54 protein-coding genes and 8 pseudogenes (2 of these 62 cut by a window edge) are annotated in these 55592 nt (G+C 63.5%); 48 read left to right on the forward strand and 14 right to left on the reverse strand.

Annotation, left to right across the window (positions count from 1 at the left end; translation table 11 throughout):
* The 4 genes from AC6IW9_RS11295 to AC6IW9_RS11310 all read left to right on the forward strand — a co-directional run.
* On the forward strand, positions 1-863 hold the end of the coding sequence (locus AC6IW9_RS11295; RefSeq protein ID WP_497763856.1) for a ParB/RepB/Spo0J family partition protein. 1249 nt of this gene lie to the left of the window's left edge; only the last 863 of its 2112 coding nucleotides appear in the window; its start codon lies off the left edge, out of view; its stop codon occupies positions 861-863.
* Positions 864-1107: 244 nt separating this feature from the next.
* Positions 1108-5424 carry a strawberry notch-like NTP hydrolase domain-containing protein gene (locus AC6IW9_RS11300; protein WP_497763857.1) on the forward strand — a complete coding sequence of 1439 codons (4317 nt, stop codon included), beginning with the start codon at positions 1108-1110 and terminating at the stop codon, positions 5422-5424.
* A gap of 1 nt (position 5425) precedes the next feature.
* Positions 5426-6487: a DUF7146 domain-containing protein gene (locus AC6IW9_RS11305; protein ID WP_497763858.1), complete on the forward strand. Its 1062-nt coding sequence runs from the start codon at positions 5426-5428 to the stop codon at positions 6485-6487.
* Between the two features lie 327 nt (positions 6488-6814).
* Positions 6815-7753 (forward strand): DUF2493 domain-containing protein, encoded by a 939-nt coding sequence (locus AC6IW9_RS11310; RefSeq protein WP_497763859.1) that lies wholly within the window; start codon positions 6815-6817, stop codon positions 7751-7753.
* Between the two features lie 74 nt (positions 7754-7827).
* Here AC6IW9_RS11310 and AC6IW9_RS11315 read toward each other — a convergent pair whose 3' ends face one another.
* Positions 7828-8037: a hypothetical protein gene (locus AC6IW9_RS11315; protein ID WP_003611784.1), complete on the reverse strand. Its 210-nt coding sequence runs from the start codon at positions 8035-8037 to the stop codon at positions 7828-7830.
* A gap of 333 nt (positions 8038-8370) precedes the next feature.
* On the opposite strand from AC6IW9_RS11315, the gene AC6IW9_RS11320 reads away from it, so the two are divergent.
* The gene (locus tag AC6IW9_RS11320; RefSeq protein WP_497763860.1) at positions 8371-8811 is read left to right on the forward strand and encodes a hypothetical protein; all 441 of its coding nucleotides are present in this window, start codon (positions 8371-8373) and stop codon (positions 8809-8811) included.
* Between the two features lie 173 nt (positions 8812-8984).
* On the opposite strand, the gene AC6IW9_RS11325 is transcribed toward AC6IW9_RS11320, so the two are convergent.
* Entirely contained in the window at positions 8985-9236 is a 252-nt protein-coding gene (locus AC6IW9_RS11325; protein WP_497763861.1) for a GDCCVxC domain-containing (seleno)protein, read from the reverse strand.
* Positions 9229-9606: a mercuric transporter MerT family protein gene (locus AC6IW9_RS11330; protein ID WP_497763862.1), complete on the reverse strand. Its 378-nt coding sequence runs from the start codon at positions 9604-9606 to the stop codon at positions 9229-9231. Before AC6IW9_RS11330 ends, AC6IW9_RS11325 begins: the two co-directional genes overlap by 8 nt.
* 83 nt (positions 9607-9689) lie before the next feature.
* Between AC6IW9_RS11330 and AC6IW9_RS11335 the strand changes: the two genes are divergently transcribed.
* Together AC6IW9_RS11335 and AC6IW9_RS11340 are read left to right on the forward strand one after the other, a co-directional pair.
* Complete coding sequence (locus tag AC6IW9_RS11335; protein WP_497763863.1) at positions 9690-10091, forward strand: MerR family transcriptional regulator; 402 nt, start codon at positions 9690-9692, stop codon at positions 10089-10091.
* A 367-nt stretch (positions 10092-10458) separates the two neighbouring features.
* On the forward strand, positions 10459-10623 hold the full coding sequence (locus AC6IW9_RS11340; RefSeq protein WP_497763864.1) for a DUF736 family protein: 165 nt from the start codon (positions 10459-10461) through the stop codon (positions 10621-10623).
* A 129-nt stretch (positions 10624-10752) separates the two neighbouring features.
* Here the strand turns inward: AC6IW9_RS11340 and AC6IW9_RS11345 are convergent, their stop codons facing one another.
* The gene (locus AC6IW9_RS11345) at positions 10753-11055 is read right to left on the reverse strand and encodes a DUF736 domain-containing protein (protein ID WP_476160615.1); all 303 of its coding nucleotides are present in this window, start codon (positions 11053-11055) and stop codon (positions 10753-10755) included.
* 398 nt (positions 11056-11453) lie between these two features.
* On the opposite strand from AC6IW9_RS11345, the gene AC6IW9_RS11350 reads away from it, so the two are divergent.
* The 7 genes and pseudogenes from AC6IW9_RS11350 (at position 11454) to AC6IW9_RS11380 (ending at position 17624) form a co-directional block, all read left to right on the forward strand.
* Positions 11454-12683, forward strand: coding sequence for a tyrosine-type recombinase/integrase (locus AC6IW9_RS11350; protein WP_497763865.1), 1230 nt, complete (start codon positions 11454-11456; stop codon positions 12681-12683).
* The gene (locus tag AC6IW9_RS11355) at positions 12677-13597 is read left to right on the forward strand and encodes a tyrosine-type recombinase/integrase (protein ID WP_497763866.1); all 921 of its coding nucleotides are present in this window, start codon (positions 12677-12679) and stop codon (positions 13595-13597) included. Before AC6IW9_RS11350 ends, AC6IW9_RS11355 begins: the two co-directional genes overlap by 7 nt.
* Positions 13594-14601, forward strand: a complete 1008-nt coding sequence (locus AC6IW9_RS11360) for a tyrosine-type recombinase/integrase (protein ID WP_497763867.1) — start codon at positions 13594-13596, stop codon at positions 14599-14601. The genes AC6IW9_RS11355 and AC6IW9_RS11360 overlap by 4 nt, the downstream gene beginning before the upstream one ends.
* Before the next feature lie 331 nt (positions 14602-14932).
* Entirely contained in the window at positions 14933-15235 is a 303-nt protein-coding gene (locus tag AC6IW9_RS11365; RefSeq protein ID WP_476160615.1) for a DUF736 domain-containing protein, read from the forward strand.
* A 166-nt stretch (positions 15236-15401) separates the two neighbouring features.
* The gene (locus AC6IW9_RS11370; protein WP_497772501.1) at positions 15402-15554 is read left to right on the forward strand and encodes a DUF736 family protein; all 153 of its coding nucleotides are present in this window, start codon (positions 15402-15404) and stop codon (positions 15552-15554) included.
* A 171-nt stretch (positions 15555-15725) separates the two neighbouring features.
* Positions 15726-16858 (forward strand): annotated as a pseudogene (locus tag AC6IW9_RS11375) (IS3 family transposase).
* 367 nt (positions 16859-17225) lie between these two features.
* On the forward strand, positions 17226-17624 hold the full coding sequence (locus AC6IW9_RS11380) for a hypothetical protein (protein ID WP_497763868.1): 399 nt from the start codon (positions 17226-17228) through the stop codon (positions 17622-17624).
* A gap of 43 nt (positions 17625-17667) precedes the next feature.
* Here AC6IW9_RS11380 and AC6IW9_RS11385 read toward each other — a convergent pair whose 3' ends face one another.
* A complete protein-coding gene (locus AC6IW9_RS11385) occupies positions 17668-22005 on the reverse strand; it encodes a chemotaxis protein CheB (protein WP_497763869.1) in 4338 nt (1445 codons plus the stop codon).
* A gap of 213 nt (positions 22006-22218) precedes the next feature.
* Here AC6IW9_RS11385 and AC6IW9_RS11390 point away from each other — a divergent pair, with 213 nt between their 5' ends.
* Both AC6IW9_RS11390 and AC6IW9_RS11395 read left to right on the forward strand, forming a co-directional pair.
* Positions 22219-22692 carry a translational machinery protein gene (locus tag AC6IW9_RS11390; RefSeq protein WP_497763870.1) on the forward strand — a complete coding sequence of 158 codons (474 nt, stop codon included), beginning with the start codon at positions 22219-22221 and terminating at the stop codon, positions 22690-22692.
* 40 nt (positions 22693-22732) lie between these two features.
* Complete coding sequence (locus AC6IW9_RS11395; RefSeq protein ID WP_497763871.1) at positions 22733-22891, forward strand: DUF3309 family protein; 159 nt, start codon at positions 22733-22735, stop codon at positions 22889-22891.
* 476 nt (positions 22892-23367) lie between these two features.
* Here the strand turns inward: AC6IW9_RS11395 and AC6IW9_RS11400 are convergent, their stop codons facing one another.
* Positions 23368-23898, reverse strand: a complete 531-nt coding sequence (locus AC6IW9_RS11400; RefSeq protein WP_497763872.1) for a GNAT family acetyltransferase — start codon at positions 23896-23898, stop codon at positions 23368-23370.
* Between the two features lie 142 nt (positions 23899-24040).
* Positions 24041-24598 (reverse strand): hypothetical protein, encoded by a 558-nt coding sequence (locus AC6IW9_RS11405; RefSeq protein ID WP_497763873.1) that lies wholly within the window; start codon positions 24596-24598, stop codon positions 24041-24043.
* 214 nt (positions 24599-24812) lie between these two features.
* Between AC6IW9_RS11405 and AC6IW9_RS11410 the strand changes: the two are divergent.
* A pseudogene (locus AC6IW9_RS11410) lies at positions 24813-25415 on the forward strand (transposase); the annotation flags it as partial.
* Positions 25416-25422: 7 nt separating this feature from the next.
* Here AC6IW9_RS11410 and AC6IW9_RS11415 read toward each other — a convergent pair.
* Positions 25423-25536 (reverse strand): annotated as a pseudogene (locus tag AC6IW9_RS11415) (IS3 family transposase); the annotation flags it as partial.
* Positions 25537-25712: 176 nt separating this feature from the next.
* Between AC6IW9_RS11415 and AC6IW9_RS11420 the strand changes: the two are divergent.
* From AC6IW9_RS11420 to AC6IW9_RS11435, 4 genes are all read left to right on the forward strand, one after another.
* Entirely contained in the window at positions 25713-26096 is a 384-nt protein-coding gene (locus tag AC6IW9_RS11420; RefSeq protein ID WP_497772502.1) for a transposase, read from the forward strand.
* 57 nt (positions 26097-26153) lie between these two features.
* The gene (locus AC6IW9_RS11425; protein ID WP_497763874.1) at positions 26154-26543 is read left to right on the forward strand and encodes a hypothetical protein; all 390 of its coding nucleotides are present in this window, start codon (positions 26154-26156) and stop codon (positions 26541-26543) included.
* Between the two features lie 74 nt (positions 26544-26617).
* Positions 26618-27130, forward strand: coding sequence for a Spy/CpxP family protein refolding chaperone (locus tag AC6IW9_RS11430; RefSeq protein WP_497763875.1), 513 nt, complete (start codon positions 26618-26620; stop codon positions 27128-27130).
* Positions 27131-27352: 222 nt separating this feature from the next.
* On the forward strand, positions 27353-27553 hold the full coding sequence (locus AC6IW9_RS11435; RefSeq protein WP_497763876.1) for a hypothetical protein: 201 nt from the start codon (positions 27353-27355) through the stop codon (positions 27551-27553).
* 113 nt (positions 27554-27666) lie between these two features.
* Here AC6IW9_RS11435 and AC6IW9_RS11440 read toward each other — a convergent pair whose 3' ends face one another.
* Positions 27667-28482, reverse strand: coding sequence for a transglutaminase-like domain-containing protein (locus tag AC6IW9_RS11440; RefSeq protein WP_497763877.1), 816 nt, complete (start codon positions 28480-28482; stop codon positions 27667-27669).
* Between the two features lie 118 nt (positions 28483-28600).
* Positions 28601-29509 (reverse strand): transglutaminase family protein, encoded by a 909-nt coding sequence (locus tag AC6IW9_RS11445; protein WP_497763878.1) that lies wholly within the window; start codon positions 29507-29509, stop codon positions 28601-28603.
* 98 nt (positions 29510-29607) lie between these two features.
* Here AC6IW9_RS11445 and AC6IW9_RS11450 point away from each other — a divergent pair, with 98 nt between their 5' ends.
* From AC6IW9_RS11450 to AC6IW9_RS11465, 4 genes and pseudogenes are all read left to right on the forward strand, one after another.
* A complete protein-coding gene (locus AC6IW9_RS11450) occupies positions 29608-30408 on the forward strand; it encodes an N-formylglutamate amidohydrolase (RefSeq protein WP_497763879.1) in 801 nt (266 codons plus the stop codon).
* Between the two features lie 177 nt (positions 30409-30585).
* Positions 30586-31397 (forward strand): annotated as a pseudogene (locus tag AC6IW9_RS11455) (IS5 family transposase).
* A 148-nt stretch (positions 31398-31545) separates the two neighbouring features.
* On the forward strand, positions 31546-32004 hold the full coding sequence (locus tag AC6IW9_RS11460; RefSeq protein ID WP_497763880.1) for a PRC-barrel domain-containing protein: 459 nt from the start codon (positions 31546-31548) through the stop codon (positions 32002-32004).
* Positions 32005-32157: 153 nt separating this feature from the next.
* The gene (locus AC6IW9_RS11465; RefSeq protein WP_497763881.1) at positions 32158-32442 is read left to right on the forward strand and encodes a hypothetical protein; all 285 of its coding nucleotides are present in this window, start codon (positions 32158-32160) and stop codon (positions 32440-32442) included.
* A 136-nt stretch (positions 32443-32578) separates the two neighbouring features.
* On the opposite strand, the gene AC6IW9_RS11470 is transcribed toward AC6IW9_RS11465, so the two are convergent.
* Entirely contained in the window at positions 32579-32854 is a 276-nt protein-coding gene (locus tag AC6IW9_RS11470; protein ID WP_497763882.1) for a hypothetical protein, read from the reverse strand.
* Positions 32855-33414: 560 nt separating this feature from the next.
* Here AC6IW9_RS11470 and AC6IW9_RS11475 point away from each other — a divergent pair.
* From AC6IW9_RS11475 to tnpC, 5 genes and pseudogenes are all read left to right on the forward strand, one after another.
* Complete coding sequence (locus AC6IW9_RS11475) at positions 33415-35268, forward strand: ABC transporter ATP-binding protein/permease (RefSeq protein ID WP_497763883.1); 1854 nt, start codon at positions 33415-33417, stop codon at positions 35266-35268.
* Positions 35269-35794: 526 nt separating this feature from the next.
* Positions 35795-36313, forward strand: a pseudogene (locus AC6IW9_RS11480) (ISKra4-like element ISMet1 family transposase); the annotation flags it as partial.
* Between the two features lie 87 nt (positions 36314-36400).
* A complete protein-coding gene (gene tnpA / locus AC6IW9_RS11485; RefSeq protein WP_497763884.1) occupies positions 36401-36811 on the forward strand; it encodes an IS66-like element accessory protein TnpA in 411 nt (136 codons plus the stop codon).
* Complete coding sequence (gene tnpB, locus AC6IW9_RS11490; RefSeq protein ID WP_497763885.1) at positions 36808-37215, forward strand: IS66 family insertion sequence element accessory protein TnpB; 408 nt, start codon at positions 36808-36810, stop codon at positions 37213-37215. Before tnpA ends, tnpB begins: the two co-directional genes overlap by 4 nt.
* Positions 37212-38507 (forward strand): IS66 family transposase, encoded by a 1296-nt coding sequence (gene tnpC, locus AC6IW9_RS11495; protein WP_497763886.1) that lies wholly within the window; start codon positions 37212-37214, stop codon positions 38505-38507. Before tnpB ends, tnpC begins: the two co-directional genes overlap by 4 nt.
* Here the strand turns inward: tnpC and AC6IW9_RS11500 are convergent.
* Complete coding sequence (locus tag AC6IW9_RS11500) at positions 38471-39025, reverse strand: ferritin-like domain-containing protein (protein ID WP_497763887.1); 555 nt, start codon at positions 39023-39025, stop codon at positions 38471-38473. The genes tnpC and AC6IW9_RS11500 overlap by 37 nt on opposite strands.
* 606 nt (positions 39026-39631) lie before the next feature.
* On the opposite strand from AC6IW9_RS11500, the gene AC6IW9_RS11505 reads away from it, so the two are divergent.
* Positions 39632-40180, forward strand: coding sequence for a hemerythrin domain-containing protein (locus tag AC6IW9_RS11505; RefSeq protein WP_497763888.1), 549 nt, complete (start codon positions 39632-39634; stop codon positions 40178-40180).
* 661 nt (positions 40181-40841) lie between these two features.
* On the opposite strand, the gene AC6IW9_RS11510 is transcribed toward AC6IW9_RS11505, so the two are convergent.
* Entirely contained in the window at positions 40842-41774 is a 933-nt protein-coding gene (locus tag AC6IW9_RS11510; protein WP_497763889.1) for a PhnA-like protein, read from the reverse strand.
* A gap of 197 nt (positions 41775-41971) precedes the next feature.
* On the opposite strand from AC6IW9_RS11510, the pseudogene AC6IW9_RS11515 reads away from it, so the two are divergent.
* A pseudogene (locus tag AC6IW9_RS11515) lies at positions 41972-42684 on the forward strand (IS5 family transposase).
* Positions 42685-42803: 119 nt separating this feature from the next.
* A pseudogene (locus AC6IW9_RS11520) lies at positions 42804-43675 on the forward strand (IS630 family transposase).
* 185 nt (positions 43676-43860) lie between these two features.
* Here the strand turns inward: AC6IW9_RS11520 and AC6IW9_RS11525 are convergent.
* Positions 43861-44088, reverse strand: coding sequence for a helix-turn-helix domain-containing protein (locus AC6IW9_RS11525; protein ID WP_497763890.1), 228 nt, complete (start codon positions 44086-44088; stop codon positions 43861-43863).
* Between the two features lie 227 nt (positions 44089-44315).
* On the opposite strand from AC6IW9_RS11525, the gene AC6IW9_RS11530 reads away from it, so the two are divergent.
* The 15 genes and pseudogenes from AC6IW9_RS11530 to trbB form a co-directional block, all read left to right on the forward strand.
* On the forward strand, positions 44316-44579 hold the full coding sequence (locus AC6IW9_RS11530; RefSeq protein ID WP_497763891.1) for a DNA -binding domain-containing protein: 264 nt from the start codon (positions 44316-44318) through the stop codon (positions 44577-44579).
* Between the two features lie 138 nt (positions 44580-44717).
* A complete protein-coding gene (locus AC6IW9_RS11535) occupies positions 44718-44927 on the forward strand; it encodes a transcriptional regulator domain-containing protein (RefSeq protein ID WP_497763892.1) in 210 nt (69 codons plus the stop codon).
* Positions 44928-44994: 67 nt separating this feature from the next.
* Positions 44995-45501 (forward strand): DUF2285 domain-containing protein, encoded by a 507-nt coding sequence (locus AC6IW9_RS11540; protein WP_497772503.1) that lies wholly within the window; start codon positions 44995-44997, stop codon positions 45499-45501.
* 179 nt (positions 45502-45680) lie between these two features.
* Positions 45681-45965 (forward strand): helix-turn-helix transcriptional regulator, encoded by a 285-nt coding sequence (locus AC6IW9_RS11545; RefSeq protein WP_497763893.1) that lies wholly within the window; start codon positions 45681-45683, stop codon positions 45963-45965.
* 12 nt (positions 45966-45977) lie between these two features.
* Positions 45978-47018: pseudogene (locus AC6IW9_RS11550) on the forward strand (replication initiator protein A); the annotation flags it as partial.
* Positions 47019-47437: 419 nt separating this feature from the next.
* Positions 47438-48076 (forward strand): ParA family partition ATPase, encoded by a 639-nt coding sequence (parA, locus tag AC6IW9_RS11555; protein ID WP_497763894.1) that lies wholly within the window; start codon positions 47438-47440, stop codon positions 48074-48076.
* A 55-nt stretch (positions 48077-48131) separates the two neighbouring features.
* Complete coding sequence (locus AC6IW9_RS11560) at positions 48132-48386, forward strand: hypothetical protein (protein ID WP_497763895.1); 255 nt, start codon at positions 48132-48134, stop codon at positions 48384-48386.
* A complete protein-coding gene (locus AC6IW9_RS11565; protein ID WP_497763896.1) occupies positions 48383-48901 on the forward strand; it encodes a DUF2840 domain-containing protein in 519 nt (172 codons plus the stop codon). Before AC6IW9_RS11560 ends, AC6IW9_RS11565 begins: the two co-directional genes overlap by 4 nt.
* Entirely contained in the window at positions 48898-49443 is a 546-nt protein-coding gene (locus tag AC6IW9_RS11570) for a S26 family signal peptidase (RefSeq protein WP_497763897.1), read from the forward strand. Before AC6IW9_RS11565 ends, AC6IW9_RS11570 begins: the two co-directional genes overlap by 4 nt.
* A 35-nt stretch (positions 49444-49478) precedes the next feature.
* A complete protein-coding gene (locus tag AC6IW9_RS11575; protein WP_497763898.1) occupies positions 49479-49814 on the forward strand; it encodes a DUF736 domain-containing protein in 336 nt (111 codons plus the stop codon).
* A gap of 57 nt (positions 49815-49871) precedes the next feature.
* Positions 49872-50594 (forward strand): lytic transglycosylase domain-containing protein, encoded by a 723-nt coding sequence (locus AC6IW9_RS11580; RefSeq protein WP_497763899.1) that lies wholly within the window; start codon positions 49872-49874, stop codon positions 50592-50594.
* Between the two features lie 370 nt (positions 50595-50964).
* Entirely contained in the window at positions 50965-52728 is a 1764-nt protein-coding gene (locus AC6IW9_RS11585) for a relaxase/mobilization nuclease domain-containing protein (protein ID WP_497763900.1), read from the forward strand.
* Between the two features lie 147 nt (positions 52729-52875).
* Positions 52876-54855 (forward strand): conjugal transfer protein TraG, encoded by a 1980-nt coding sequence (locus tag AC6IW9_RS11590; RefSeq protein ID WP_497763901.1) that lies wholly within the window; start codon positions 52876-52878, stop codon positions 54853-54855.
* Positions 54856-54864: 9 nt separating this feature from the next.
* A complete protein-coding gene (locus AC6IW9_RS11595; RefSeq protein WP_497772504.1) occupies positions 54865-55308 on the forward strand; it encodes a ribbon-helix-helix domain-containing protein in 444 nt (147 codons plus the stop codon).
* A gap of 137 nt (positions 55309-55445) precedes the next feature.
* Positions 55446-55592: the beginning of a P-type conjugative transfer ATPase TrbB gene (gene trbB / locus AC6IW9_RS11600; protein WP_497763902.1), read on the forward strand. The gene runs 840 nt beyond the window's last position; 147 of the gene's 987 nt are visible here — the first part of the coding sequence; it begins with the start codon at positions 55446-55448; its stop codon lies off the right edge, out of view.

Genomic DNA, 55592 nt, shown 5'->3' on the forward strand with positions numbered 1-55592 from the left:
CGCCCTCCGCACATCACACCGTCATCACCGTCGGAGGTCGCGCCGTCGAATCGGAAGACGACGAAAACGATGCGCCAGGATCGCTGCCCGAGCGGCTGACGATCGAGCTGACGGCGCACAGGACATTGGCGCTGCAGGACCGTATCGCCAACAATCCGCATGTCGCCATGACGGCTTTGCTGCACAAGTTCGTCACCGACACGTTCCACTTCGGCTCGACCTCGGGTGGATGCCTGGAGGTCTCGCTCCGACAGGTCTCCTTTCCCGTCCAGGCCGCGGATCTGAAGAACAGCTCCTGTTCGCGAGCGATCGCCGAACGGCATGAGGCGTGGAAGGCGGATATTCCGAGGGGCGATCAAGCGCTCTGGGACTGGCTCGGCGGCCTCGACGACACGCATCGCCTCGCGCTACTCGCGCATTGTGTCGCCCACGGGGTCAACGCCCTCCACGAAAAAGCTGACCGCTATGCCGGCGGCGCGGTTACGGCGCATTCGGTGCAGCAGCGCCTGAAGAATGCCGACCGGCTCGCTCGAGCGGTCGGCTTGAACATGGTCGACGCTGGTTGGAAGCCGACCGTCGACAATTATCTCGGTCGCGTGCCGAAGCGACGCATTCTCGAGGCTGTCCGTGAGGCAAAAGGCGAGCAGGCCGTCCAGCTCATCGACCATTTGAAAAAGGGTGAAATGTCGGTCGAAGCCGAACGCCTGCTCGCTGGCGCCGGCTGGCTGCCGGAGCCTTTGCGGCTCGACGACATAGAGCAGGCCGATGTTGCAGCAGGCGAAGCAGCCGACGAATCCGAGGAGCTGCCGGAATTCCTCTCGGACGACGACGCGAACGAGAGCGTCGATTCCGATTGTGGCTGAATGATCTCTCGGCGGAGCGACGGCAAGCGCTCCGCCATTTTTCATGCCGGCGGTCGAGAGCTCCACAATGGCGCTCTCGCGGCAAGCCGTCGGGATCATTTGGTCCGGCGTGACGGCGACGGCCCATGCGCGATCATCCCGGAACGCGGTGAGAGGAAGAGTTCGGCCGGGAGGAGCGAGCCCGGCCGGTTCGAGAGAGAGCGCCAGCCGGCTCGTCCGCTCCCGCTCTCCCGAGACCTCTTCCATGTCCAAAATGTCTCCTCCAGCGCCCGTCGAGGCGTCCACGACTCTCATCCGCCACGTCGCGACAGGCGCCGCGATCGCCGATGCGGCTCGCCGCCTGCTCCCCCATCTCGAACTGGGCCGACGCGTCGACGCGGCCATTCTTCGCTCGGCGATGGAATCCGCCTTCGGCGCATCGGATGCCTCCGGCGCCTGGGACTGGAAAATGGGCTATGACGCCTGCGAGGCAGCGACCGTAATTTTCCTGCGCAAATACGGAAAGGCGCTTTTCCGCAGAGCCGGTTCTCCGGCCGCCGCCCTTCCGATGCTGTCGAAGATCGCAGGCCTCTTGCCGACGCATACGCGCCGCTCGGAGGACAGCGAGTCCTTCCAACAATTCTCGACGCCGATTCCGCTGGGCCTCGCGGTTCTCACCGCGGCGGCGATTTCGCCCGCCGACCACGTCCTCGAACCTTCGGCCGGCACGGGACTGCTCGCCGTTCTCGCCGAGACGGTCGGTGCATCGGTCATTCTCAACGAGCTCGCCGAAACCCGTGCGGAGCTTCTCTCTCTTCTTTTTCCCTTCGCTCCGGTCACTCGCTTCGATGCGGCGCAGATCGACGATCATCTCGATCCGGCGATCGTTCCGTCCGTCGTGCTGATGAACCCGCCGTTTTCGGCGATGGCGAATGTGTCCGGCCGCGTGGCGGACGCCGCCTATCGTCACATCGCCTCCGCCCTGGCGCGGCTCGCCGACGGCGGTCGCCTCGTCACGATCACGGGCGCGAACTTCACGGCCGACGCGCCTGCTTGGCGAGACGCCTTCGTTCGCCTTCAGCAACATGGTCGCGTCGTCTTTTCCGCTGCGATCGACGGCGCCGTCTACGCCAAGCACGGCACGACGGTCGAAACACGGCTCACGATCATCGACAAACTGCCAGCGGACGATCCGACAGGCTTTCCGGCGTCGCCCGGCACGGCGCCCAATGTCGCGACGCTCCTCGCCTGGATCGGCGAGCTGGCGCCGCCGCGCCTGTCGGTCGCCTTGCCGGCGCCAGCCAGAGATCCGCGGCCGCGCACGTCGCCGACCGCTTCCGTTCGAAACGCGCCGACTCGTCGAGCCACGTTTTTCAGCGGCCCAGATGGCGTCGAGCTCGCCTATGAGACCGTCGACTGGGCGCCGTCGGAAGGCGCTCGCCTGACAGATGCGATCTATGAAGAATACGGATTGCAGTCGATCCGTATTCCCGGCTCTCAGGCGCATCCCACCAAGCTGGTGCAATCCGCCGCCATGGCCTCGGTCGCGCCGCCGAAGCCGAGCTATCGGCTGCGGCTGCCGGCGAACATCGTCTCGGACGGACTTTTGTCCGACGCCCAGCTCGAAACAGTGATCTACGCCGGCGAAGCCCATTCCGCGTTTCTCGCCGGCTCGTGGATGGTAGACGAGACCTTCGACGTCGTCGCAGCCGCGCGAGACGATGCCGAGAACGCCTTTCGCTTCCGCCGCGGCTTCATGCTCGGCGATGGGACCGGCGCCGGCAAAGGCCGTCAGTCGGCCGGGATCATCCTCGATAATTGGATGCAGGGCCGCCGCAGGGCGCTGTGGATTTCCAAATCCGACAAGCTGCTCGAGGACGCGCAGCGCGACTGGTCGGCGCTCGGCATGGAGCGCCTGCTCGTCACGCCGCTCTCGCGCTTCCCCCAGGGCAAGCCGATCTCGCTGCAGGAAGGCATCCTATTTTTGACCTACGCTACGCTGCGCTCCGACGAGCGCGGCGAGAAGCTTTCCCGCGTCCGGCAGATCGTCGAATGGTTGGGCTCCGACTTCGACGGAGCGATCATTTTCGACGAGAGCCACGCCATGCAGAACGCCGGCGGCGGCAAGGGCGAACGCGGCGACCAGGTCGCCTCGCAGCAGGGCCGCGCAGGACTTCGTCTCCAGCACGCTTTGGCGAACGCCCGCATCATCTATGTTTCGGCGACCGGCGCCACCACGGTCCATAATCTCGCCTATGCCCAGCGCCTCGGCCTCTGGGGCGGCGAGGATTTTCCCTTCGCGACGCGCGCCGAATTCGTGGAGGCGATCGAAGCCGGCGGCGTCGCGGCGATGGAGGTGCTCGCCCGCGATCTTCGCGCGCTCGGCCTATATACGGCGCGCTCGCTCAGCTATGAGGGCGTCGAATATGAGCTGGTCGAGCATCGGCTGACGCCGGAGCAGACCCGCATCTACGATTCCTACGCCGAAGCCTTCGCCGTCATTCACAATAATCTCGACGCCGCCATGCAGGCGGCGAACATTACCGGTGCGACCGGCACGCTCAACCGGCAGGCCAAAGCCGCCGCACGATCGGCGTTCGAATCCGCCAAGCAGCGCTTCTTCGGCCATCTGCTGACGAGCATGAAGACGCCGACGCTGATCCGCTCGATCGAGCGCGATCTGGCGGAAGGTCACGCCGCCGTCGTCCAGATCGTCTCGACCGGCGAAGCGTTGATGGAGCGCCGCCTCTCGGAAATTCCGACCGAGGAATGGAACGACGTCCAGGTCGACATCACGCCGCGAGAATATGTGCTGGACTATCTCGCTCATTCCTTCCCGGTGCAGCTCTACGAACCCTTTACTGACAGCGAGGGCAATCTGTCGTCGCGACCTGTCTTTCGCGACGGCCAGCCGGTCGAGAGCCGCGAGGCGGTCGCCCGTCGCACTGCGCTCATCGAAAAGCTCGCCTCCCTCGCTCCGGTCCCCGGCGCGCTCGATCAGATCGTCCAGCGCTTCGGGACCGACATGGTCGCCGAGGTGACCGGGCGCTCACGGCGCATTGTGCGCAAGGGCGAGCGCCTCGCCGTCGAAAGCCGCGCCGGCTCGGCCAATCTCGCCGAGACCGCCGCCTTCATGGAGGATCTGAAGCGCATCCTCGTCTTTTCCGACGCCGGCGGCACCGGGCGCAGCTACCATGCCGAGCTCTCCGCCCGGAACCAGCGGCTCCGCGTCCATTATCTGCTCGAGCCGGGATGGAAGGCCGACACGGCCATCCAGGGCCTCGGTCGTACCAACCGCACCAATCAGGCGCAGCCGCCGCTGTTTCGGCCGATCGCGACCGATGTCAAGGCGGAGAAGCGCTTTCTCTCGACCATCGCGCGCCGGCTCGACACGCTCGGAGCGATCACGCGCGGCCAGCGTCAGACGGGCGGCCAGGGCCTGTTCCGTCCCGAGGACAATCTCGAAAGCCATTATGCGCGTGACGCGCTGCGCCAGCTCTATCTGCTGCTCGTCCGCGGAAAGGTCGAGGGCTGCTCCTTGCAGACCTTCGAAGAAGCGAGCGGATTGTCGCTGACGGATTCGAACGGCATCAAGGACGACCTGCCGCCGATCACCACCTTCCTCAATCGATTGTTGGCGCTGACCATCGAGCTCCAGGGCGTCCTCTTCACGGCCTTTGAGCAATTGCTGAACGCCAAGGTCGAAGGCGCCATCGCCGCCGGCGTCTATGACGTCGGACTCGAAACGCTGCGCGCCGAGAGTTTCCTCGTTACCGATCGCCGGACCATTTACGTCCATCCCGGCACAGGCGCGGAGACGCGCCTGCTGACGATCACGCAGCGCGAGCGCAATCACCCCCTGACGCTTGATCGGGCGTTCGATCTTCTCGCAGATCGGCGCACTGTAGCGCTCGTCAATGAGCGCTCGGGGCGAGCTGCGGTTCAACTGCCTGCGCCGTCGCTGATGCTCGACGATGGCGAGATCGAGCGGCGCGTGCGCCTCGTCCGGCCGATGGAGCAGCATTATGCGTCGCTGAAGATGATGGAGGAAAGCCATTGGACCGAGGCCGACGGGCGCGCTTTCGCCGCCGCGTGGAGCGCCGAGGTCGCCGCCGTGCCGGAATTCTCCGACAGCACTATCCATATCGTCGCGGGCCTGCTGCTGCCGATCTGGAAGCGATTGCCTAAGGATTCGACGCGGGTCTATCGCCTTCAGACCGATGACGGCGAGCGCATCATCGGCCGCCGCGTCACGCCTGCCTGGGTCGCGGGAGCGCTCATAGCTGGCGCCGCCGATCTCTCCACGGAGGACGCATTCGCTGCCCTGATGGATGGCCGCACCGTTCTCCACCTCGCCGAGGACCTCCAGCTTCGCCGTGTCCGCGTCATGGGCGCGCACCGCATCGAGCTGTCGGGATTCACCGACGCGATGCGCGAACGTCTCTCCGCCTATGGGTTGTTCCACGAGATCATCTCCTGGAAGCTGCGCATGTTCGTGCCCGTCGACGCGAGCGGCCCGGCCGTGCTGGCGAAACTGATGGAGCGCTATCCGCTCCAGCGCGTCAGCGACAAGGAGGCGTGACATGGCTTGTCATGACGCTTCCGATCTCGCACAGCGTCTCGGCCGTCAGGCCGAGGCGGTTTGCCGTCATTACCTTTCCAACGGACACCGCGAAGGCCGATATTGGCTGGTGGGCGATGTCCGCAACACGCCCGGCCGCTCCATGTTCGTCCGCTTGACCGGGCCCACAGAAGGAAAGGGCGCCGCCGGGCGTTGGCTGGACGCCGCGACGGCCGAATACGGCGATCTGCTCGACGTGATCCGCGAGAGTTGCGGCTTCGCCGATTTCAAAGACACTGTTGATGAGGCGCGCTCGTTCCTGAGACTGCCGCGTCAGGAGCCCGCGTTGATGAAGAACAGGACGAGATCACTTTCGAAACCTGTCGACTCGCGGGAGTCGGCAAGACGGCTTTTCGCTATGTCGCAGCCGATTTCCGGGACTCTCGCAGAAGCGTATCTGCGCAATCGCGGCATTACGGTTTTGCACGAAACCGCATCGCTCCGCTTTCATCCACAATGCTATCACCGGCCGGACGAGCATTCCCCGACCGAAATCTGGCCGGCGATGATCGCCTCCGTGACCGACCTCGACGGGCGCCTGACCGGCGTGCATCGCACATGGCTCGATCCTCGCGGCTTTTCGGAGACGACGCTCGGAAAGGCGCCGATCGAAACGCCGAGACGGGCGATGGGCGATCTCAACGGCCATGCAGTCCGTTTCGGTGTGGCAGGCGAGGTCATGGCGGCGGGCGAAGGCGTCGAAACTGTTCTGTCGCTGCGATCGGCGCTTCCGACAATGCCGATGGCGGCGGCGCTCTCGGCGGCGCATCTCTCCGCCATCCTCCTCTCCGACACGTTGCGCCGACTCTACATCGCGCGCGACGACGATCCAGCCGGCGACGGCGCGGTGACGACGTTGATCGACCGGGCGCAGCAGCTGGGGATCGAGGCGATCGTGCTGTCTCCGGCGTTCGGCGACTTCAATGAAGATCTGCGGCTGCTCGGACTCGATGCGTTTCGAGCCGCCGTACGTGTGCAGATCGCCCCGCAGGACGTCGCGCGCTTCATGGAGCTGACGGCATAGGCTCGGGCTGAAGGTCTGACGCTCGCTGCCGGCGGATTTACGTCACGTTGATGATGACGTTTCTGAATTGTCGGAGAGGTCCGCCCCCACGGCCTTCTTCAGAGGGCGATCGATCGGCAGGCGGCTCGGATCGGCAACGGCTGCGGCCGGCTATTTTCCGGCGCGGCCTGCGGCCGCTTTCCAGCGCGAGACAAAATAGCCGTCCTCCGCCGTCCTCCGCTGCGCTCCGGCCCTTCGCTTCGCTGCGGGTGCAGGTCCGCTCCGCCTGCCGCTTTCGTCGCCATGAAGGCCGCGATGGGCGCGGCCGATCCGACGAAAGGAAGCGCCATGATCACCGATCGCGACGATGACCGCCTCGAGCCGCCGCACGCGACATCCCCGACCGACCATATCCTCCAGGAATTGCAGCTCTACGGCTATCGCCCCTTTCAGGACGAACCCGATCCGAGGCCATTGCCGGAAGGACGCATCGTTTCGGGCGCCGTCGCCGACATCTTCGACGCGCTGATCGCGGCGCTGCAGGACACCCGCCTCGAGCCGGATCTCGGCGATTTGCTCTGGTCGACCGTCAATCTCTTTCACCGCGCCGTGGAGCGGATCGAGCGCGAGCTCGACGATAATGAGCAGGCGCAACGCCGCTCGCAGCGCGAGCAGGATGGCGGCGAGGTGAAATCCGTCGAGCTGGAGCGTCTCACCGCGGAAGGGCAAACTCTCCTCGAGCGCCGGGACGCTTTCGAGCTGATGCGCGATCAGGCCGCCGAGCATTACGAGCGCCACACCGGATCGTCCTGGCGACCGCGCAGCGGATCGATGGTCAATCACCGCCATCTCACCTCGGCGATGATCGACAGCCGGGACTTCCTCGCAGCGAAGAAGCGCTCCGAAAACGAGGTGCTGCTGCCCCCCGGTCCGAAGATCGCCGTCACCGGAGGCCTCGACTTCAACGACCATCGCCTGATCTGGTCGAAGCTCGACCAGGTCCGCGCCAAACATCCGGACATGGTGCTGCTGCACGGCGGCAGTCCGAAAGGCGCCGAACGGATCGCCGCCCGCTGGGCCGATCACCGCAAGGTTCCGCAGATCGCCTTCAAGCCCGACTGGGCCAAGCACGCGAAGGCCGCGCCCTTCAAGCGCAACGATGCGATGCTGGAAATCCTGCCGATCGGCGTCATCGTCTTTCCGGGAACCGGCATCCAGGAGAACCTCGCCGACAAGGCGCGCAAGCTCGGCATTCCGGTTTGGCGCTTCGGCGCAGGCGGCGCGTGAGCGCCGCCGACCATCAGAGCCGGAAAGACGGCGAAACGCAAAGGCGTGTCTCCGCCTTTCCGTAAAGCCTTGTTTCAGTCGGGCGCGCCGAGCACGGCGATCCTCGCCGCGCGCGCGTAATACGCCAATTCTGTATCGTTCTCGATGATCTCATCGAGCAACGCCTTCATGTCTCTCAGATCGGAGCCGGACTGAAACGGTCCCGGCTGTTCCTCGATCGCCAGCGCCGCGATGGCGAGCGCCTTTTTCACAAGATGGAGATCTCGTCCCGTGAACTCCGCCATGCTGGCCTCCCGCGCAGTCTCGCTTCTCCAAATACGTTATGGTCGGCCAACTATAAACGAGGTTCGAGCTGTCCGCGACCGGACTTCATCGGCTTCGGAGCCGCCGGCTCCTGTCGGCCCGCCGTCGACCGAAGATGGCGGCGATCCTGCCGCTGCCGTTCATATGTTCGATCCCTTCCAGCCGCGACTGGGCGTGATCTTCTCCATGAACGAGTGAAAGTCCGATCGGATTTCCACTCGCCTCGATTCTCGTTTCCGCTTAGACTCGACACCGCGCCGTGGCGGTGGTGGGAGGCGCGCTTTCATCGAACTCGTCCCTTGGAGACCACCGCCATGATCGTCTTCGGCCCTCTGCTCGTCATCGCCGGCATCGGCTTCTTCTGCTGGCTGTTGTTCACGCTCGCCGTCTTCGCGCTGCCTTTCTACGCCGGCTTCATTGTCGCCGGCTGGGCTTTTCATACCGGCGCCGGCGTGCTCGGCGGCGCGATCATCGGCGTCGTGACTGCCGGCGCGACATTCGGCGTCGGCCAATTGGCGCTCGCTTTCGCTCCGTGGACGTGGCTCAGGTTCGCGATCGTGCTCCTCTACACGACGCCGGCGGCGATCGCCGGCTATTACGCCACGCAGGGAATCGCGCAACTGGCGATGCCGTCCCCGACATGGCAGACGATCTTCTCGATCGTCGGCTGCATTGCTGTCGGCTCGACCGCTTGCATTCGAATCTTCGGCGCCAACGCGCCCGCGCTCGGCGCGAAGAGCATTGCACGGGCCTGAAGCCATCGCCGCCGCTTCGGTCGAGAGAAGCGGATCGGCTTCTCTCGACCGAACTTGCCACTCAGTATTGGCAAAATCTACGTCGGCGCGCGCTTTTCCAATTGGCGGGTTGAAGCCGTCGTCCCGCGGAGCTACGTCGCGGTCCGCTCGAGGCGCCGGATGCATTGATCGCGTCACTGCTCGTCGAAGCCGCCTCGAGTCGATGAGCAGCCGCTTTGCCCGCCATGCAATTGGATCGGTGGGCACGGTACCGTGCCGAAGGAGCAGAACACACAACAATGACCCGCGGTCGGCCGCAGAAGAGCACTGCAACCCTTGCACTCATAGAAATGCTGGCACGCATCTGTCGGCATGGTCTCGGTCGCCTCGAACCCGCAGTTCGGGCAGGTGATCGTCGACACGAGGATCACAGATGTCTCACGCATAGAGGTAGCCGATCGTCAGTAGGGCGAGGCCCGTAACAAGACCGATCAGCGTCATGCCGCGGACCGCCGGCTTGGAGCACACCGCGCCGGTTGCGCAGGCGATCGCCGGCTGGCGTCGCCATAGCAGCACTGCTCCAGCCACGAGGCAGGCGGCGGCTACGGCGAGCAGCAATGGCCTATGCGGCGCGACAAGCGTCGCGATGCCGACCAGCCAAACAGAGCTGACGCCGATCGTTGCGAACAAGAACGGAAGGCCGCAGCAGGAGGCCGCGCCGAACGCCGCCGCCAAGCCGCTCAGGGTCAGCAAAGTCGCGCCGGTATCGCGAACCGCACAAGCGGTCGGGCTCGGCTTCGTCGGGCTTATCTGCACGCGGTGATCTCCTTGTCGGGGTCTCTCTCGTCCTCTAACGTCTGTAGTAACTACAGACTCAAGCCTTGATTGGAGGTCCCCCCATGGTTCGAGACGACATGACGATCGGAGAGTTCTCACGGCGCACGGGCTGCGCGATCGAGACGATCCGCTTCTACGAGAAGATCGCCATCTTGCCGAAGCCTCACCGCCGGGGCCGCTATCGCCTCTACGAGGCCGCCGACGTTGCGCGTCTCGTGTTCGTGCGTCGTGCGCGCGAGCTCGGGTTCACGCTCGATGAGCTGCGCGTGCTGCTGCGCTCGGCAAACTTCGGAGCGGACGCTTGTGGTGAGGTTCGCGAGCTCGCCGCATCTCGCCTGAAGGACGTGCGCGCGCGTATCGTTGATCTGCGTGCGATGGAGCGAGTGTTGGCCGACGCTGTTCGGCGCTGCGATGTCGGAGCCGAAGTTGTCTGCCCGCTGATCGAGACACTCTCGGCGGCTTGACCGCTGGCCCCGCTCGTAGTGCTCATGCCCGCCCGCCTTAAACGTTGGAGGCGACGGATCTTTCGAACCTGTGCCTGCCGCGAGCGCGGCCGATCCGCGTCGTTCTCTCCGGACGACTGCGCCGAGCCGCCCAAACGGCCTCTCTGCATGGCTGGTCTGGCGCCGGGCCGGACCTTAGGCCCGCAACGGCTTCGCCGACCTTCTTCCCCTGCGGCTGCGCCGCATTCCTCGCGAGCCAAGAAGCTCGGCTGCCGCCGTCCTCCGCTGACGCTTCGGCCCGTACGGGTGCAGGCCGGCCGGCCCGTCGCCTGAAGACCGCCATCGAGACCGCATCGGGCGGCTCGAACAACAGTCGGGAGATACGACAATGGCTCAGATCGGCAGCTTCACCCGCGGCGACGACGGCGTCTTCACCGGCGTGATCCGCACCCTCAACATCAACGTCAAGGCGAGCATCAGGCCCGTCGCCAAGGACAACGAGCGAGCGCCCGACTATCGAGTGACCGCCGCCAACGGCGTCGATTATGCGTAGCGCGCGATTATGCGGAGTCTGGCGCCGGGAGTGGCGGCTTTCCGGGGCTTTGGCGGCGATGTCGCTCCGCATAATAACGGGGCGAAGTCCGCGACGCCCTGCAGTGTGGCAGGGCGTCGCGGGCGCCGATCAGCGCGACCAGATCAGCGCGTATTCGCCGTTCTCGCCCTCGAACAGGTTGGCGTAGATGGGGGCGGTGAACGACGGATCGTCGAGCTTGACCGAGTGATAGGTGCGGCCCTCCTTCGAGGTCCGGCGCCATGCGGCGCCGATCTCGACTCCTGAGACGACCACCCGGAGGTCGGGGGCCTTGTCGCTGGTGGAGGCGGGATCGCTGGGGACGAGGCGCGCCTTGGCGTCGATGGCGAGGGTCTTGATCGCGCCGGTGTAGACGCCATCGTTGCTGCGGGTGAACGAGCCGATCTGGGACATGATGTAGCTCCTCTTGCTGTGTTCCAAGCCCGCGACCATCGCGGCCTTGTGGCGATCAGGAGCCCCGGGACGGCCGCCCCGCACCTGCAAGGCCGCAGCGCCAGCGGAGGACGGCGGGAGCCGAGCTTGTTGTCCCGCGAGGAGCCTCCCGCAGGGAGGCGGGGAAGAAGGTCGTCGACGCTGTTGCGGGGACGAGGCCGGGTCGAAGACCGCATCCTGGGGCCGATCCGCCCACACAAAGGCCCGTTGGTCGCGGCGGCGACACCGCGCCCGAGGAGAACGCCCCCAGCATCGATCAGGCACCGCGCTCGATGGCGATCACCGATCAGCGCGATCGCCGCTTTGGACGTGGAAGCCCACGCTCCAAAGTCCGCCTCCAACCAACGAGGAGGCAAACCGTGCCAACAGGTGTCTATGTAAGGAAGAATGACGTCAAAGACCGATTGCGGGCGGGACTTGCCGCCGATCACGCCGACGATTTTACCGCGTGGCTACGACAACGACGTTATACCGACAAGACGATCGTCGAGCGGATCAGGCTGCTCGCCTGTTGGACACATTGGGCGCGCGAGAAGGGCTATGCGTTCGACACGGTCCGCGCCGCGCACGCCGCATCGTTCGCGCTGATCAATGCGGGATATCGCCCGCGCTTCCGAGGCGACGTCAACAGAGACGCCGTCGAGACGGGCAAGCTGTTCATCGCCTATCTCGAAGATCGCGGCGCCCTGCCGCCGATGCCAGCGCTCTCGAGGCCGCCAATCGTCGACGAGTATATGACATGGGCGCGTGAACAGCAGGGGCTGGCCGAAACGACACTCGCCACATACGCCGGCGCGATCATCCCGTTCGTCGCCGCGCTCGGCGACAACCCGTCCGCCTATGACGCCGCGGCGATCCGGGGCTACATGTTGGGCCGCGCCGGCTCCGTTTCGGTCTCACGCCTCAATTGTATTGGTGGTTCGATCCGCGCATTCGTGCGCTTCCTGATCGCGACCGGTCGCTGTCCGCTGGGGCTCGACCACGCCATGCCACCCGCGGCGGAGTGGCGGCTCGCTTCGATCCCGCGCTTTCTTCCCGAGGATGACATCGCGCGCGTTATCGCCGCGTGCGACGGGGAGCGGCGACTGCGCGACCGCACGATCATCCTGCTGCTCGTGCGGCTTGGGATGCGCGCCAGCGAGGTCGCGCGTCTCTGCTTCGACGATATCGACTGGCGACAGGGCAATATCAGAGTGCATGGCAAGGGGCGTCGCGAAGAGCTGCTACCGCTTAGTCAGGAGGTCGGCGATGCGCTGATCGCCTATCTCAAACGCGCGCGTCCCGCGTTCCCAGGCTCACGTGCGCTGTTCCTAACCGACTATGCGCCGCTCAGGCCCATCGACCGCGGCACGATCAAATGCGTTGTGCGGCGCGCACTCGGACGCGCGGGAGTCGAGAGCCGACACAAAGGCGCGCATGTGCTGCGACACTCGGCGGCGACATCGATGCTGCGGCACGGTGTTAGCCTTGCTGGCGTGGGTGCGGTGCTACGCCACCGCTCACCCGCGATGACCGCGCACTACGCCAAGGTCGACATGACGCTGTTGGCGACGATCACACAGCCCTGGCCGGGAGACGCGTCATGCTGATCGACGATGCTCTCCGCTATGTCGCGCTGCGCCGGTCGCTCGGCTTCAAACTCGAAAAGACCGCACGGCATCTCGACGCGTTCACCCGCCATGCCGTGGCCAATGGCGACAGCCATATCCGCACCGCGACAGCGCTCGCTTGGACGGCGACGGTCTCTTCAACGCCGGACATGCGCTATCGCCGGCTTCAGGAAATAGCCGACTTCGCGCGGTTCCTGCACGCCGAGGACTCGAGGCACGAGATACCACGGCATCGTCCGTATTATCGTCCGCGCTCGCGACCCGCGCCGTATATCTACACGCCTGACGAACTGGCGCGGATGCTCGACGCCGCCGCAAATCTGCGGCGTCAAAAGCCCAGCCCTCTCAGGCGACACGTCCACGCGACGCTGATCGGCCTGCTCGCCGCGACCGGGCTGCGCGTCTCGGAAGCCCTGAATTTGCGACTCGGCGATCTGCTGCCGGACGGCGTGCTGCACATCCGCCAGACGAAGTTCAACAAAAGCAGGCTTGTGCCGATGCACGCAAGCGTTGTTGCAGCGCTCGACGCCTATCTGCGCATCCGGGCGACAGTCGCGAGTGTGGATGATCATGTGTTCCTGACGGTCGGCGGCAAACCGATGGGGCTCGGAGCGGTACATGCAGCCTTCCATGTGATCCTGGACAAGGCCGGGATCGCGCCGGATCGACCACGTCGCCCGCGTATCCATGACTTGCGCCACACCTTTGCGACGCGCGCGTTGGCGCGATGCGCCATGCGCCGCGAGGATGTCGCCCGCGACTTTGTGGCGCTCTCGACCTATCTCGGGCACGGCCATATCCGACACACCTACTGGTATCTGGAGGCGACGCCCGACTTGATGGGCGACATCGCCGCGGCCGCCGAAATGCTGGCTGCGGAGGTGATCGTATGACGCCGATCGCACCGCTCATCACCGTGTTCCTCCGCGAGCACATGCCTCGGCAACGCGGGTACAGCGCGCACAGCTGCGAGGCCTATGCGACTTGCTTCCGACTCTTGCTGACCTTCGCCGCCGATCGCCTGAAGACGCGGCCATCGCGGCTTACGCTGGAAGCGATCGACGCCGCGATGGTGCTCGCGTTCCTCGCTCATATCGAGCAAGATCGCGGCAACAGCGCGGCGACGCGCAACCTGCGGCTCGCCGCGATCAAGGCGTTCATGCGCTACGTCGAACTTCAGCGCCCGAGCGCGTTGGCGCAGGTCGCGCAGATCGATGCGATCCCGGGCAAGCGCCATGATCACAAGCTCATCCGGCATCTGACGATGCAGGAGGTGCGCGCCATCCTCGATGCGCCGGACACTTCGACCCGGTCGGGGATCCGCGACCGGGCGATGCTGCACCTGTGCTTCGCCGGCGGCCTGCGTGTCTCCGAACTGGTCGGGATGACGATGAGTCGCATCATTCTGCAACCCAGCCCCAGCATCCTCGTGTTCGGCAAGGGGCGCCGCGAGCGCAGCCTGCCGCTCTGGAAGGACGCCGCGCGTGACGTTCGCGCCTGGCTCGCAGTGCGTGGGAAGCCGCAAGCGCCCGAGCTGTTCGTCAACGCGCAAGGCATGGCGATGACGCGGGCCGGGTTCGAATATATCCTCGAAAAACATGGTCGGGCCGCTGCACGACAATGCCCCACGCTGGTTGATCGCGCGCTGTCGCCACACCTGTTGCGGCATAGTTGCGCGGTGCTGATGCTCCAGGCCACGCGTGATATCCGCAAGGTCGCACTGTGGCTCGGTCATGCCGATATCCGAACCACTGAGATCTACCTCGGGATGGATCCCTCCGAAAAGCTCGAGGCCGTCGAAGCGGTGCTCCCGCCCGCGTTGCGACGTGGTCGGTTCAAAGCGCCTGACGCGTTGATCGCATCGCTGATGGCCGATGCGCACACGGCGCCGACATGAGTGCGGACGGCGGGCGTCCGCGATTGTTGCGGCGACGGCATGATCGGGGATGTCTCCTCGGGCGCGGTGTCGCCGCCGCGACCAACGGGCCTTTGTGTGGGCGGATCGGCCCCAGGATGCGGTCTTCGACCCGGCCTCGTCCCCGCAACAGCGTCGCCAACCTTCTTCCCCGCCTCCCTGCGGGAGGCTCCTCGCGGGACAACAAGCTCGGCTCCCGCCGTCCTCCGCTGGCGCTGCGGCCTTGCAGGTGCGGGGCGGCCGTCCCGGGGCTCCTGATCGCCACAAGGCCGCGATGGTCGCGGGCTTGGAACACAGCAAGAGGAGCTACATCATGTCCCAGATCGGCTCGTTCACCCGCAGCAACGATGGCGTCTACACCGGCGCGATCAAGACCCTCGCCATCGACGCCAAGGCGCGCCTCGTCCCCAGCGATCCCGCCTCCACCAGCGACAAGGCCCCCGACCTCCGGGTGGTCGTCTCAGGAGTCGAGATCGGCGCCGCATGGCGCCGGACCTCGAAGGAGGGCCGCACCTATCACTCGGTCAAGCTCGACGATCCGTCGTTCACCGCCCCCATCTACGCCAACCTGTTCGAGGGCGAGAACGGCGAATACGCGCTGATCTGGTCGCGCTGATCGGCGCCCGCGACGCCCTGCCACACTGCAGGGCGTCGCGGACTTCGCCCCGTTATTATGCGGAGCGACATCGCCGCCAAAGCCCCGGAAAGCCGCCACTCCCGGCGCCAGACTCCACATAATCGCGCGCTACGCATAATCTACTTTATGCGGTGCACCGCATAAAATCGAGTTCGGCGCGGGCTGGAGCAAGGCGGCCAAGGACACCGGCGCCGAATATCTCTCGCTCAAACTCGACGACCCTTCCTTCACCGGCCCGGTCTACGCGACCCTGGTCCAGGGCGACAAGGGCGAGCACAAGCTCATCTGGTCGCGCTGATCGACCCGCGGCGCCTCGCAATGCGCGAAGCGCCGCGGCCTTTCACCCTTCGGGATTATGCGGAGCGCGACATCGGAGAATCAAGAGCAGGCCTCGGAAATTGGGACAGTAGCTTAGGTGGCTTTTCTGCCTGACAGCGGCGAGGATTCTCGCTCGAATCAGGAGCATTCGATGACGAAGAAGAGCCGCCGGACGCATTCTCCGGCCTTCGAGGCGAAAGTGGCGTTGGCCGCGATCAAGGGCGAGAAGACGCTGGGGGAGTTGGCGCAGCAGTTCGACGTCCATCCGAACCAGATCACGACATGGAAGGGCCTGCTTCTCGAAGGCGCGGCCGGCGTTTTCGGTCAGGAAAAAACCGGAAGGGAAGGAGGCGGCCGTCGATTTGAAGGCGCTGCACGCCAAGATCGGCGAGCTCTCCTGACCAACGATTTTTTGTCCGGCGCGCTCGGCAAGGCCGGCCTGCCGAGCGCAAAGCGATGATCGATGGCAATCACGAGCTTCCGATCGCCCGCCAAGCGAAAGCGCTCGGGATCGCCCGAAGCTCGGTCTACTACGAGCGGCGACCGGTTTCCGGCGAGGATTTGAAGCTGATGCGGCGCATGGACGAGCTGCATCTCGAATATCCTTTCGCCGGAGCCCGGATGCTGCGCGACTTGCTGAGGCTGGAGGGCGTCGTCGTGGGCCGTCGGCATGTGGCGACGCTGATGAAGCGCATGAGAATCGAGGCGATTTATCGACGGCCGAACACGAGCAAGCCGGCGCCGGGGCACGAGATTTATCCATACCTCCTGCGCGGCGTGAAGATCGAGCGACCCAATCAGGTCCGGGCGACGGACATAAGCTACATTCCGATGCGGCGCGGCTTCGTCTATCTGGCGGCGGTCGTCGATGTGTTCAGCCGGCGCGTGCTGGCGCATCGGGGGTCGATCAGCATGGAAGCCGATTTTTGCGTCGAGGCGCTCGAGGAGGCGCTGGTCAAACATGGCAAGCCCGAGATTTTCAACACGGATCAGGGCAGCCAGTTCACCAGCATCGACTTCACGAGCGTGCTGCTCGACGCGAAAATCGCCATCGGCATGGACGGCAAGGGCGCGTGGCGCGACAATGTGTTTGTCGAGCGGCTGTGGCGCAGCGTCAAATATGAGGAGGTCTATCTGAAAGGCTACGACAGCGTGTCCGAGGCGCGTGCTTCGATCGGCCGATATCTGGCCTTCTACAACGAGGGACGCCCACATTCGAGCCTCGACGCGCGCACGCCTGACGAGGCCGACTTCGGCAAACAGGAAACGGCGAAGGCCGCATGACCGTCGCCTTCGATTTTGTCGCAGCTCTGGTCGGGCTAAAGCCCTCCCGCCGCTGCGACAAAATCGAAATGCCCCGCGTCCAGCAAACCCCGGCAGAAATCCACCTTATTTTCGCGGGGCGCTGTCCAAATAAGCGAGGCCAGCTCTGTTGGCGCAGGGCGCAATTTCTACACGACTGATTGGCTCGAGTAGTTTCCGTGTCTGGCGCCCCCTCCAGCGATATCTAGGGTCGGTCACGCATCAACGGATGTGATGAACTCTCCACCGCGACAGCCCAGGCCGGAGAGCGCCATATCGCCTCTTTCTATGCGATGCCGGCCGCGTCGGACGACTTTATCCAGACCATCGTCAAAAGAAGGACTCCGCCATGACGTCCGAGCAAATTACCCCCGCGCAATGCGCTGCTTTGTCCGGCCTCCACTCCAACGAAATGTTGTTGGGCGTGAGCCCCACCGCCATGCATGACTCCCTTCATGCCAGCTATCGCCTTCATGACAAGAGAGGCTGGCAGGCCGTGCGCGATATGATCGTCGCCGATATTCGCGCTTCACTCGACCTGGGAGCCTCGAAGCAAGCGGCCGATTTGCTGATCGTGTTGCGACGGTTTCTCTCTGAGCGTGTCGCTGTCGTAGTCGTTCGAAATTTGCGCGGGCCGTCGCAAGTCGTTTCCTTTCCGTCCTCCGCCGGGCTCCTCCGCGCCAGCCAGAGAGGAGTTCGATCCGAAGCTGGCGGCGCCGCGCGGGCGTCGAGGCCGAGCCACCGCTGAAGATATTCGCGTCGGCTTTCCCGATCGTGTCGCCGGGCCGCTTTCAGGCCGCCGCGACCGCCAAGCGTATCAGCGCGGGAATAGAACGTGATCCGGTCTTGCGCATGATCGCCGCCCGGTGGTTCTCCACCGTGCGCTGGCTGATGCCGAGATCCGCGGCGATGTTCTTGCTGGGATGCCCGGCGAGCACGAGAGCGAGAATTTGCCGTTGACGCGCGGTCAGGCCGGTGAGTCGCGCAGCGGCCGCGCGCCGCTCGGATGATGGCCCGGACTCGCGGCTTTGCGCCAGCGCATGTGTGATGCTGGCGATGAGTTCCTCGTGGCCGAATGGCTTCTCGAGAAAGTCCGAGGCGCCGGCCTGCATGGCTCTCACGGCCATCGATATGTCGCCATGTCCCGTGATCATGATCGACGGCAGCGTGATCTTGTCGGCCTCGAGCCGGGAAAGAAGCTCGAACCCATCCATTTCCGGCAGAAACGCGTCGATCACCAAGCATCCCCTGCGCCCGGGCCGCAAGGCGTGGAGAAATGCGTCGCAACTCGCGAAGGTCTCGACCGACCAGCCATGCGCCTCGAGCATGTCACGGATGGTGTCGCGCACGCCTGCGTCGTCGTCGACCACGAAGACGTCGATGAGCGGCAGGCTGCCGGACGCTTCCGTCGCCCCGTCAGGGGTCGCCATTTGCGTCGGCTCGCCGAGGAGATGCGCAATAACGCACAACAACTTCGTCGCCTCGACCGGCTTGTCGAGATGCGTGCAGGCTCGGCTGGCGATGGCGTGCAGAGTTTCGGTTGAAATATCGCCGGTCAAGACAATGGCGGGAATCTGCCGTTCGAATCTCTGTCTCAGCTCGGCGATGACCTCGACGCCGTTCGGTCCGTTCGGAAGATTGAAGTCGGCGACGACGATGTCGGGACACTCGGCGGGCGCGAGCGCTGCGACGCCGTCGACGACGCTTATTGGGCGATAGCCGGCGTCGTGCAACAGCAACTCGAGAAGTTCGCGAATGGTCGGATCATCCTCGATGATGAGAATAGTGACGCTGGTCTCGGCGCGTTCGAGGCTGGGCTTTTGCCCTGAAGGCTCGGCGGCCGCTGGCGCCCCCGATGCGAGCGGCACGGCGATGCTGAACATCGAACCGCGCCCCGGACGCGATCGCAGATCGATGGGATGGCCGAGAAGACTGGACAATCGCTGCACGATGGCGAGTCCGAGGCCCAGCCCCTTGCTGCGCTCGCGTGCCGGGTTGTCGATCTGACGAAATTCATCGAAGATCGCCAGGCGATGCTCCGGTGAAATTCCCGGGCCCGTGTCCCAGACCTCGATATTCGTCGTCGCGCCATGACGACGGCATCCCAGCAGCACCTTGCCGCTCGTGGTGAATTTCACGGCGTTCGACAGCAGGTTGCGAAGAATTTGCTCGAGCAGCCTCGGATCGCTGCGCACAATGCATTTGCTCGGCACGACGCGCCAATCGAGGCCCTGCGCCCGCATGTGATAACCGAAGTCCGAGTCCAGATGCTCGAACAGCTCATCCAGCGGAAAGCTCTCGATCTCTGCGTGGATGACGCCCGCCTCGAGCTGATTGATGTCGAGCAGAGTGTTCAGCATTCCCGACATGGCGCCGACCGCGGCGTCGAGACGTTTCAGGAGTGTCTGCTCGTTGGTCCCGTGTGATTTCGTGGCCAGCAATCCTTGCAGCAGGCGGATGGTTTGCAACGGTTGCCGCAAATCATGGCTCGCGGCCGCCAGGAAGCGCGACTTGGCGGCATTGGCGTGGTCGGCGGCCTGCTTGGCGGCGGCGAGAGCTTCCGCGGCGCGCTTGCTGTCGGTGATGTCCGTGAAAGTGATCACGACGCCTTCGACCGAGCCGTCATGGGTGCGATACGGAAGTATGAGCCGATTGTACCAAGTGGCGCTCAGGGTCGAGACTTCTCTTTCGATGGGCGCCAAAGTCGTGAGGACCTTCGAGGCGTCGGGGATCAGATCGCTGTCGGCGGTGCGCGACGTGAAATCGGCCAGAGGGCGACCGATATCCGTGGCGATCACCCGGAACAGCGACTTCGCGGCAGGCGTGAAGAACCGGATTCTGAGATCCGTATCCAGGAAGATCGTCGCGATTCCCGAGCTTTCCAAAATATTCTGGAGATCGTTGGAGGTGTTACGCTGGCGCTCCAATGTCTCGTGGAGCTGGCTGTTCAAAGCCGTCAGCTCTTCGTTCAGCGATTGCAGCTCCTCCTTGGATGTCACCAGCTCTTCGTTAGTCGATTGCGCTTCCTCGTTCAGGGACATCGCCTGCTCGTTGATGCGCTTTTGTTCTTCCTTCGCGCTGTCGAGGTCCTGGAGCGCGGCTTCGAGCTCTCTGCCGACATCATCGAGCTCGCGCTCCAGCTCGGTCACGCGCGACTGATCCGCAGCCCCGGCCGGCGATCGATCTGCTTTCGGGCCCGACAAGGAGTCGTCGAGAAAACTGACGAGAAGCAGCTTCTCGTCGTTCGACGTGACCGGTTGAACCACGATGCAGACTGCTGTCCCGTCACCATCCTTTTCAAGATGAGCGCCCCTGACGGCAGTCCGCGCATGGTCACGCCGGGCTCGCTCAATCGCCGCCCGCAGCTTGGGACGTAGACCTTCACGGGCCATCGCCATCAGATCATTGCTGGTGGCGCCGGAGGCGATCTTCAGATATTTGTCGGCCGATCCCGAAAAATGCAAGCATTCGTTGCGAGCGTCGATCATCACAGTGGCGAGAGCGAAGGCCTCGAAAAGAGCGCGTCGTAACAGATCGTCGAAATCCGACGCTTGTCTGAAGGGGAGCTTTGCCGACGCCGCCGGCAAGGCGCGGCCTCCTGCTGCGGCGCCGGCCGGAAAAGCGATTTCGCCTGGCCGGCTGCGGCCGATATGGCGGTAGACGCGATGCTTCTCAGAGACGGCTTTGAATCGCCCTGCCGAGCCGACCGCTTCGGACTCTCCGAGAAGCAGCACGCCGCCGTCACGCAAGGCGAAATGGAAGAACGACAGAACCTTGTGCTGCGCCTCCGGCTGCAAATAGATGAGAAGGTTGCGACAGCAGACGAGATCCATGCAGGAGAACGGGGCGTCCGTCAGTATGTCGTGGATCGTGAACACCACGGTGTCGCGCAATTCACGAACAACTCGAAAATGGCCGTCTTCCTTTGTGAAGAATCGGGCCAGCCGACCGGGCTCCACATCCGCCTCGATCGTATCCGGATAGAGGCCGTCGCGCGCGAACGCAACCGCGTCCGCATTGGTGTCGGATGCGAAGACCTGAAGCGCCTCCGACCGCTTCGCCGCGGCGAACGCCTCCAAGAACAGCATGGCGACGGAATAAGGCTCTTCACCAGTGCTGCAGCCTGGACACCAGACACGAATCGGTCGCGCATCCGAATGCCGCTTGACGAGATCGGGAATGATGTCTTCGGACAAGAAATCGAAGGTCATCCTGTCGCGGAAGAATTGCGTGACGCCGATCAGCAGTTCCTGGCGAAGCAGCTCGGCTTCGTCAGGATCTGCGCGCAGGAGCTTCAAATACGATGATTGATCGTCGACATGCGCCGCGCCCATGCGATGGGCGAGACGCCGCTCCAGCGTGCCCCGCTTGTAGACGCTGAAATCGTGAGAGGTCCGCTCTCTCAGAAGCTCGATGATTTTCGAGAATGCATCAGAGGCCGGCTCGTCGACCGACTTTGCCGGTGGGGCGGCTTCGGGATGCGCGGGATGAAAATGTCTGAAGACGGCGTGCGGAATGTCGGCGACCGGCGCGATGAGATCGACCGCGCCGGTCGCGATCGCGCTGCGGGGCATTCCGTCGAAGTCGGCTTCCTGCGGGTCCTGAGCGATCACCAGACCGCCCATTTGCTTGATCGCGAGAAGCCCTCTAACGCCATCGGAGCCGGTCCCCGACAAGACGACGCAGACTGCGCGCCGGCCGCAGGCTTCGGCGAGCGAGCTGAGGAAGAAGTCGAAAGGGAGACGAGCGCCGTGTGGTTCCTTCGGCTTCGAAATCCGGAGCAGCCCCTCACTCATTGCGAGAGAAGTTCCCGGTGGGATGAGGTACACATGGTCTGGCCGAGGCGGCATGCCATCCGATGCTTGCGCGACGGTCATGCTCGTATGGTTCGAGAGCAGGTCCGCCATCAGACTGGGATGCGTCGGATCCAAATGCTGGATCATCACGAAAGCCATTCCGCTGGTCGGCGTCTGGGCGTCGAGGAAACGCCGAAACGCTTCCAGCCCGCCCGCCGAAGCGCCGACCCCGACGATCGGGAAGGTGATTTTCGTCGTCGATTTGCGTCCTTTGCGTGGACTCGTGATCTTCGCTTTCGTTCGATTGAACAAAGGGACGGTGGAACTCGTCATGATATCACCTGACCTTCTTCACCCTGTTGCTCGGGCAAGTGTCGTCAGGGGCGCGACCATTCATATTAGCACATCGGACGCCTGCTCGGATTCCCTAATGCGGCAAGGCGAGCTTGGTCGAGGCATCTCGGTCGGAGGTCGGAATAGCTCGCCGTCTGCCGCCTCGAGTAGTTTCCGAAGCTGCCTGCGCCTTGGCATAGGGATCATAGTCCGATGATCGGATTCGACGTGAGGCGTGTGCGGAAGGGGTCTCGATGCTTTGCCGATGCTTTTAGACGAGAGCCGAGAACGCCTATTATGAACGCCCATTTTGCGATCGTTTGGATCGACCGCCAGGAAGCGAAAATCTTCCATCTTAATGCAACCGAGATCGATCGGCTGGTCATCCGTCCGCATGATCCGGCCCGTCGTATCCGTCACGAGGCGAGCTCGTTCGACGGCGATAGGCCCGAGGATCAGGACTTCTTCGAACGGATCGCCGGGGCGATCAAAGATGCGAGGGCGATTTTGATCACAGGTCCGGAAAGCGCCAAATCGGAGCTGGCCGTCCATGTCATGCATCGCCATCTCGACCTTGCGCGGCGCATCGCCGGCGTCGAGACGGTCGATCACCCCGGCAGCGGCGCCTTGGTCGCCCTCGCTCGATACTATTTCGGCGCTGGTGATCGGCGGGGCCATCGGACTTGAATGCGCAACTTCGTGACATGTTCGTAAGAAAGGAAATCTCGTGTCTCTCGGAACCATCCTCCTCATCGTTCTCATCCTGCTGCTCGTCGGCGCCTTCCCGAATTGGCAGCACAGCGCCGCCTGGGGCTATGGTCCGTCCGGCGCCTTGGGAACGATCCTCGTCATCGTGCTCATTCTCGTTCTACTCGGCCGGCTCTAGATCGACTGCGGGACGAAGCCGGTTCGACGACGAGGAAGAGCTCACTTGTCCATACGGAATGACGCTCGCATCGCTTGAGCCTCACGTTGCCTGGGCAAGCAGGCCGAGCCGGCGCGAAGGCAACGCGAGCACAATCGATCTTGGCGGGCTTGAAGCCGCCACGTTTGGAAGTTCCAGAAGGCGTGGTCGCGCCGGTGGAGAGACCGGCTGTCGTTCACATTGCCGCGTGGAGGCTTCGTCAGCTCATTTTGCCATTCACATCAGGAGACACGACCATGCAGTAGACACATAATACGTTGTCCGAGACATTCGCGTTCAGTCGGTCGAGCTCTTGAACAAGCATCTTGCGGCGCGATCGATTTGCACGCCCAATTGAAACAAGCGCATTGGAATGTTCGCGGGCCGAGCTTCATCGCGATTCACGAACTCTTCGGCCGAGTCGCGGGCGCACATGTTTCGAATTCGACGTAAGCGCGTCACGTCGAGCGTGGCCGCGATTGCGCGTCAGCCCGCTCGTCTCTTTCGTCGCCGCTCTTCCTTTGCTCGGCCTCGTCCTTTCGGTCGCTTTGTCGCTCGACCTCGACGTTCAGCCGCTGGTAGAGGCCAAGTCCGAGCACGATGAGAACGGCGGTCACGAGCAGAGCGATTGGATAGAGCATTTGCGCTACATCCTGCTTGCTCACCTGAAATACGATGACCAGACCTTCGATGAACACGGCGATGACGATCGTCGAGATGAACTTTGCGAGGCTGCGACGCGCCTCGGACGTGGTGAGCGTCCCAGGGCGACGTATGACTTCTTCTTCCACGAAATATTTGGCGACGTCGAAGACCGCTATCGCGATGACGACATAGCCGATCGCAGTAAGAAGCGCATTGCCGCCCTCATGCCAGGACTTCTTCAGCTCGGCGATCAGCTCGAGCGCGCCAAATACGACGAGCGCCAGCGCCAGCAGCATCAACATTCCGCTCACGATCCCGAATGTCACCCGTGACAGGAGCGCCATCACTCGGCCGGTCCTCCTTGCGTTTTCACCTCGAGGCGGCGTCACTCGTCTGGAAAAGGCGCGCCGCGGAAAGCGTGTCCAACTGACCACCAGACACTCGTTTCGCGGCGGCCCGTTGCGGTCTCGATGCGAGACCGCGAAATTATTGGATGACCGATCCATATGCCCGACCACCCGGCACTCGGCATGAGCAGTTCACCCCGGTTGCTGCCGGTCCATAGAGCAGGCAGGTCTTGACGTCGGTCGCACAGTAGTTCCCATAGGCATATTCGGCGGCGGCAGGAACGAGCGTGTAACCGCCTGTCTGGTTGTAACCGGGATTTTGAGCAGCGCCGTACCCATCACTGCTATAATATGGATAGCTGAGCCCTGCGGCGATGGCGGCCAGCGGAAAAAAGATGCCGCCGGGCCAGGACCCGTGATCGTAGCCGGCGCGATTCGAGTGGTCCGAATAGCCCGGGAAGAGACCGCCGCGCGGCACGGAAACCGAACGCCCCACGAACGTGCGACCCGACCCAAATTGTCCGTGTCGAGCCGCATAGGCGCTTCGCGATCCGCTGAAGTTTCCCCGCATGCCGGTTTGGCCCGCGCCTATGCCGTGGCCGCCGCGGCCGTCTCGCTCACCGGCGTCGGCCGGCAGCGTCAACGAAAGCGCCACGCCAAACGCCGCCGCAGCGCTCGTGATTGCATGATATTTCATGATTGCTTTCCTTTTTATTCCAAAGAGAGAGGGCGCTGTCACCCTCGTGGAAGCCCGGCGGCCGCGCGAGCCTCGGAATCTACCCAAATACTGGGCATCGTCGTTACAATTCTGGTTGTCTCTCGAATTCATCATACGTGACCTAGCATTACAGTTGCGTATTTCGATGGTTTCGGACTCACTGGGCCACCATGATTCGGCTCGGGATCATGAAATGGCGGGAGCTTCGATCGAGACGACGCTGGAGTTGTGGGCGTTGTCGCTGCGTGACGTGAAACGTCGGATGCATCCGCTGTTCACGCAAGAGCGCGTGGCGCGATCGGCGGAGGATTTCCTCGGTGGCCTGCTCGGCGAAGAGCGGCGCAAGACCGGCTGGATGCGGGCGGAAGCGCCGGCGATCCGGGGCCCTGGCGTCAACAGGCTATTCTTGGTCGCGGACGCTGGGAGGCGTCCTGCGGCGTCGCGCGGCAATACACGGGCTCGGCGGGAAAGATCACGAACTGCCGGATCGGCGTCTTCGCTTGCTATGTGTCGCATCGCGGCCATGCCTTTCATCGACCGCGAGCTCTATCTGCCGAAGAGCTGGACAGACGACAAAGAACGCATGGCGAAAGCGTATGTCCCGCAGGAGTCGATCGATTGCGCCGATGGCGGCTTTGCCGCCAAGCCGGCGTTGGCGCTCGCCATGATCGCGCGCGCGATCGCCGCGAATGTTCCCTTCTCCTTCGTCGCCGCCGACACGGTCTACGGCGTCGGCGCCATAGAGATGGCGCTGCGGCGCGCCGGCAAAGGCTATGTGCCGGGCGTGAAGTCCAACGACACATCTCACAATAGTCATTTTCCCGAGGGCTTTCCCGTTCGACATAGGCGGTCCTGGCGCCGACGGCTGTGATCCAATCCCGCGCGGCCTTGGCGATGAACTCCGGGCCATTGTCGGACGGGGAACGCCACGCAGGATAGCGTTCGAAGCGCTTGACGTTCGCTACCCAGGATCACGCGAAATGCCTGTGGCTGTGTCGCAAAGGCCGTTCCGTGAAAGCGACCGACTCTCATGAGGCGCTCAGCCCGATGCCGACGCCGAGCGCGATGATCGCCCTGCCCCCTTCAGGAACAGATTGATCGCGACAAAGAGGCATCCGACGCCCGCCATTTTGAAACGTTGCTCGACATCGGCCCCGACATAAAACCGCACTCCGTCGTTTGCGACAAAGGCTACGCCAGCAAGGCGCACTGCGACGCGGCGCGCGGCGGCGCGCCAGTGATCGCACACAAGGCTATTGAGAAGAGCAAGCGCGTCTTCTTCGCCAAGCCTGTCTGCAAAAGCAGATCACGCATCGAGCAGGGCTTCGGTCGCCCCAAACGCTTCAAAAAAGTCGCGCTTCGCTGCGAAAAGACAGAGCGAAACTTTCGATCTATCGTCAGTTTTCGAATTCGAATCGGCTTCTGCTTGATCGAATTCGTCCACACGGATTGGCAGAGCGTCGCCTCGAATGAGTAGTTTCCGATCCTGCCGAACGATGCAGAATACATCTATTTATTTTAGACAATATCAAGAATGGATTGGATCGTGGACAAAAAAAACATCAAAGGCGCCGCGCAAAAGATCAAGGGCGGGATCGAAGAAGACGCCGGCGAGGTCCTCATCAACAAAGAACTCGCGTCAACTTGGCCGAGTGGTCCGCCCTTCAAAGGGCGCTTCATTAATGGAGAAAACAACAATGAAATCCGTTCCATTTTTTTGCGGCCCTTTTCATGGGGAATTCTGCGCAACTCGCATTTGCAGAGTAGCCTGTTCCCACCCGACAATGGCTCGACAACGGCCGTCGCCGCGCCGGTGAAGCCATCGATGTTGGCGCGGGTCCAAACCTGGACAAAAGACCAATGGACCGTCGCAGAGAAAAAATGGGGCAAGGACAAGTCGAAATGGACGGGTTGTCGCAAGTAACCTGAGATCAACAAGCTCTCGGGCCGCGACAGCTGGCCGTTCTGTACGACTGCATGAAGAGCTGAAGCGCTCCGATGACGCTCGCCGAGATCCTATCTCGCCTACACCCAATGGAGGTTGAAATGTCGAATTTGAAGTCGGGCGGCGCCCGCACCCTCACTGCGACCGTTGTCGCAGTCTTTCTCGCAATCGCTCCCTCGCAAGTCCAAGCCGAGCCGACCGAACCGAAACATACTATGACGTCGCGCGAGCTGCGCGCGGCGGAGCGTCGCGAGTCGCGCCTCGAGCGAATGCACGACAGGCTTGGGATTACGTCGACGCAGGAAGCTCTGTGGAGCAAGGTCGCGGACACGATGCGCGGCAATGCGGCGAAATTTCGGGCCAGCATGCCCGATCATGGGCAGGAGCGTGAAACGACGACCGCGATCGACGATCTCAAATCGTTCCTGATCATTTCCGACGAACACTCGAATGGATTGAAAAGGCTGATCCCCGCCTTTTCCGCTCTTTACGACAGCCTGACGCCGGAGCAAAAGACGCGCGCCGATCGCATCTTCGAAAGAGCAGACGGCCGCAATCACATGTGAGGCCGTCCGCTACGCTTTTCCGACAATTCCTGTGACACATCCATTCTTCCGCCGTGGCGGACAAAGCAGAAAGATCAACTCATGACATATTTTCAAGCGGGCCTTGCGGGAGCACTCGCGAGCCTTCTACTCGCAATCGCGCCGTCGTATGCCGCGCCGGTAAACCTCGTGGGGCAGGCAGTCCTTGCGCCGCTCGCCCCCGTCATCGAAGCCCGCGCCCGGGTGCGTCGACATGTTCAGCGGCAGAACGGCCCCGCCCCTGCGGCCATCCTCGGCCTATTCGGCGCCGTCGTCGGCGCGGCGGTCGCCAACAACCGCTATGAAAACTACTCATATCAATCCTACGGCTATGCGAATGACTACTACGCGCCCGGGTACGGCTACGGATACGCGCCACATTACCGCGGCGGTTGGCGTCACTGAGCCGAGTTCTCGGTTATTCGATCGGTTCATCGAAGCTCCTGATTGGGCGGTTGCGTCGGGAGAGCACGCAAGGCTCGCCTTCCCGAAGAAGCGATCTCGACCCTCTGAAATTTTCAGCTGGCTGTCATGACCTCCTCGGTGATCACCTTGAAGCTCGCGAGCGTGCAGGGACCGAACGAGGTCACGATCGCGACGTCGGTGGCGTCGCGCCCACGCGCCATCAGGATGCGACCGATGCGCGGCTCGTTGTGCCGGGCGTCGAACGTGTACCAGCGCCCGCCGAGATAGACTTCGAACCAGCCGCTGAAATCCATCGGCGTGACGTCGGGTGGCACGCCGATATCGCCGAGATAGCCCGTGCAATAGCGCGCGGGAATGTTCATGCAGCGGCACAGCGTGATGGCGAGGTGAGCAAAATCGCGGCATACGCCACGGCGCTCGACATGGACCTCCCACGCTGTCTTGGTCGGACTCGCATACTTATAACCGAATGTGATGCGATCGTGGACGTAGTCGCAGATCGCCGTCACCAGCGGCCAGCCCTTTGCAACCTGCGAGAAAAGGGACCACGCCGTATTCGAAAGACGATCGGTCTCGCAGTAGCGGCTGCCGAGCAGATAGATCAGCGCCTCCACCGGCAGCTCTTCCAACGGATGCTGCTCCGCCTCAGGCGCGACTGCGTCTGGCTCGCCGTCGTCCTGCGCCAGGAAGTCCGCGGACATGGTCAACCGGCCCGCTGGGGCGCGGATCACATGACAGAAATTCCCAAAACTATCGTGATAAGTATTGACCGGGATGGGCGGGTCGAGCCGCATGCGATCCGGCGTCAGCAGATCGGCGAAGCGCGACGGATGGACGCTCAGCGTCAAGATCATGGGCGTCGGCTGCGGGCAGTCATAGGAGATTTCGTAGCCAGCGCGAATCTTCATCGGCGACCTCACTTGCCTGCACAAGTCCTATATTGGCCGGTAGGCTTCGAGCGCAAGAAGACCAAATTGCTCGGCCGCCGCCGATATGGCGCTGCCGTAATCGTCGCGGACCGGGGCGTCATCGCCCCACGCCGGAGCGGGCGATATGCCGGGCACCGGCGTCCGCGGCCGCGCTGACCTTGACTGCGACCTTCATGGCGAGATGGTCCGAGGCGGTCCCGATCCACGTGCCTTGCAGCGGGATCGCTTCGCGCGGGTCGTGCACGACCGCGACGCGCACCAGGTTCTGATTCCCGACCCCGCCGCTCGACGGATCGAGGTCGACCCAGCCCGGACCGGCGACATAGACCTGGACCCAGGCATGGGTGTTGCCGCCGGCGACACAATCGTCGTCATCGTCGCCGAGATGCAGATATCCGGACACGAACCGCGCGGCGAATCCGAGCGATCGCAGCGCTGAGATCATGAGCACGGCAAGGTCGCGACAGCTCCCGCTGGCGAGTTCCAGGGTCCGCGCCGGATCCTGAACGCCATTCTCATGCCGCGCAACGTGCCTGAAGGTCTTCTCCATGGTCTGCGTCATGTCGACGAGAAGCTGGTGAGTGTCGGCCGAGCCGTCCTGCCGGAGAAACCCGGCTGCCCAATGATCGACCTCGAGGCGCCGGAACAGCGGGGCCAGGAAACACGCGAGATCGGCCCGTTCTTCCTCGGCGTAGACGAACGGATGGGTCCGGGCGTAGCTCTCGATATCGACTGCATGGAAGCCGACCGGCGCATAGTCAAGACGAATGGCGCTTTTGAACCGAAGCTCCGAAGCCCGCTCCGTGAAACGGGCGGTCGCGACATGATTGCCAAAAATATCCCGCGTCCAGGAGATTTGGCTCGGCGCGGGCGTGATTTCGAGCTCGGACTCGATTACTTTCTGATCGTCGTCGTCGCGGGGACGCAGCATCATCCGGTGCTCGCCGAAGGCGACCGGTTGCCTGTAGAGGTATGACGTGACGTGTCTGACGGTGAGAATCGGCATTGCGGTCCCACGATGACGATGGCCTCCGAGCAATTTCCGTACCGTCAACGGCGAGCTGACGCTCGAGGTCGTCGCCGTCTACAAGCATATGAGCGCCAATGAATGAGGCCCAGCATAGCTCGTTGGCGGCCGATGAACCAGCGGCGGTCACTGTGCGCAATGAAGACGGGTCGTCGCCGTTCCTGATCGTCGTCGATCACGCGGGCAATCTGACGCCGCGCGCGCTCGACGGGCTCGGCGTTCCGGAGGCCGAGCGCCAGCGCCACATCGCCTGGGATATCGGGATCGCCGGGGTTTCTCGCGTCTTGGCGGACGCGCTCGACGCCACGCTCATACAGCAAAACTATTCGCGGCTGGTCATCGACTGCAACCGCGCCCCGGGTTCGGAGACCGCGATCCCCGAAATCAGCGAACTGACCCCGATACCAGGAAACATCGGCCTGAGCGAAGGCCGGAAGGCCGCGCGCGTGCGCCAGATTTTCCAGCCCTACCATGATCGGATCAAAGCCGAACTCGACCGCAGGCGACAACTGGGCCGGCCGGCCGCGCTGATAGCAATGCACAGCTTCACGCCGGTTTTCATGGGCGTGGCGCGGCCCTGGCGCGTCGGCGTCCTCTACAATCGCGATCCGCGTTTCGCCCATATCCTCCTGGCGCTGCTGAGGCGGCGGGAAGAGCTCGTCGTCGGCGACAATAAGCCCTACAGCGTGAGCGATGCATCGGATTACACGATCCCTGTGCATGGCGAGCGCCGTGGCCTGCCTCATGTCGAGCTGGAAATCCGCCAGGACCTGATCACGGACGGTGCCGGTCAGCGAGCGTGGGGAGAACTACTCGCGCGCCTTCTGCCGCAGGCGTATCGAGCGCTGGAGGCAGCCGAGCCGCTCGGGCCGACGTGACGCAAACATGGGCGTCGCATCACGACATCGTCAATTCGCCATCGTGTTCCATCTCGACAGAGATATGGCGCTCGGAACGCGACAGCATTCGAGAGTGTAAGAGCCCGACCGGAAATTGGTTGATCGGCCTCGCGGCCTTTGATTCCTTGGGTTTGCAACAACTCCGAGGGATTCGCGATGCCATGGAACGAGGCCGATCGAGTGAAGTACGAAGTGATCCGGGAGCGTTATTCAAGCGATATGTCGGACGCGGAGTTCGCATTGATCCGCCTGCTGCCGCTGTCGCCCAAACGGCGCAGGCGCAAGCCCACCGATCCCCGTGATATATTGAACGCCTTGTTCTACTTGATCCGCTCCGGTTGTCCTGGGCGGCTCCTGCCCAAGGAGTTTCCGCCCTTCACCACGGTCCAGAACAGCTTCTATGCTTGGCGCGACAGCGGCCTATGGGCCCAGATCGTCTGCCTTCTGGTCATGGAGGCGCGCGAAGCCGAGGGTCGCGAGGCGGCGCCGACGGCGGTCGTGGTGGACAGTCCGTCGGTCGAGACCACGGCGGCCGGCAGCCCGCGCGGCTTCGACGCCGCCAAGAAAATCAAAGGCCGCAAGCGCCAGATCGCCGTCGACACGCTCGGCCCTGCCGACGTTCAAGACCGCGACGCCCTCGCCCCTTTGCGGCGCGATGTGCGGCGCAAGAGCCCGTTCGTGACGATGTGCTTCGCCGATAGCGGCTACAATGGCGACGAAGCGCGGAGGGCCGCCTTCGAGGCGAGCCGGATCGCCGTCACCGTCGTCAAGAGAACAGACAAGGAGGTCAAAGGCTTCGTCGTGCTTCCCAAGCGATGGGTCGTCGAGAGGACGTTCGGTTGGATCAATCGCGCCCGCCGCCTCGCCAAGGACTTCGAGGCGACCAGTCTTCGCTGGCGTGGCTGCTCGTCGCCCTCGCTTTCCTGCTCATGCGCAGACTGGCGAGGCCCCCTCATCAGATCGCTTGAATTTCGAGTCGGGCTCTAAGGGTAGGGTAGTTTCCGAAGCTACTTTCCAAGATTGCCGCGCGGTATCGTCACCCTTAGTGGGAAATGCCCTCCGGTGTTTCCCGTGCCGCGCTTGGCGATTTGCCAGCGATTCGAAGGAAACGACCAAATGAAAAACAATCTCATCACAGCTGCTGCTCTCGGGTTGCTGATCACGACGGGCGCGGCGACGGCGCAGCAGCTTCCCGCCGCTCAGCCGCATGCGGCGTCGACCCCCGCACTTCCGGCCGAATTCCTGGCGATCGCCCCGGCGGGCAGTCTGTCCATCACCAATTGGTACAAGCAGAGCGTCTATGACACGACGAACACCAAGATCGGCGATATCGCCGATGTGCTGGTGTCGCCGACCGACGGGAAAATCACCGCCTTGATCATCGGAGTCGGCGGCTTCCTCGGCATCGGGGAAAAGGACGTCGCTATCGCGTTCAATGAAGTCAGTTGGACTGCGAGAGACAATAAGAACTATCCGACAATTTACACGACGAAGGAAGCGCTGCGTGTCGCGCGAGGCCTCAAATACGATTCGAAGACGTCGACTTGGATACTGGGCGCCGTCTCGATCAAGTGACGCGCGGATCGGACTCGATTGCGACATGGAATTCCCGACCGAGGAGATTTCCGATGAACTGAGATCAGATTCGGGGAAATTGGAAGCAGCTTGAGGACAAAGCCGTCTGAACTTTATCGCCCAATAGGTTCCGGCGAGCTCGGGAGAGAGGCCATGGTCGACATGTCGAGTACCGAACTTCATTCCGGAACCGAAGACACACGAGTCTCTCCCGTTTCATGGGCTGCGATCGTGGCGGGCGGTGTTGCTTCCGCAGCCTTGACGCTGTTGCTGCTGGCGTTCGGCGCTGGTATCGGTTTGTCGGCCGTCTCGACCTGGTCGAATTCAGGGATGTTCTCCACGACATTCGATATCGGCGCCGGCGTATACCTTGTCATCGTCTCGGTGATGGCTTCCAGCATCGGCGGCTATCTCGCGGGGCGCTTGCGCACCAGATGAGTCGGCGTTCACACTCATGAAGTCTATTTTCGTGACACGGCGCACGGCTTTCTCGCCTGGGCGTTCGCCGCGGTCCTCGGCGCGGCGGTTCTCGCTTCCGCAGCAACGAGCATCGTCGGCGGCGTGGCGGCCGGCTTCACCCGAGCGAACGGATCCATGGCAGGCCAATCGGCTGGGCCCACGGCCGGTTTTGTGGACTTGCTGTTGCGCGCAAGTCCCGCTGCGACGCGGAAGCGACGCGGGTGACATTGCCGCCGTGCGTGGCGAACTCGATCGCCTCTTCACTTCCCATCTCGGCTCCGATGACGATTTTTCCCCGGCAGACCGAAGTTACTTGGAGCAGGTCGTCGAGGCGAGCACGGAATTGAACAAGACGGACGCCGAACAGCGTGTGTCCGAGGTGATCGTGCAAGCCAAGAGCGCCGTCGACAGAGCGCACAAGACCGGCGCGAGATTTGCCCTCTGGTTGACCGCATCCCTGTTGTTCGGCTCTCCGCGAGTCTCGCAGCGACAGAGGGAGGAGGTCTCCGCGACGGAACCTGGAAATACCAAAAAGTCATGCATAGTCTATCGTCACGCTGATATGAAAGGAAGCGTCATGGGCCGTTCGATTCTTCTCTGGTTGCTGGGCGTGCCAATCCCGATCATTATCCTGCTCGCTCTCTTGCAACACCGTTAGAGGATGCTGGGTTTTACGGAAGACGCGGCGTGAAAGTCGTGAGCAGCGACGTCCTCCTGTCCCTGAGGGCGCCGCGACACGGCGACAAATCATTGATCCAATCCTCGAGCGCGCGGCTGAACTCCGCGACAACGCCCATCTTCATCAGCGCTTCGCGTGTCGGCGGTCACCGAAGGCTAGGGCGCGTCGCCGCTGCCGGTGCGACGAAGAGAGAATGCGCAGGATCGAATTGGAGACGAAAATCCCTCGTGCCCAACGGGCAGTGAACGCCTCGACAGGCCGGTCCGAGCTTGTTGGCCATCCCAACTCAAGCTTTAATATCCAATATCTTTGAAGTCTTTATCCCAATGGAGGTCGATCCGCTGCTCCTGCGCCACTTCGCAAATCTCTCCTTCGGCTTCTGGACCGGCCCGACGCGTCGCAAGGCGACCTTGTTCGCGCTGGGGCTCTTCGGCTGCCTGCTCCTGAACCTCGCCCCCGCCATCGCGGTGAACCGATGGAACAAGTATTTCTTCGACGCGCTGCAGAACAAGGACCAGCGCCTGATCCTTTTCAGCATCGGCTTCATGCTGGCGCTGGCTTTCGTCTCTGCGTTGTCGAGCGTCGCCCTGCTGCAGGCGCGCATGCGCTTCCAGTTGCGCTGGCGCGAATGGCTGACGCAGACGCTCGTGCGGCGCTGGATGGAGCGCCGCCGCTTTTATCAGCTCAGCGTCCTTCGGCTCGTCGATAATCCCGAAGCGCGCATCGCCGAGGACGGCCGGATCGCCATCGAGCTCTTCGTCGACTTTGCGACGGGCGTCACGAACGCTCTGCTCACAGCGGTCTCCTTCGTCGGCGTATTGTGGTTCATCGGCGGCTCGCTGAGCTTCGGTGGCGTGACGATCCCAGGCTATCTCGTGATCGCAGTCGTGATCTATTCCGCCTCCACATCCTTCGGCATGCTGCTTTTGGGCCGTCCGCTCATAGCGCGCGTCGAGGCGAAGTCTGTCGCGGAGGCGGACTTTCGCTTCGAACTCTCGCACACACGCGAGAACGCCGAAACGATCGCGCTCATCGGCGGGGACGACGACGAGCGGGAGAGGCACTATGCGAGATTTGATCAGGTCGCGATGCGCTGGGTCGCGGTGATCGGACGGCAGGCGCGCATGCTCTTCCTTTCGAGCGGCAACAATGTGCTCGCGCCAGTCATCCCGCTCATGCTCGGCGCGCCGAAATATCTCGCCGGCGAAATGTCGCTCGGCGATCTCATGCAGGCGGCGGCGGCCTTCATACAGGTGCAATTGGCGCTCAACTGGCTCGCCGACAATTCGCTGCGCCTCGCGGACTGGTTTGCCTCGGCCCGGCGCGTCGCCGCCCTCGACATCGTCTTCGACAGCCTCGACGAGCTCGCGGTCGGAGCCGAGGACAAGATGATCGATCTCGCCTTCAGCGACGATGGCGCATTGCATCTTTGCGGGCTCTCGATCGCCCAGCATGACGGCACGCTGATGCTCGCGGACACCGATGCGGTGATCGGACGCGGTGAGAAGGTTCTCCTGAAGGGAGATTCCGGCGCCGGCAAGAGCACGCTGATCCGCGCCATGGCCGGTTTGTGGCCTTGGGGCAGCGGCCGCATTCTGCGTCCGAGGGATGCGCGCATCGCTTTCATGCCACAGCAGCCATACATGCCGCGGGGCACGCTGCATGATGCTCTCGACTATCCCCACGACGGCGCGCCGCCCGACCCCGCGCATACACGGAAAATCCTCACCGCCTGCGGCCTGACTCATCTGATACCGCGCCTGGACGAGGAGCAGAACTGGTCCGACGTGCTATCCGGCGGAGAACAGCAACAGCTCGGCTTCGCGCGCGTGCTGCTGAAGCGGCCCGACATCATCATCATGGACGAGCCCACCTCGGCCCTCGACGACCTCAGCCAGACGCGGATGATGGAACTTCTCCGCGAAGAAGCGCCGGGTTCGACAATCATCCATGCGGCGCGCCGCAACATGGACGAGGGCTTCTACGACCGAGAGATACAGCTCGAGACGAAAGCCGCATCGCGAGCCCGACGAGCAGTCGATGTTCGACCGGCGTCGTTATCCGACTCGCTGCCGAACTCACGCGAGACGCTGAGCCGCCTGGACCCTTTGATTGCCGGGTCCTGAGAGTGGCCCGTCATCCCGATATACAACGGTGCGATCGGGTGAAGACCAATCGTCGCGACTCCGCTGTGCGCGCCTGTCGTCATCGAGCCCGAGAGTTGACGCCCGTCTGGGTTCTCGATCGGCGCTCACGCAGCGATACGCGCCTTGATCGGGTTGCCCGGCGTCGACTCGGGAAGCTCAGTTCGAATGAGTTCAATGGCGGCCTGGTTTCGATGCGCGCTCGGCGCCGCTCGCTTCTGATCGAACTCGTATCTGCCTCGTCCGCAAGAGTCGGGCGGAGGACGCGAAGGAGTCGACATGCGATGGCCCATGCAGGTGTCGAACGACGGCGATCGCGAAACGCTCCGAAAGAAACCGCCGTAACACGATCAGTAAGTCCGCCGCTTGCTTTGATGCTCCCAGATCGATTGAAGCGCGGATGTCGGCGACGATCATGTCGCGCACGGCCTGCGACCGATAAATTAACTGGGTTGCGACGCTCTAACGATTTCCGATGCAGGAAATGCCGACTCCAAGGAGGGCGGCGATGCGTTGGAAGATCACGATTGAAGGCATGGATGAATTTGCCGATCGCGAAACCGCTGAGATGGTGGTCGAAAAGGAATTCAACCGACTGTCGAAGGGGAAGATTGGCCTCTCGATCTCGGATGGCAAGGCGGTCATGGCGCGCCTATAGCAGTTTGTGGTCAAACAGCAATGTGAGGCCTATGTCCTGACGAGCCGGTATTGCACCGATTGTCAGACGTTCCGGCGGATAAAGGACTACGACAAGCGCAAGATCCGAACGGTCTATGGACGCGTCGAAGTCAGCAATCCACGCATTATGAACTGTCGGCGCTGCGTTCCTTATTTTTGCGACGCCTCGGCCGTTCTGCGCGACATCTGCCCTGACCAAGCGACGCCGGAGCTGATGGAATTGTCGGCTCGGATGGGCAGCCTCATGCCCTATCGAAAGGCGGCGGATGTCTTGGCGGAATTCCTCCCGATCCCGTCAACGGAATCATTCATGACGCTGCGTAACCGCACGATGAAACGTAAGCGCCGTTGTTGGCCATTGATTTTTTGGGTTCGGGCGGATTTTCGGATGTGAGATTCTTCTGAGGGACAGCCGTGTCTCTGGAAGGATCCGAAGATGAACGAGAATGCGAAGGTCGACGAAACGGTTTTGGGCGCAGGATTTGTCGGACGTGTGGATTTTCGTCGTTCACGTTCGGGCAATCGGCTGTGGTCGAAGGAGCTGAAGGGTCGGATCGTGCGAGAGAGTCTCGCGCCTGGAGCGCGCGTCGCCGACGTTGCCCGCAAATATCGGATATGCGCGCAGCAACTGACGCAGTGGCGCCGCCAGGCGCGCACCGGGCGGCTCGCGCTCGTGACCGACGGTCCCACCGAGTTCGTGGAGATCGAGCTCGAGCAACCCGCCGCTCGCAACGAAGGCGATACGAAGATCGAGATCGTCGTCGGCAAGGCCGTGTTACGGTTGGAACAGGACACCGCGTCGACGCGCATCGCCGAGATCATGACGGCGCTGGAGCGCGGCGCGTGATCATTCCGTCGCAAGGGTTGCGGATCGTGCTCGCCGTTCGTCCTGTCGATTTCCGCTGCGGGCATGACGCGCTGGCTGCTCTCGTGCAGAATAAGCTCGGGCTCGATCCGCATTCCGGGCTCATCGTCGTGTTCCGCTCGAAGCGAATGGATCGCTTGAAGATCTTGCTGTGGGACGGAACCGGACTCGTGCTGATCTACAAACGCCTCGGCGAAGGCGGTTTTTCTTGGCCTCAGATCAGCGACGGCGTCCTGCAATTGAAGCCGGGTGCAGTTCGAAACTCTATTCGACGGGCTAAACTGGAAGCGCGTCAGCGAGCGAACCGTGGCGACGCCGACCGCGGCGAGCTGATCGCAACTTCGGCTTCATTCGACGCCTCGCTTGCGATAGATTCGCCGACATGACGCCGAGCTTCGATCCCGCCAGACTCGCAGAGCTGCCTGCTGATCTGCGCGCCGAGCTACGCGTATTGTTCGACGCTCAGCGCGCCATGCTCGAGGCTGAACGCATCCGCGCCGATCATGAGCTCGCCGCGCGCCTTCGCATCGAGAGCGAGCTCGCAGCGTCGAAGGAGACGGTCGAACGTCTGCAATTGCTCATCAAGGAATATGAACGCGCGCGCTTCGGCAAGCGTTCGGAGAAGCTCGATCCCGATCAGTTGCAGCTCATTCTGGAAGATATCGAGATCGCGATCGCCGAGGTCCAGGAGCGGGAGGACGATCGCGCGCGCCGCTCGGGGCGCCCGGCGGCCAAGGAGCGCGCCGGCCGCGCCGCGCGCGCCTTTCCTGCTCATCTGCCGCGCGTCGAGCGCGTGATCGAGCCAGAGAGCCTCGCCTGTCCCTGCGGCTGCGGCCTGATGGTTCGGATCGGCGAGGACCGCTCCGGCCGCCTCGACGTGACGCCGGCGCAATATCGCGTCATCGAGACCGTGCGGCCCCGCTACGCCTGTCCGAAAGGATGCGCGGGCGTCGCCCAGGCGCCGGCTCCCACGCATCTGATCGAGGGCGGCGTCCCCACCGAGGCGCTGCCGGCGCAAGTGGCGGTCGCCAAGTTCAGCGAGCACATGCCGCTCTACCGCCAATCGCAGGTCTTCGCGCGCCATGGGATTATGCTCGACCGCGCCGTCCTGGCCGATTGGATGGGAACGACGGCCTTCCATCTCGCGCCGATCGTCGAGCGCATGAGCGCTCTGATGAAGCTGTCCGGCCGCCTGTTCATGGACGAGACGCGGGCGCCGGTTCTCGATCCCGGCCACGGCCGGACGAAAACGGGCTATCTCTGGGCCGTTCTGCGCGACGACCGCGGGCACGGCGGCGCCGATCCGCCGATCGTGGTCTATCATTACGCGCCGGGTCGCAGCGGCGAGCACGCCGAGCGGATGCTCGAAGGATTCGACGGCGTCCTCCAGGTCGACGGCTATGGCGGCTATCGTCGTCTGGCTCGCCCCGAACGCAAAGGCGGCGCGCCGTTGCGGCTCGCCTGGTGCTGGAGCCATGGCAGGCGCGAGATCATCGCCGCCACGCCGAAGGCGGGCTCGCCCATCGCCGAAGCGATCCTGGCGCGCATCGCCGCGCTCTATGCGATCGAAGCGGACATCCGGGGCCGGCCGATGCACGCTTCCGTTCGCGACAAGACGCCGTCCAATTGCGAGCTCGCCGATCAGGCCGCATCGCGCAGACGCCTGATGAGATCGTGATTTTCTTTGACGCCCGTATATTGACATTGGATGGTGGATTTGAGGTTCATCGGAAGGTCTGATTGCAGCGCCTCTTCATACGCCGCCTCGGCGACGTCCTCGCCGCGCTCGCACTCGTTCAAAATCGCCTTGTCGTCCCCGCCGGTGACGGCGGTCGTCAGATTGGTCCATGCGCGGTGCATTGCGCCGCCGACCGTTCCGGTGGAGCTGGGATCACCGCCGAGCTTCGAAATTTCGGCGTCCAGCTCGCGCGCGCCTTTTTCACAACGTTGAGACGCGCTCTGAAGAGTGGTCTTGAGATTGGCGCTTTTCACAGCATCGGCCGCATCGGAAAAACCTTTGGCGCCATCGCGGCTGATCTCCGCGAGATGGGTGAGAATGGAGATGACATTTGTCATTGCTGAGCCTCCAGCTTGCTGGACAACGCCGTCGACCGGGATCGTAAGATCGGCATAGCGACGTCGATGACCGATAACGATTTGAACGACGCCTTGTTCCAGCCACCTCGAGAGCGCCAACGCTCAAATGCGTTGCGAGAGCGCGATATCGTCAAAGGCGGCCGGGCCACCAGACATCTCTTACGAGACGCCAAGTCATTGACCGTCCTGAATTACTATGAGGGGCGTCGGGGCGTGCGCTCAAAAAAAGAGAAGCTGACGCTCGCGGACCCCTGTTTTTCTCGGCCACCATCCCATCCTGAGCCACCATTGCCACCCAGCTCTTGTTACCGGCTTCCACAGCCATAATGAGAGTGGCGTCATAGTCCACGTGACCGTCGGCGATGACGATGAAATTGTCTTCCCCATGAGATGGCATTTCCTGATGCTGTTGTGACTATCAGGATACCCTCCCGGTAGCCGCTACGCCCCCATGGGATCTGGCGAAGCCCTGCGATAAAGACGCGGCTCGCATCGACGTATTCGGCGATGACGCTGCGCGTAACGCCGGCGAAATGCTGGGCTCGCCCGTGTCGCGAATTTGATTTCCCCGATTGAACCAATTTCAGCACCCGGCATTGTTCGCGCTGACGGTCTTCGCGTGCAAACGGAACCTGCTTGGAACTGGGGCATTAACCCAAGCCGTGACGCGTCTACTCGCGGTCTGCAGGGCGAAAGGATAACGAAATGGCTAGAGCTGAACCAGAAATCGATGCAGTCGCTTTGCTCAAGGCGGACCACCGCCAAGTCGAAGAACTGTTCGAGACCTTCGAAAGAACAAAAGGCAACGCCGCAAAACAGAAGATTGCAAAACAGATCTGTTTCGATCTTGTTCTCCATGAGACGATCGAGGAGGAGCTCTTTTATCCAGAGGTGACGGGTAAAATTGAAGAAAATATCGTGCAAGAGGCATATGTCGAACACGACGGCGCGAAGATGCTGATCGCAGAAATTCTTTCTGGAACCCCAGACGATGAGTTCTACGACGCCAAGGTTAAAGTTCTCGCGGAAGATATTAAGCATCATGTGAAGGAGGAGGAGAAGAACGATGGTATGTTCGCGCAGGCCAAACGATCCGGCGTGGATCTGCACCAGCTCGGGAAAATTCTTGCTCAGCGGAAAGCGGAACTTACCAAGCGCTTCAAGGAAAAGGGCCTCCCCATGCCAGAGACGCGCGCTATGAAAGGCGTCAGCCTGAGAGCCGGTCATCCCGTCCACGCGATCAGCCCTCGATAACCCCAACTTCCGGCTCGACGTGCGATGATAGACAACCGGGGCCGGACAAGCGCCTTCCCCTGCGCCTAGCTCGCCCGGTGCTATGGATTGCAATGATCCCGTGCGTCCGTCAGCCAGCGCACTGACGCCGCGCGTCACCGCGCGTTCCGACAAAACGCGCCGACGAGAAACGCGGAGCGCAGGATAAGGCGAACCTGATCGGCGAGCGCCCAATGGATTTGGGCCGTAGATCTTTTCGCATCGATTTTCTATGGCGCTCTGCAGCGGCTTCGACGCGCTCGGCTCCAAAGGGCCGGCCGGCCGGACACGTCGAGGCAGGCGATTGCTCGGCGCCACCTCACCTCAAGAATCTGCTCGCAGAGCGCCACGGTCGCCGACCGATCTTGCGGGCGTCCTCGCAGATGCGCTCGATCGTCAGCCGGCATAGAGTTTTCAGATGGCCGAGATCGTCGCTGATCGATAACGGTCGTAATCTTTGCCGACGGCCCCTTCCAGACCACGCCATTCTCTTCAACCGATCAGGGAATTGTTCCGGTCCCGAGCCTGACGCCGACGAGCGAGCAGCCATCTGCTGCTCCAGCACGGATGGCTGCTTTATTTTACAGGGGACCGTTCCCCGGTCCTCGACCTTCCTCTACTAGGCTGCGCCTTCACCCCGGCATCAGGAATGAGGTTGAGGCGCGGGGGAAAGGCCGGATCTCGGAAGCTTCCCGGCGACCATTCCAGAACGTCCTCCGACCCAGGCCGCGACGGCGCCGAGGACGAGGGCAAAAAATCCGAAGAGCGCGCCGCGCGACACGACTTTTGCTGTCGTCTGAGCTGCTTGGACGGCCTGTTGCTTGGCTGCATCGACCGTCTGCCGATATTGCAGCTCGTACTGCGCGACCTTTTTTTGCGCTTCCGCCGGGGAGATGTTCTGCGCGCGCGCCAGGGCCTGGGTAGCTCGTTCGCGCGCCTCCTGCGCTTGAGCCTCACCCCCCGTCAGCGCCGCCCGAACGGCTGCGACCGTCGCGTCACGCAGCGCCGCGGAATCGCTTCCACCGGAGGCTTCCCGCAATTGCCGCTCGATCGCCCCGAAAGGATCCGTCGCGTTTGCGAGGCCAGGCGCCGCGATCTGCGCTGCGGATGCCGCCGTGCGGCCCACTCCGCCGACTGCGCCGCTGACGCCACTCAACACGCCCCCGATGATGCCGCCGACCGCCGTCGTCAATAGGAAGAACACGACAAGCGTCGTGACGGCCCAACTGGTAAGTCCATGGAGAGCCGAATTCGACCCGACGGGACCGCCGGAGAGCCGGCCGGCAATGGAACCGCCCACATAGGCGGCAATGATTCCCGCCACGAGATACCAGATGCCGGCGGCAACCGAGAAGGCGCCGGCCGAAGGATTGTCGGCGGTTCCGGGATCGAGCGTGGAAACGCCGATGCCGAGGCCGAGCAAATTGAGCAGAAGCTGAACGACGAGCGCCATGACGGCGCCGGCTAGCACCGCACCCCACGAGATGCGATTGAGCTCGATGGAGCGCGTCTCTCTGCCAGAGGTCGGCACCGCCTGCGCCGTTTGCCGATCAGGGCGTCTCGGATAATCAGTCATGGCACTTCCCTCACGCGCTGTTACGAGTTTGGCCGGAGCCGAGAGGGCAACATTTCTCGAACCGAAAGGTTCATTCTAATCACGCCCGCAAGGATGTGCATTAGGGCCTGTTGGGATTCAGGATTCCCATTTTCAGCTTGGCGTGATTCAAGCTCTGGATGGATCGATTCGTATTGACGGACGCCCAATGGGCGAAGATGGAGCCGCTTTGCCTCGGCAAGGCCAGTGATCCCGGCCGCAGCGGCAGGGACAACCGACTTTTCGTGGAGGCGGTGTTGTGGATCGCGCGCACAGGAAGCCCCTGGCGCGATCTGCCAGAGCTTTTCGGCAACTGGAGCGCCGCCTACACGCGTTTTCGCGACTGGGTGAAGGCTGATGTCTGGCGGCGAATGTTCGACGCTGTTTCTGATGAGCCCGACATGGAATATGTGATGGTCGATGCGACGATCGTGAAGGTTCATCGCCACGGTCAGGGCGCAAAAGGGGGACTTCGAGCCAAGCCATAGGTAAATCCAGAGGCGGCATGACCACGAAAATTCTGGCGCTCACCGATGCGCTCGGCAATCTCATGCGCTTTCGTCTGATGCCGGGGCAGCGTTTCGACGCCGTCGATGTGCCGCCGTTGATCGAAGGATTGTCTTTCGCGGCGCTGATCGCCGACAAGGCCTTCGACAGCAACGCCATCATCGCCGACCTCGACGAGCGCGGCGCCAAGGTCGTGATTTCACAACACCCGCGCCGCAGTCAGCCGCGCAAAATCGATCTGGAAATGTATAAATGGCGGCATCTGATCGAAAATTTCTTCGGCAAGCTCAAAGAGTTCAAACGCATCGCGATGCGAGCCGACAAGACAGATCAGAGCTTCTCCGCCATGATCCATCTCGCCGCCGCCGTGATAAGCTCACGGTGAATCCCAACAGGCCCTAGAGCATCGTCCGAGCATGGCGATTCAATAAAGCGTGGCGGATTCCCATATCTGAAGCGGAGCGCTGATCGACATTGAGCAGCGCGATCGGCTGGGAGGGGATCATGGCGCTGTCGATGGATCTTCGCGAGAAGGTGATGAAGGCGATCCGCGGCGGGATGTCGCGCCGACAGGCGGCCGCACGGTTCGCTATCGGCCCGGCGACCGCCGTGCGCTGGGCCAAGCGCGTCGAGATCACCGGCGAGGTCGCGCCGGGCAAGATGGGCGGCGACCGCCGCTCGCAGCGCATCGAGGCGCACGCCGATTTCATCGTCGCGCAGATAAAGGACAAGCCCGACATGACGATCATGGAGCTGCGCGACAAGATCAGGGAGCGCCATGGGCTCGCCGTCGGCTATGGGACAGTGTGGCGGTTCCTCGCGCGCCATGGGGTCACGCGCAAGAAGAAGACCAGCCATGCCGCGGAGCAGGACAGGGAAGACGTCGCCGAGGCCCGAGAGGAATGGTTCGAGGGCGAACTCGATCTCGACCCGGAAAAGCTCGTTTTCATCGACGAGACGAGCGTCTCGACGAACATGGCGCGGCGCTTCGGCCGCGCGCCGCGCGGGGAGCGTTGCCGGGCTTCGGTTCCGTTCGGGCATTGGAAGACCACGACGCTGATCGCGGCGCTGCACGTCGATCGCATCGACGCGCCGATGATGATCGACGGCGCGCTCGATGGCCGCTCGTTCCTGGCCTATGTCGAGCAGGTTCTGGCGCCGACGCTCTGCGCAGGAGAGATCGTGGTGTTGGACAATGTGAGCAGCCGGACTTCGATCCGATCGAGAAATCCTTCTCGAAGATCAAGTCGGTTCTCCAGCGCATCGCGGCGCGCACTGTCGATGCGCTCGACGCCGCGGTCGCCCAGGCCCTGCGAAGCGTCACGCCGAGCGAATGCTCGAATTACTTCGCGGCATCCGGCTATGAGGCAGCTTGATCGGATTCCGCTCTAGCCGTCCCAACCAACTGAATCCCTGATGTCCATTTTCCACGAGGATGGCTATCGCGACGACTGCCCAAGCCCCGTCGGAATGTCTCTTTTCTGGATCAACGCCAGAGTCTGCTCTTGGCGCAATCGAACCTTAGCGCCGGTTCCGCCCAGCCTTGGGTGGCCTGCCGAGCTCAACCACGAGTTTTCGACCTGCTGCGCTTGAAAAGATCACCGGGCTCGACGCCGAATGCGTCAGCGATCCGACCTATAATACCCACCCTCGCCGAGACACTGGCGCGCTCGATCGCACCGACATAGCGAGAGCTCAGCTGCGCCTTCTCGGCAAGCGCTTCCTGCGTCCACTTCCTGGCGTGACGCAGGCGACGGACATTCGTCGCTATGACCTCCTCGATCTCCATGCTGGCATGGAAGCCGAGTCAAGAACATTCATTCCAGGAACGAACATTCCTATTCGTTGGCGACCATGCTACGCTCGGCCTTTGCCGAACCTACGAGTCTGCACTCCCAGCGAACAACGCGATGCGCCGATTGCATCACCGTCGGAATAGAACGCCAACCAATCCTGGGATATAATCCTGCCATCTCGCCATGAATTCGCCGGCATAGAGCGACAGGCAGGTCCGCAATGAGCACGCCAGCCTTCGAAGATCGTCCGCCCCTCACCGAGCACGTGAACGCCTACGACGAGCGCCACCTCACGACCTACCTGCGACTGCTGGACGCCGCCGAGGAAGGCGCCGACTGGCGCGAGGTCGTCGCGGTGATATTCGGGATCGATTCGGAGCGCGAGCCGGAACGGGCGAAGGTCATCCATGAGAGCCATTTGGCCAGGGCGAGATGGATGTGCGCAGCCGGCTACCGGCAGCTTTTGGGCACGCGCCCGCAATAGGCTCTCTTCTCGCCTGCCATAAAAAGGTCATGGGCGCTCGCGGCACGCGATGCAACCCTTTGGGCTAGTTTTGGTTCTGCCATTCCGGGATCGTCGAAGTCGCCGCTCGAGCTACGAGGCCAAGCCGAGGAGCGCTTCATGCCGACGAATTTTTGGAAATCTCCCGATTCCGTCAAGCAATTGAACGAGCTCACCCCTTCCGGATTCGCGCTCGAATTCCTGCGCCGGAATCCGGAATATCGCCGGGATCATCGCGAGACGCTGAGGCGAATCGAACGCGGCGCCGTCGACAAAGCGACGGCCCTTTCGAGCCTCGCGCGTCGCTGGGGGCTGCAGTTTCGCTCATGATCCAGAAACTCCCGCAGGAAGGGAGCCCGCGCTCTGGCTCCCTGAGATCGACCCCGGCACGCTGATCATCGCTTCGGCGCCGCCCCGCTTCGCGGCAGATGCGACCTTCGCTCCGACCGCCTTTGGCAACGTCGTCGCCGACAGGTCCGACGACGGCGACAGGCGAGTCGTGATTCACAACGCCCGAGGCGAGATTCATCTTTGGATGAATGACGGCGCGCCGAGCCGTCCAGCGATCATCCTACCGCTCGACGCATCACTCGAAATCCGGCTCGAAGTCGCGTCGCGATTCGTTCGCCTCCTTCAAGGTGGCGCCGCGGGGCCGCTTCCTCGCACGCTGCAATTGACCGCGCAGCGACGCGCGCGTCTCATCCTGTTGCTGCACGCGCTGGATTTTCGGCTCTTGGGCGCAGGCCCGCGCGACATCGCTGCGTCCCTGATCGACGCCGAGGATGCCGCTCTTCCCGCCATCGAGTGGAAGAACTCGCCGACGCGCCGCAAGGCGAACCGTCTCATCCACGATTCCGTGGCGCTGATGACCGGCGGCTACAAGCGGCTGCTGCGCGGCGGCTGACCTCGCCCCGCCATTCTCCACCTCGCTGATGTTCGGGCACAAGGACGCGCCGCGCCAAAAGGGGGGACACGGACCGGCCTCAAAACTTCGTCCTCCCCCTGCACTTCTCTTCTCCACCACGGTGATCTCGAAGCGCCGCGACCTCCCTGCGGCGCACCTCACCGCTACGGAGGCGTCTCTTGCGCGACAAATCACACGAGGGCGCCGCGCGCTTCATCCGGACGCATGAAGCCGCACGAATGCTCAGCCTCTCCGCGCGCACGCTCGAAAAATACCGATGCCACGGCGCCGGCCCGACGTTCCGCAAGCTCGGCGGCCGCGTCGTCTATGCGATCGAGGATCTGCAGGCCTGGGCCGACGGGGCCGCCTGCCGCTCCACGTCCGATCCCCAATATGTCGAAGCGCGCGATGCCGTCCGCGTCGACACCGGCGCGCGCATCGCCCGCCCGCACTTTCACCGCTGAGGCGACGCCGCCATGTCGCGCCGCCTCCCCGTCACCTCGAGCGAGCGAAGCCGGCTCCACCCCTTCGTCATCGCGACGGGGGACGCATCCCCTCGCGATCAGCGCGATCTCATGGAGCGGCCCTTCTTCTCGCTCGCCAAGGCGAAGCGCACGGCCCCGATTCTTTACGAGGCGGCCGGCGCGCGCGTGGAAGTCTTCGCCATGCCCGAGCACGGCATGGCGACAATATGGGACGCCGACGTGCTGATCTGGGCAGCGAGCCAGATTGTGGAGGCCGAGAACCAGGGTCTCACGATTTCCCGCTTCCTGCGCTTCACGCCCTATCAGCTCCTCAAGGCGGTCGGACGCGCGACCGGCGCCCGCGACTACAAACTGCTGAAGGGCGCGCTTATCCGCCTGCAATCGACGGCCATCTGCACCACCATTCGCAACGGTGAGCATTGGCGCCGCAGCCAGTTCTCCTGGATCAACGAATGGGAGGAATGCGTGACACGCGACGGCCGTGTCGAAGGCATGGAGTTCGTCCTCCCGGAATGGTTTTACCGCGGCGTCGTCGATCGCTCGCTCGTGCTCGCCATCGACCCTGCCTATTTCCGGCTGACGGGCGGCGTCGAGCGCTGGCTCTATCGCGTCGCCCGCAAGCACGCCGGTCGGCAAAAGCAGGGCTGGATTTTCGATATCCCGCATCTGCATCAAAAGTCCGGCAGCCTCGCGAGGCTCAGGGATTTCGCGATCGACATCCGACTCATCGTCCATCGGCAACCGCTCCCCGGTTATCGCCTGCGGATCGAGCACGAGGGTCGGCGCGAGCTGCTGCACATCCTGCCGATCAACTTATCCACAGGCCCTGTGGATAAACCTGTGGAAACACTCAGGACTTCGGGCGCGCATGGTATCGGGACTTCGGGCGCGGCCCTATCGGGACTTCGGGCGCGCGAAGGGCAGCTAACCCTCTGGCCCGAAGACAAAATCCCGGCTCTTAACTTAGAGTCTAACATAGACTCTAACTTTTCTTGGCGGCCAGCCGGTGTGGAAAACACATGTCGGAGCGCGAGGTTTCGTGAACCGGGGCCTGTTTTCGCGAACCAAGGGCCCAATTCCTGTACCGAGCCCACGAACCTCGACCCGAAGCTTCTGCAAAAGCCTTCGACATCCGGGCTTTCACGTCGATCGCCTCTCGCTCCACCTCTTGCGATTTGTGACGCCGCTCAGTCCACAAACCCGGACCATTCCAAAGCGAGTTCACAAACCAGGAACCAAGTGGTTTCCGACAACTCGTTGAAAAGACGCGAATCCGGACGGCAGCGAATTCACGAAACCTCGAACACCGACAGCACGTCCGAGCGTTCGCGCAAACCGAAGCGCCCTTCTGAGAGGAATACGCCTGATACGACTTTCCGTAAATCCGGCTTTACGGACGATGCGACTTTCCAAGCGCCTGTTCCCTTCGGCGAGAGGGAAGGAGGCGCGTCATGATCGTCGCGCTGCTGAACCAAAAAGGCGGCGTCGGCAAAACGACACTCGCCATACATCTCGCCGGCGAATGGGCTCGGCAGGGAAAGCGCGTCACGCTGATCGACGCCGATCCTCAGGGCTCGGCATTGGACTGGTCGCAGCAGAGGGCGCGTGAGAACCTCGCGCGGCTGTTCACTGTCGTCGGCCTGCCGCGCGACACGCTCCACCGTGAGGCGCCCGACCTGGCGCGCGACGTCGACCATCTCGTCATCGACGGTCCACCGCGCGTCGCCGGATTGATGCGCTCGGCGCTGCTCGCCGCCGATCTGGCGTTGATCCCGGTGCAACCGTCGCCCTTCGACGGCTGGGCGTCCGCCGAGATGCTGGCGTTGCTCGGCGAGGCGCGCATCTATCGCCCGCAACTCGCCGCCCGTTTCGTCCTGAACCGCTGCGCCGCGCGCACCGTCATCGCGCGCGAGACGGTCGAGACGCTCGCCGATCACGATCCGCCGGCGCTTTCCGCCACCATCGGTCAGCGCATTGCCTTCGCCGACGCCGCGCAGACCGGGCGGCTCGTCTGCGAGCTCGCCGACGACACGCCGGCCGCGCGCGAGATCGTCGCGCTCGCCGCCGAGATCGTGAGGATCGCGCCATGACGATCTTCGCCGATGTGGAGGGCGATCGCTCGTCGTTCGCCGACGGAGGCGCCGCATGAATGAGCGCACTCCGAAGCGCGGTTTCGCTGCGCGTCCCGGCGACGCCGAGAGCTGGATCAAATCGGCCGACGCTCCCGCCCGGCGCGCGAACGACGCCGGCGGATTCACCGCGCGCCTGACGATCGACATCCCGCCGGCGCTCCGCGGCCGCATCAAGGTCGCCGCTTTTCGGCGCGGCGTCACCGTCGCCGACATGCTGCGAGACCTGCTCGCGCGCGAATTCCCCGACGATCCTGGAGAGACATCATGAACGACAACGAGCCGCAATCCGCTCGCGTCGAAGCGCCGCCGCATCGCGGCGCCGCACCTCTCACCCATGTCGAGCTGACCTGGATCGAGAAGAAGATCGAGTTCCGGATTCGCTTCGGCCATCGCGCGGCGGACAGGATTCTCGATCGCCGCCGCCGTGTGGTCAGCTTTGCGCCGGACAGCATCTTCTGCTTCGTCCGATGGGCGTCGAACGACTACGGTACGGTGATCTCGCGGATGGATATCGTGCGCGCGGTCGGAGCCGGCGAGCGCTATCAGACGCTCCCCTTCGTGCGGCCCGGCGGCGAGATTCTGCTTCGCGTCGACGCGTGGCCGAGGGTCGAGCGAGCGCTCCAGGCGATCGACGCCATAGAGGCGATCGGCGTCGCTCCCGCCGACGCGTCGCCGGACTATTGGCGGCATTTGCACAACCGTCTGGCCGTCGGCGACGAGCCGCGTGCCTATACGCGCGAGCAGCATGACGCCTGGCTGAAGCGCCGGAGCGTCGCGCCATGATCCGCCTCGGCTATGTCACGGCGACGCTCTCATCCGTGCTGCTGATCGGCGGCCACTACTTCGTTCCCGTCACCCCACGGCTCGTCTGGAACGCCACGGCGAGCACGCCGACCGGGCTCTATGAGCTTCGACCGGCCGATCGTCTTCACGCCCTGCAACTGGTCGCCGCCCAGCCACCGGAACCTATCGCGCGCTTTCTAGCCGATGGAGGCTTCCTGCCAAACGGCGTGCTGCTTCTGAAGCATGTCTTGGCGCTCCCCGAACAGACCGTGTGCCGCGCCGGCGCCGTCGTCTCGATCGATGGCATCGACGTCGGCGAAGCGAAAGATCGCGATCGCCTCGGTCGTCCGCTGCCGAGCTGGACTGGCTGCCGGACGCTTCGGCCCGACGAGGTTTTCCTCATGAATCCGACCGTCCAGGACAGCCTCGACGGCCGCTACTTCGGTCCATTCCCCGTCACCTCGATCGTCGCTCGCGCAGTTCCGATCTGGACCGACGAAGATGGCGACGGCCGTTTCGTCTGGCGCGCCGCCGTCGACTGACGACCGCGCGACTCTTCCAATCAAGGAGAATTCCGATGACGCAGATCGGTCGATTCACGCGCACCAAGTCCGGCTATTCGGGCACCATCCGCACGCTGTCGCTCGACGCCCAGATCATTCTCGTTCCCTCCGACCACGGCGGCGCGGAGAACGCACCGGATTATCGCATCCTGCTCGGCGATGACGAGGGACTAGAGATCGGGGCGACATGGAAACGCGTCGGCGAAAAGGCCGGCGACTATGTCTCGCTGCTCCTCGACGATCCAGCCCTGACGCAGCCCATCCGCGCCAATCTGTTCCAGTCGAGCGAAGACAAGTCCAGCTGGGTTCTGCACTGGACCCGACTCCAGAAGCGCAACGAGCGGGACTGACAACATGCGCTCCGCACTCCCGCTCACGAGCAAATCGACCGCCCAAACCGTGCCTACATGCGCGCGCGATTCACGCTCCTTCTTATTATCGGCCTCGCCCACGCCTGCACGCTGCGCGGAGTCCTGCCCGCAAAGGCAGCGCCGATCGAGCGCCTGACGGATGGCGACACCTATGCCGTCCATATCGCGGAAGCGGCGCGGCGCTTCGGCATTCCCACAGCATGGATCCGGGCCGTCATGCAGGTCGAAAGCCGCGCCCAGCGGGACGCGGTCTCGCCCAAAGGCGCCATAGGGCTCATGCAGATCATGCCCGACACCTGGACGGAGCTGCGCACTCGTTACACTCTTGCCGGCGATCCTTTCGACCCGCACGACAACATCATCGCCGGCGCGGCTTATCTCCGCGAGCTGCACGATCGCTGCGGCTCCCCCGGTTTCCTCCCCGCCTATAATGCGGGGCCTCGCCGCTACGAGAATTATCGCGACGGGTGCCATTCGTTGCCGCCCGAGACGGTCGCCTATGTCACGACGCTCCTCCCTTTTATCGAAGGAAGCAACAGCGCTCGATCCGCCAGTCACCCGATCTTCGGTCTTTCTCCGTGGACAAAGGCGCCGCTGTTCGTCGGACGGACCGACAGCACACGCACCGCCAATCCTCCAGCGCCAGCCCTGACAGCAACCGACACGGAGGCTATCGCTTCCACGCGCGATCTGTCCGCCATCGCGCCTCGCTCCGACGGTCTGTTCGTCGCGCTCTCGTCGACGGAGCACGCGCAATGAACCTGCATCGCTGTTGCAGTCGGACTGCCGACATTTGCGCACTGAGGGACCTCTGCGCCGCCATTTGCGCAACGCGGAACGCGTTTGGAAGCATTGTGAGCCTCGTTGGCGACCACTTCGCATTCCAGCGTTTCCGAGCGCAATATGGCGAAGCGAGAATGGCAGAACGCAATTCAGCGCAGAACACGACCGGACTACGGCGAGATAAAAGCGCCTGCCACGCCGGCAGACAAGTCGCTGTCGCGACTCGTCTTTCGTCTGGCAGGCCGGTCGGTCGTTGGCAGGTTTCGGCAAATGTACGTGGAGTTACAAGGCGTCGACCTGCACACTACGTTCTCGGGGCCGCCGTCCGGCCCGGTGGGGCGAGCCGATGAGCCGGGAGGAGAACGACTTCCGCATCAGGCCGGGCCGCGTCCGCTCGACGCGCGCGCCGAAGCCCAAGAGCTTCGTCGCTGAGGTTCTGAAAGCCGCGCGCAAGGCCGGCCCTGCGACGCCGCAAAGCGGCGCGCGATCTGCCTCGCCCGGCGGCTCCGGCTCCGGCTTCGGGCGCGGGCGCGCCGCCTTCGGCCGCGCCCGCCTCTTCGATCCCGGCCGCCGCGTCGTCGTCAAGGCGCGCGTCGTTCGCCACAAGGGCCGCAGCTTTCGATCGGCGCCGCTGTCCGCGCATCTTTCCTATCTGAAGCGCGAGGGCGTCAGCCGCGACGGAGAGAACGGCGTCATGTTCGACGCCGCGAACGATCGCGCCGACGATCGGGCCTTCGCCCAGCGATGCGAAGACGATCGGCATCATTTCCGCTTCATCGTCTCGCCCGAGGACGCCGCCGAGATGACCGATCTCAAAGCCTTCACCCGCGATCTCGCCGCGCGGATGGAGGGCGATCTCGGAACGAAGCTCGACTGGGTCGCGGTCGACCATTGGAACACCGACAACCCGCACGTCCATCTGCTGGTGCGCGGAGTGGACGAGACCGGCGGCGATCTGGTCATTGCCCGCGATTACATCAGCCGCGGCCTGCGCTCGCGCGCGGAAGACCTCGTCGCCGTCGAACTCGGCCCGCGTCCCGAACATGCGATCCGCTCGGCGCTCGAGCGCGAGGTCGACGCCGATCGCTGGACGCGGCTCGACGCCTCTATCCGCTTCGCCGCCGACGAGACGGGTGTGGTCGACCTGCGCCCGGCGAGTCCTGGTCCCGACGATCCCGAATTGCGCCGCCTGATGGTCGGCCGCGTCCAGAAGCTCGAGCGAATGGGGCTCGCCGCCTCCGCCGGTCCCGGTCAGTGGATGATCGGACTGGAAGCGGAACGAACCTTGCGCGATCTCGGAATGCGCGGCGACATCATCAAGACGCTGCACCGCGCCTTCGTCGAGCGCGGCCAGGACCGCGGCGTCGGCGACTATGCCATCGATACGGCGCCTCCAGAGTCGCCGATCCTCGGGCGGCTCGTCGACAAGGGACTGCACGACGAGCTGAGCGGAGAAGCCTATGCCGTGATCGACGGGACCGACGGCCGCGCCCATCATGTCCGCTTGCACGGCGTCGAGGCGTTCGACCATGCCCCGTCGATTGGGGGCGTCGTCGAGGTGCTGAGTTTCGGCGGCGCCGATGATCCGAGGCCGACGCTCGTGCTGGCGACACGCTCGGACTTCGATCTGGACCGGCAGATCCGCGCGTCGGGGGCGACTTGGCTCGATCACCGCCTCGTGGAGCGCACGCAGACGCCGCTGGCGATGGGTGGATTCGGCGGCGAGGTCCGCGAGGCCTTGAAGGCGCGCGCCGAGCATCTCATCGCAGAAGGGCTGGCTCAACGCCGAGGCGGGCAGGTCATTTTCCAGCGCGACCTGCTCGCGACGCTGCGCGGCCGCGAGCTGAATGACGCCGCCGCGCAGCTCTCGGTCGAGACCGGCCTTCCACGCGCCCAGGCCGCGGCCGGCAATCAGGTCTCCGGCGTCTATCGTCAGCGCCTCGTGCTCGCTTCTGGGCGCTTCGCCATGATCGACGACGGTCTCGGCTTCCAGCTCGTGCCCTGGTCGCCCACGCTCGAGAAAAAGCTCGGCCAGTATGTCTCCGGGACGGCGCGAGACGACGGCGGCATCGAATGGAGCATCGGTCGAAAGCGCGGATTGGGCCTATGACGATCGGTGAGCCTCGATCGCCGGTTCACGACGCCATTATTTTTTCGTCTCGGTTCGCCACGTTACGATCGCGACGCGAACACGCTTGAATGCGGTCGGACTGCGTATTTTGTCTCGACGCCTCGCTCAATTCGAATGGAGGCGTCCATGTTCGCGACCCGGATTCTCTGGGGCCAGATCCTCGTCGTATCGCTCATCGTGCTGACGACGATATGGGCGGCGACCGAATGGACGGCCTGGCGCCTCGGCTTCCAGCCGCAGCTCGGACATCCCTGGTTCGAGTTCGCCCATTTCCCCTTCTATCCGCCGCCCGCCTTCTTCTGGTGGTGGTATGCCTTCGACGCCTATGCGCCAGCGATCTTCGTCGAAGGCGGCTATATCGCAGCCTCGGCCGGGCCACTCTCGATCGCGGCGGCGATCGCCATGTCGATTTGGCGCGCGCGCGAGGCCGACGATGCCGAGACCTACGGCTCCGCCCGCTGGGCGCGACCCGACGAGATGAAGACCGCCGGCCTGCTCGGCCCCGACGGAGTCGTGCTCGGCCGGCATGAGTCCTCATATCTGCGGCACGACGGACCAGAGCATGTCCTCTGCTTCGCCCCGACGCGATCCGGCAAAGGCGTTGGCCTCGTCGTGCCGACCCTGCTCACCTGGCCGGGCTCCGCCATCGTCCACGACATCAAGGGCGAGAACTGGCAGCTCACCGCCGGAATTCGCGCCCGCCATGGTCGTGCCCTGCTGTTCGATCCGACCAATGGCGCCTCGGCCGCCTACAATCCGCTGCTCGAAGTGCGCAAGGGCGAGTGGGAGGTCCGCGACGTGCAGAATGTCGCCGACGTTCTGGTCGACCCGGAAGGATCGCTCGAGCGCCGGAACCATTGGGAGAAGACCAGCCACTCCCTGCTGGTCGGCGCCATCCTCCACGTCCTCTACGCCGAAGCGGACAAGACGCTCGCCGGCGTCGCCGCTTTCCTCTCCGATCCGAACCGGCCGATCGAGACGACGCTGCGGGCGATGATGACCACCCGCCATCTCGGCGAGGCCGGCCCGCATCCCGTCGTCGCCTCGGCGGGGCGGGAGCTGCTCAATAAATCCGACAATGAGCGTTCGGGCGTCCTCAGCACCGCCATGTCGTTCCTGGGATTGTATCGCGATCCCGTCGTGGCGAGAGTGACCCGCCAATGCGACTGGCGGATCGCCGATCTCGTGTCCGATCCGCGTCCGGCCACGCTCTACCTCGTGGTGCCGCCCTCCGACATCAGCCGCACCAAGCCGCTGATCCGACTCGTGCTCAATCAGATCGGACGACGCCTGACCGAGGAATTGCGCCCGACGAGCCGCCGTCACCGCATGCTGCTGATGCTCGACGAATTCCCGGCGCTGGGACGACTCGATTTCTTCGAGAGCGCCCTGGCCTTCATGGCGGGCTATGGCATCAAGAGCTTCCTGATCTCGCAATCGCTGAACCAGATCGAGAAGGCCTATGGGGCGAACAACTCGATTCTCGACAATTGCCATGTGCGTGTGTCCTTCGCGACCAATGACGAGCGCACCGCGAAGCGGGTGAGCGACGCGCTCGGCGCCGCGACCGAGATGAAGGCGATGAAGAACTATGCCGGCCATCGGCTTTCGCCCTGGCTCGGTCATTTGATGGTGTCGCGCTCCGAAACGGCGCGCCCGCTGCTCACCCCCGGCGAGATCATGCAGCTCCCGCCATCCGACGAGATCGTCATGATGTCGGGCCTGCATCCAATCCGCGCGAAGAAGGCGCGCTATTACGAGGACCGCCGTTTCGCCGAGCGAATCCTGCCGCCACCGAAAGACGCGCCTCGCGCGCCGCGACCGGATGACTGGTCGGCCCTCCCAATCCAACGCCCGGCGGCCCATCTTCTCGCGATCTCGACAGCCGAGGACGAGGCCAATGGCGGGTTGCGACGCGAGCCGGAGCTGCCCGATCATGTCGCGATCGTGAAGGAGACGACGCCATCGCGGCGGGATGCGAATGAGTTCACCTTCATCGATGATACGCCCGAGCAGGCTGCGCGCCAGCAGGAAATCATCCGGCAGCGCATGGGTGGCCTCGCCCGCCAGGGCGCAATGGACCCGGCCGACGGTCTCGATCTGTAGGAGGTCATGATGCGCGACCGCCTCAATGTTTCGCTTCCGGTGGAGATGATTGCGAGAATCAACGAGCTCGCGGCTCAAAAGCGCCTGACGCGCTCCGCCATTGTAGAGGCTGCGGTCGCATCGTTTCTGTCGCCGGACGGCGCAGATCGCATGGAGGCCGCTTTCACGCGCCGCCTCGACCACCTGACTCGTCAGGTTCAACGCCTCGAACGCAACAGCGGTCTCACGACCGAAGCGCTCGCACTGTTCGTTCGCTTCTGGCTGACCGTCACGCCGCCCTTGCCGCCGGAGGCGCAAGCGGCCGCCCAGATCAAAGGACGAGAACGCTACGAGGGATTCATCGAGGCGCTCGGACGACGACTCAATCAGGGGCGGACGCTGCTCGACGAGATTCCGAGAGACATGCTCCGCACCGAACGAGCCGACGGGAGCACCACCGACCCGCGTGAATAGAAAGCAAGTATTTTTTCGCTGCGCTACGACGCATTGCTACGATGACCAAACCCTTGTTGATCCGCCCCGTTCCTTGCCTTTTCTAATCATCCCCGCGGCCAATCGCCCTCGCGCGATCGGCTGAAGCGGGGGCGGGTTTGACGGCATCTCTTCTCCATTCACAGGCTCACGCACGCGGCGCACGCATGCTGCGCACCGCGCTCGGACCAGCCGTCGCGAGTTTCCTCGAAGATCCGTCCGTCATCGAGGTGATGCTCAATCCCGACGGAAGGCTCTGGATCGAC

The organism is Methylosinus sp. shoA (assembly GCF_059718125.1).

Excerpts from the sequence above, each read along its gene's own strand:
- AC6IW9_RS11355 (WP_497763866.1), top strand. The coding sequence starts at position 12,677 with ATGCTGATCGACGATGCTCTCCGCTATGTCGCGCTGCGCCGGTCGCTC.
- AC6IW9_RS11345 (WP_476160615.1), bottom strand. The coding sequence starts at position 11,055 with ATGTCCCAGATCGGCTCGTTCACCCGCAGCAACGATGGCGTCTACACC.
- AC6IW9_RS11365 (WP_476160615.1), top strand. The coding sequence starts at position 14,933 with ATGTCCCAGATCGGCTCGTTCACCCGCAGCAACGATGGCGTCTACACC.
- AC6IW9_RS11380 (WP_497763868.1), top strand. The coding sequence starts at position 17,226 with ATGACGTCCGAGCAAATTACCCCCGCGCAATGCGCTGCTTTGTCCGGC.
- AC6IW9_RS11525 (WP_497763890.1), bottom strand. The coding sequence starts at position 44,088 with ATGGAGATCGAGGAGGTCATAGCGACGAATGTCCGTCGCCTGCGTCAC.
- AC6IW9_RS11560 (WP_497763895.1), top strand. The coding sequence starts at position 48,132 with ATGAATGAGCGCACTCCGAAGCGCGGTTTCGCTGCGCGTCCCGGCGAC.
- AC6IW9_RS11310 (WP_497763859.1), top strand. The coding sequence starts at position 6,815 with ATGATCACCGATCGCGACGATGACCGCCTCGAGCCGCCGCACGCGACA.
- AC6IW9_RS11590 (WP_497763901.1), top strand. The coding sequence starts at position 52,876 with ATGTTCGCGACCCGGATTCTCTGGGGCCAGATCCTCGTCGTATCGCTC.
- AC6IW9_RS11425 (WP_497763874.1), top strand. The coding sequence starts at position 26,154 with ATGGATTGGATCGTGGACAAAAAAAACATCAAAGGCGCCGCGCAAAAG.
- tnpC (WP_497763886.1), top strand. The coding sequence starts at position 37,212 with ATGACGCCGAGCTTCGATCCCGCCAGACTCGCAGAGCTGCCTGCTGAT.
- AC6IW9_RS11585 (WP_497763900.1), top strand. The coding sequence starts at position 50,965 with ATGAGCCGGGAGGAGAACGACTTCCGCATCAGGCCGGGCCGCGTCCGC.
- AC6IW9_RS11575 (WP_497763898.1), top strand. The coding sequence starts at position 49,479 with ATGACGCAGATCGGTCGATTCACGCGCACCAAGTCCGGCTATTCGGGC.
- AC6IW9_RS11325 (WP_497763861.1), bottom strand. The coding sequence starts at position 9,236 with ATGCGTGAGACATCTGTGATCCTCGTGTCGACGATCACCTGCCCGAAC.
- AC6IW9_RS11315 (WP_003611784.1), bottom strand. The coding sequence starts at position 8,037 with ATGGCGGAGTTCACGGGACGAGATCTCCATCTTGTGAAAAAGGCGCTC.
- AC6IW9_RS11340 (WP_497763864.1), top strand. The coding sequence starts at position 10,459 with ATGGCTCAGATCGGCAGCTTCACCCGCGGCGACGACGGCGTCTTCACC.
- AC6IW9_RS11430 (WP_497763875.1), top strand. The coding sequence starts at position 26,618 with ATGACGCTCGCCGAGATCCTATCTCGCCTACACCCAATGGAGGTTGAA.
- AC6IW9_RS11510 (WP_497763889.1), bottom strand. The coding sequence starts at position 41,774 with ATGACTGATTATCCGAGACGCCCTGATCGGCAAACGGCGCAGGCGGTG.
- AC6IW9_RS11530 (WP_497763891.1), top strand. The coding sequence starts at position 44,316 with ATGAGCACGCCAGCCTTCGAAGATCGTCCGCCCCTCACCGAGCACGTG.
- AC6IW9_RS11580 (WP_497763899.1), top strand. The coding sequence starts at position 49,872 with ATGCGCGCGCGATTCACGCTCCTTCTTATTATCGGCCTCGCCCACGCC.
- AC6IW9_RS11450 (WP_497763879.1), top strand. The coding sequence starts at position 29,608 with ATGAATGAGGCCCAGCATAGCTCGTTGGCGGCCGATGAACCAGCGGCG.
- AC6IW9_RS11360 (WP_497763867.1), top strand. The coding sequence starts at position 13,594 with ATGACGCCGATCGCACCGCTCATCACCGTGTTCCTCCGCGAGCACATG.
- AC6IW9_RS11505 (WP_497763888.1), top strand. The coding sequence starts at position 39,632 with ATGGCTAGAGCTGAACCAGAAATCGATGCAGTCGCTTTGCTCAAGGCG.
- AC6IW9_RS11460 (WP_497763880.1), top strand. The coding sequence starts at position 31,546 with ATGAAAAACAATCTCATCACAGCTGCTGCTCTCGGGTTGCTGATCACG.
- tnpA (WP_497763884.1), top strand. The coding sequence starts at position 36,401 with ATGAACGAGAATGCGAAGGTCGACGAAACGGTTTTGGGCGCAGGATTT.
- AC6IW9_RS11305 (WP_497763858.1), top strand. The coding sequence starts at position 5,426 with ATGGCTTGTCATGACGCTTCCGATCTCGCACAGCGTCTCGGCCGTCAG.
- AC6IW9_RS11300 (WP_497763857.1), top strand. The coding sequence starts at position 1,108 with ATGTCCAAAATGTCTCCTCCAGCGCCCGTCGAGGCGTCCACGACTCTC.
- AC6IW9_RS11595 (WP_497772504.1), top strand. The coding sequence starts at position 54,865 with ATGCGCGACCGCCTCAATGTTTCGCTTCCGGTGGAGATGATTGCGAGA.
- AC6IW9_RS11335 (WP_497763863.1), top strand. The coding sequence starts at position 9,690 with ATGGTTCGAGACGACATGACGATCGGAGAGTTCTCACGGCGCACGGGC.
- AC6IW9_RS11440 (WP_497763877.1), bottom strand. The coding sequence starts at position 28,482 with ATGAAGATTCGCGCTGGCTACGAAATCTCCTATGACTGCCCGCAGCCG.
- AC6IW9_RS11390 (WP_497763870.1), top strand. The coding sequence starts at position 22,219 with ATGATCGGATTCGACGTGAGGCGTGTGCGGAAGGGGTCTCGATGCTTT.
- parA (WP_497763894.1), top strand. The coding sequence starts at position 47,438 with ATGATCGTCGCGCTGCTGAACCAAAAAGGCGGCGTCGGCAAAACGACA.
- AC6IW9_RS11385 (WP_497763869.1), bottom strand. The coding sequence starts at position 22,005 with ATGACGAGTTCCACCGTCCCTTTGTTCAATCGAACGAAAGCGAAGATC.
- AC6IW9_RS11405 (WP_497763873.1), bottom strand. The coding sequence starts at position 24,598 with ATGAAATATCATGCAATCACGAGCGCTGCGGCGGCGTTTGGCGTGGCG.
- AC6IW9_RS11535 (WP_497763892.1), top strand. The coding sequence starts at position 44,718 with ATGCCGACGAATTTTTGGAAATCTCCCGATTCCGTCAAGCAATTGAAC.
- AC6IW9_RS11400 (WP_497763872.1), bottom strand. The coding sequence starts at position 23,898 with ATGGCGCTCCTGTCACGGGTGACATTCGGGATCGTGAGCGGAATGTTG.
- AC6IW9_RS11565 (WP_497763896.1), top strand. The coding sequence starts at position 48,383 with ATGAACGACAACGAGCCGCAATCCGCTCGCGTCGAAGCGCCGCCGCAT.
- AC6IW9_RS11570 (WP_497763897.1), top strand. The coding sequence starts at position 48,898 with ATGATCCGCCTCGGCTATGTCACGGCGACGCTCTCATCCGTGCTGCTG.
- AC6IW9_RS11320 (WP_497763860.1), top strand. The coding sequence starts at position 8,371 with ATGATCGTCTTCGGCCCTCTGCTCGTCATCGCCGGCATCGGCTTCTTC.
- AC6IW9_RS11445 (WP_497763878.1), bottom strand. The coding sequence starts at position 29,509 with ATGCCGATTCTCACCGTCAGACACGTCACGTCATACCTCTACAGGCAA.
- AC6IW9_RS11465 (WP_497763881.1), top strand. The coding sequence starts at position 32,158 with ATGGTCGACATGTCGAGTACCGAACTTCATTCCGGAACCGAAGACACA.